The organism is Variovorax sp. RCC_210 (genome assembly GCF_041355175.1).
Classification (GTDB): Bacteria; Pseudomonadota; Gammaproteobacteria; order Burkholderiales; family Burkholderiaceae_C; genus Variovorax.
The window spans coordinates 226,148-281,921 of sequence record NZ_JBFUPJ010000005.1; the positions used below are offsets into that span (position 1 = coordinate 226,148).

The window sequence follows — 55,774 nt, forward strand, 5'->3', positions numbered from 1 at the left end:
TCGAGCTGCGCCAGACGCTCTGGCAGTTCGTCGCGCGGCTGAACAAGCAGGGCAGCACCGTGCTGCTGACCACGCACTACCTGGAAGAGGCCGAGGCGCTGTGCAACCGCATCGCGATGCTCAAGCAGGGCCGCGTGATTGCGCTGGACCGCACCAGCGAGCTGCTGAAGTCGGCCGCCAGCAATGTGCTGCGCTTCAAGACCGACGCGATGCTGCCCTGGGCCATTGCCCAGCATGCGCGCATCACCGGGCGCATCGTGCAGTTGCCGGCGCAGAACGCCCATGAAGTCGAACAACTGCTGGCCGCGATCCGCGAAGCCGGCGTCGCGGTGGAAGATGTGGAAATGCGCAAGGCCGACCTGGAAGACGTGTTCATCGACCTGATGGCGGGTGAGCAGACGCCGCTGGAGGTCGCAAGATGATGGCTGTGACTGGTTGGCGCGCGCTTTTATATAAAGAGACATTGCGCTTCTGGAAGGTCGGTTTCCAGACCGTCGGGGCGCCGGTGCTCACCGCGCTGCTGTACCTCATGGTGTTCGGCCATGTGCTCGAGGGCCGCGTCACGGTCTACGGCACGGTCGGCTACACCGCCTTCTTGGTGCCCGGCCTGGTGATGATGAGCGTGCTGCAGAACGCGTTCGCCAACAGCTCGTCGTCCATCATCCAGAGCAAGATCATGGGCAACCTGGTGTTCGTGCTGCTCACGCCGCTGTCGCACTGGGGCTGGTTCCTTGCGTACGTGGGCTCGTCGATCATCCGCGGGCTGGCCGTGGGGCTGGGCGTGTTCGTGGTCACCATGTTCTTCGCCATGCCCGACTTCGTGGCGCCGCTGTGGATCATCGTGTTCGCGCTGCTGGGCGCCGCAATGCTCGGCACGCTGGGCCTCATTGCCGGCCTGTGGGCCGAGAAGTTCGACCAGATGGCGGTATTCCAGAACTTCCTGATCATGCCCATGACCTTCCTGTCGGGCGTGTTCTATTCCATCGGCTCGCTCCCGCCGTTCTGGCAGAAGGTGAGCCACCTGAACCCGTTCTTCTACATGATCGACGGCTTCCGCTACGGCTTCTTCGGCGTGAGCGACGCCTCGCCCTGGCTGAGCTTCGGCATCGTCGGCACCGCCTGGCTGGTGGTGAGCGCGGTGGCCGTCCATTTGCTGCGCATCGGCTACAAGATTCGCGGCTGAACGTTTTTTCCCCACATCCCATGACCGCCGAACAACTCCAGGCCCTGATCCAGTCCCATCTCCCGTGCGAGCACATCACGCTCGAGGGCGACGGTCGACATTGGTACGCCACCATCGTCTCGGCCGAATTCGAGGGCAAGCGCTCGATCCAGCGCCATCAGCGGGTCTACGCCACCCTCGGTGCGAAAATGCACACCGACGAGGTGCACGCGCTTTCGATGAAGACCTACACGCCGGCCGAATGGGCCGCAGTGGAAAAATAACGTTCCGGCCCCCGTGGGGCCCCTGATTTCGCTGGAATTTCGATGGACAAACTTCTGATTCGCGGCGGGCGAGAGCTCCGCGGCGAAGTACTCATTTCCGGCGCCAAGAACGCCGCGCTGCCCGAGCTGTGCGCGGCGCTGCTGACCGAGCAGCCCGTGACCCTGCACAACGTGCCGCGCCTGCAGGACGTGTCGACCATGCTCAAGCTGGTGCGCAACATGGGCGTGACCGCCGAGCGCGACGACAACGGCACCGTGCGCCTGAACGCGGGCGACCTGGGCAACCCCGAGGCCCCCTACGAGCTCGTGAAGACCATGCGCGCCTCGGTGCTGGCCCTGGGCCCGCTGCTGGCGCGCTTCGGCCACGCCAAGGTGTCGCTGCCCGGCGGCTGCGCCATCGGCTCGCGGCCGGTCGACCAGCACATCAAGGGCCTGCAGGCCATGGGCGCGGAGATCGTGGTCGAGCACGGCTACATGGTCGCGCGCCTGCCCGAGGGCCGCACCCGCCTGAAGGGCGCGCGCATTTTGACCGACATGGTCACCGTCACCGGCACCGAGAACTTCCTGATGGCCGCCGCGCTGGCCGAGGGCGAGACGCTGCTGGAAAACGCCGCGCAGGAGCCCGAGATCGTCGACCTGGCCGAAATGCTGATCCGCATGGGCGCGAAGATCGAAGGCCACGGCACCAGCCACATCCGCATCCAGGGCGTGGAAAAGCTGCACGGCTGCGAACACGCGGTGGTGGCCGACCGCATCGAGGCCGGCACCTTCCTGTGCGCCGTGGCGGCGACCGGGGGCGAAGCCTTTTTGCGCCATGCGCGCGGCGACCACCTCGACGCCGTGATCGACAAGCTGCGCGATGCCGGCTGCACGATCGCCTGCGAAACAGACGGCGTGCGCATTGCTTCGAAAGGTCCGGCCCACGCGCACCTGAAGGCGCAGAGCTTCAGCACCACCGAATACCCCGGCTTTCCGACCGACATGCAGGCGCAGTTCATGGCGCTGAACGTCATTGCGCGCGGCGCCTCGATGGTCACCGAGACCATCTTCGAGAACCGCTTCATGCACGTGAACGAGATGGTGCGCCTGGGCGCGCGCATCCACGTCGAGGGCAAGGTGGCGATGGTCGAGGGCGTGCAGCAGCTCTCGGGCGCCACGGTGATGGCCACCGACCTGCGCGCCTCGGCCAGCCTTGTCATCGCCGGCCTCGTGGCCGAGGGCGAGACGCTGGTCGACCGCATCTACCACCTGGACCGGGGCTACGACCGCATGGAAGCCAAGCTTCGCGGGCTCGGTGCCGACATCGAACGACTGACCGGAGCGGCCGCCGCATGATCACCCTTGCCCTTTCCAAAGGCCGCATCTTCGAAGAGACGATGCCCCTGCTGGCCGCCGCCGGCATCGAGGTCACCGAAGACCCCGAGAAATCGCGCAAGCTGATCCTCGAGACCACCCGCCCCGACGTGCGCGTGGTGCTGGTGCGCGCGTCCGACGTGCCCACCTACGTGCAGTACGGTGGCGCCGACCTCGGCGTGACCGGGCTCGACGTGCTGCTGGAGAACGGCAACCAGGGCATGTACCAGCCGCTGGACCTGCGCATCGCGGCCTGCCGCCTGAGCGTGGCCGTGCGCAACGACTACGACTACGCCTCGGCCGTGAAGCAGGGCTCGCGCCTGCGCGTGGCGACCAAGTACGTCGGCCTGTCGCGCGACTTCTTCGCCAGCAAGGGCGTGCACGTCGACCTGATCAAGCTCTACGGCAGCATGGAGCTGGCGCCGCTCACCGGCCTGGCCGATGCCATCGTCGACCTGGTGTCGACCGGCAACACGCTCAAGGCCAACCACCTGGTCGAGGTGGAACGCATCATGGACATCAGCGCCCGCCTGGTGGTGAACCAGGCCGCGCTCAAGCTCAAGCGCGAGCCCATCCGCCGCATCATCGACGCGTTCGCGTCGGCCATTCCCTCCGCCTGAACCTTTCCGCCTGGACCCCATGACTCTGAAAGCAGCCCCCGCCCGACTCTCCACGACTTCAGCCAGCTTCGACGCTGAATTCAAGGCGCGGCTGCATTGGTCCGCGGACGCCGACGCGGCCATCGAGAAGGTGGTGGCGGACATCCTGGTCGACGTGCAGAAGCGGGGCGACGAGGCGGTGCTGGAGTACACGCGCCGCTTCGACGGCCTCGGCGCCGCCACCGTGGCGGAACTCGAACTGACGCAAGGCGACTTCAAGGAAGCCTTCGACTCGCTGCCCGAAGACCAGCGCGCCGCATTGCAGGCCGCGGCCGACCGCGTACGCAGCTACCACGAGGCGCAGAAGAAGGCCAGCGGCGAAAGCTGGAGCTACCGCGACGCCGACGGCACGCTGCTGGGCCAGAAGGTCACGCCGCTGGACCGCGTCGGCATCTACGTGCCCGGCGGCAAGGCGGCCTATCCGTCGAGCCTGCTGATGAACGCCATTCCGGCCCACGTGGCCGGCGTGGGCGAAATCATCATGGTGGTCCCCACGCCCGTGAAGGGCAGCGTGGCCACCGGTGGTGCGGGCGGGCAGTCGTCCACCAAGGGCGAGCGCAACGTGCTCGTGCTGGCGGCCGCCTACGTGGCCGGCGTCACGCGCGCCTTCACCATCGGCGGCGCGCAGGCCGTGGCCGCGCTGGCCTACGGCACCGCGACCATTCCCGCCGTCGACAAGATCACCGGCCCCGGCAACGCCTACGTGGCCGCCGCCAAGCGCCGCGTGTTCGGCACCGTGGGCATCGACATGATCGCGGGCCCCAGCGAAATCCTGGTGCTGGCCGACGGCAGCACGCCGCCCGAGTGGGTGGCCATGGACCTGTTCAGCCAGGCCGAGCACGACGAGCTGGCCCAGAGCATCCTGCTGTGCCCCGATGCGGCCTACATCGACCGCGTGCAGGCCGAGATCGACCGCCTGCTGCCGGCCATGCCGCGCGCTGAAATCATCGCCGCCTCGCTCAACGGCCGCGGCGCGCTGATCCACACGAAGAGCATGGAAGAGGCCTGCGAGATCAGCAACCGCATCGCCCCCGAACACCTCGAGGTGAGCAGCAACGAGCCCGGCCGCTGGGAGCCGCTGCTGCGCCACGCGGGCGCGATCTTCCTGGGCGCCTTCACCAGCGAAAGCCTGGGCGACTACTGCGCCGGCCCGAACCACGTGCTGCCCACCAGCGGCACCGCACGCTTCTCGAGCCCGCTGGGCGTGTACGACTTCCAGAAGCGCTCCAGCCTCATCGAGGTCAGCGAGGCCGGCGCCCAGGTGCTGGGCCCCATCGCCGTGACGCTGGCCGAGGGCGAGGGCCTGCAGGCGCACGCGGAAGCCGCGCGCATGCGGCTGCGCAAATCCGCTGCGTAAGATCCGGGCTTCCACAACAAGCCTCCGGGGGGAGCAAGCAAGATGATTGATCGTCTGTACCGTTCGCGTCTTTTCCGATTCGCAACCGGCCTTGCCGCGGGGGCCGCGTTGCTGGCCGCCTGCACCCAGATGCCGCAGGCGCCGCGCGACCTGTCTTCCGTGGGCGCCACCTCCAGCGTGGCCCCTGCATCCGCTGCACCTGCCGCCCCCGCGCCGCAGCTCGGCACGCAATGGGGCGAAGGCCTCGAGTCGAAGACCCGCAGCGTCGTCACCAAGCGCCTGTCGGCCCAGCCCGACGACGTGGCCTCGCTCGGCTACAACGAAGCTTCCGCCGTGCGCCGCGCCGTGGGCAACAACCCCGAGCGCCGCCTGAGCATGCTGCTGGCCGACGGCGATGTCGAATGGTCGGTGCTCGACGAAGAGGGCCGCGCGTTGCCGCTGCAGCGCGCGCGCCGCGGTGCCGGCCCCGGTGCTGACGACACCTTCCGCCTGGCCGGCGTCGAAGGCGCGCGCTACACGCTGCGCTTTCGCAACCTCAGCGAGCGCAGCTACGAGGTGATCGCCACGGTCGACGGCCTCGACGTGCTCAACGGCAAGCCCGGCAGCCTGCGCAACGGCGGCTACGTGCTGCGCCCGCTGCAGGCGCTCACCATCGAAGGCTTCCGCAAGAGCCAGAACGAGGTCGCGGCCTTCCGCTTCGCCGCCCCGGGCCGTGCCTATGCCGCCAATACCGAAGCCGGCGACGTGCGCAACATAGGCATGATCGGTGCCGCGCTGTTCGAGCTCGAGGAGCCCGACGCGCCCCGCCGCCAGCGCCGCGACGCCGCCCCCTCGCAGCCCAGCGCCTTCCCGGCCGACGGCGCCTACGCGCCGCCGCCGCGCTACCGCAAATGAAGGGGCGCGCCGCCTTCTTGCTGGCCATGTCCGTGGCCGTGGCCGTGGTTGCGCTGGCGTCTGCCGTGGGCGCGCAGGCCATGAGCATCCGCGAGCTGCGCACGCTCGAGGCCGGCGAAAAAGACGGCAAGGCCTACGCCAGCTACTACCTGGTCGGCGTGCTCGAGGGCCTGCGCGAAGGCGTCGAGGCCTCGCAGCGCAACGGGCAGAAGCCCGTGTTCTGCGTGGAGGGCCGCCGCCTCGAACCCGCCATGGCGCGCTCGCTCTACCAGACCGAGCTGAGCCGCAACGCCGACAGTTATGAAGCCGACATGCCCGTGCAACTGGTCATGGCCGGCGCCCTGAAGAACAGCTACCGCTGCACCCGATGACCGCTCCTGAATCCGCCCGTTCCCCGATCGACCGCATCCGCAACGACGTGCGCGCCATGCATGCCTACGCGGTGCAGGACGCGAGCGGCTTCATCAAGCTCGACGCCATGGAAAACCCCTTCGGCCTGCCGCCCGCGCTGCAGGCCGAACTGGGCGCGCGGCTGGGCGCGCTGGCGCTGAACCGGTACCCGGGCGAGCGCGGCGCCGAACTGCAGCGTGCGCTCGCCGCGCATGCGCAGATGCCCGAGGGCTTCTCCCTGATGCTGGGCAACGGCTCCGACGAACTCATTTCGCTGCTCGACATTGCCTGCGACCAGCCCGGCGCCACCGTGCTCGCGCCGCTGCCGGGCTTCGTGATGTACGCCATGAGCGCGCAGCTGCAGGGCCTGAAGTTCGTCGGCGTGCCGCTCACGGCCGACTTCGAGCTCGACGAGGCCGCCATGCTGGCCGCCATTGCGCGCGAGAAGCCGGCCATCGTCTACCTGGCCTACCCGAACAACCCGACCGCCAACCTCTGGGACGACGCCGTCATCGAGAAGATCGTCGAAGCCCAGGGCGCGCAGGGCGGCCTGGTGGTGATGGACGAGGCCTACCAGCCCTTCGCCGCCAGGAGCTACATCGACCGGCTGGCGAAGCACGGCCATGTGCTCTTGATGCGCACGCTCAGCAAGTTCGGTCTGGCCGGCATCCGCCTGGGCTACCTGATGGGCCCGGCCGCGCTGGTGGCCGAGATCGACAAGGTGCGCCCGCCGTACAACATCAGCGTGCTGAATTGCGAGTGCGCGCTGTTCGCGCTGGAGCACGCCGAGGTGTTCGAGGCCCAGGCCCGGCAGATCCGCGAGGAGCGCGAGCGCCTGATGACGGGGCTCGGCCGCCTGCCCGGCGTGAAGACCTGGCCCAGCGACGCCAACATGATCCTGCTGCGCGTGCCCGATGCCACCAGGACCTTCGAGGGCATGAAGGCGCGCGGGGTGCTGGTGAAGAACGTTTCTAAAATGCACGAACTGCTCGCAAATTGCCTGCGCCTCACCGTCGGAACGGCCGACGAGAATGCGCGGATGCTGGCGGCACTCGAAGCCTCACTATGACCACCCCCACCCCCCAGGACAGCGGCGACCGCATCGCGTCCGTCACCCGCAACACCGCGGAAACCAAGATCACCGTCAGCGTCAACCTCGACGGCACCGGCCGCGCCAAGCTCGCGACCGGCATCGGCTTCTTCGACCACATGCTCGACCAGATCGCCCGCCACGGGCTGATCGACCTCGACATCGACTGCCAGGGCGACCTGCACATCGACGGCCACCACACGGTGGAAGACGTTGGCATCACGCTCGGCCAGGCCGTGGCGAAGGCCATCGGCGACAAGAAGGGCATTCGCCGCTACGGCCATGCCTACGTGCCGCTGGACGAAGCACTGAGCCGCGTGGTCATCGACTTCTCGGGCCGCCCCGGCCTCGTCATGCACGTGCCCTTCACCAGCGGAATGATCGGCACCTTCGACAGCCAGCTCACCTACGAGTTCTTCCAGGGCTTCGTCAACCACGCGTTCGTCACGCTGCACATCGACAACCTGAAGGGCGTCAACGCCCACCACCAGTGCGAAACGGTGTTCAAGGCCTTCGCGCGCGCCATGCGCGGCGCGCTGGAGCTCGACCCGCGCTCCGTCGGTGTCATTCCGTCGACCAAGGGCTCGCTCTGAAGCGCGCCGGCGAACAGCTATGAAATCTGTAGCAAATACCGTCGCGGTCGTCGACTACGGCATGGGCAACCTGCATTCCGTGTCGCAGGCCGTGCGCCATGCGGCCGACCAGGTGGGCGTGGAGGTGTTCGTCACCTCCGACCCCGACGTGGTGCGCAAAGCCACCCGCGTGGTGCTGCCGGGGCAGGGCGCCATGCCCGACTGCATGCGCGAGCTGCGCGAGTCGGGCCTGCAGGAATCGGTGCTCGAGGCGGCGGCCAGCAAGCCGCTGTTCGGCGTGTGCGTGGGCATGCAGATGATGCTGTCGCGCAGCCACGAAGGCCCGACCGACGGCCTGGGCCTCATTCCGGGCGAGGTCGTCAAGTTCGACCTGACCGGGCGCCTGCAGCCCGACGGCAGCCGCTTCAAGGTGCCGCAGATGGGCTGGAACCAGGTGCGCCAGGCCCAGCCGCACGCCGTGTGGGCGGGCGTGCCCGACGACAGCTACTTCTATTTCGTGCACAGCTTCTACGCCCGCCCGGTCGACGCCAAACACAGCGTGGGCGAAGCAGATTACGGCGCGAGCTTTACCGCGGCCATTGCACGCGATAACATTTTTGCCACCCAGTTCCACCCGGAGAAGAGTGCGGACCACGGGCTGCAGCTGTATCGCAACTTCCTCCACTGGAATCCCTGAACCTTTTTTCCCGTCCGGGCCGAACCCTCCACAGCCCGGACTCTGCTCACTCGCGTCACTTCCATGCTCCTCATTCCCGCCATTGACCTCAAAGACGGCCACTGCGTTCGCCTCAAGCAGGGCGACATGGACCAGTCCACCATCTTCAGCGAAGACCCCGCAGCCATGGCCCGCAAGTGGGTCACGGCCGGCGCGCGCCGGCTGCACCTGGTCGACCTGAACGGCGCCTTCGCCGGCAAGCCGCAGAACCACGCGGCGATCAAGGCGATCCTGAAGGAAGTCGGCGACGACATTCCCGTGCAGCTCGGCGGCGGCATTCGCGACCTCGACACCATCGAGCGCTACATCGACGACGGCCTGCGCTACGTGATCATCGGCACCGCCGCGGTCAAGAACCCTGGCTTCCTGAAGGACGCCTGCAGCGCCTTCGGCGGCCACATCATCGTGGGCCTGGACGCCAAGGACGGCAAGGTCGCCACCGACGGCTGGAGCAAGCTCACGGGCCACGAGGTGGCCGACCTGGGCAAGAAGTTCGAGGACTACGGCGTCGAGTCGATCATCTACACCGACATCGGCCGCGACGGCATGCTGTCGGGCATCAACATCGAGGCCACCGTCAAGCTGGCGCAGGCGCTGACCATTCCGGTGATCGCCTCGGGCGGCCTGTCGAACATGCTGGACATCGACAACCTCTGCGCCGTGGAGTCCGACGGTGTCGAAGGCGTGATCTGCGGACGCGCCATCTATTCGGGCGACCTCGACTTCGCCGCCGCGCAGGCCCGCGCGGACGAACTGGCCGGCGCCTGACCGTTTCCTTCCCCAGCGCGTGCTCTCCGCGCTCGCCATTGCCAACTACCGCTCGCTGCGCCAGCTGACGGTGCCGCTGGGCCGGCTCACGCTGGTGACCGGCGCCAACGGCAGCGGCAAGTCGAGCGTGTACCGGGCGATGCGGCTGCTGGCCGACATCGCCAACGGCGGCGTGATCCGCTCGCTGGTGCGCGAAGGCGGCTTGTCTTCCACGCTCTGGGCGGGCCCTGAACGCTTCTCGGCGGCCATGCTGCGTGGCGACGTGCCCGTGCAGGGCACCACGCGCAGCGAGCCGGTTGCGCTGAAGCTCGGCTTCGCCGGCGTGGACATGGAAGATTTCGGCTACGCCATCGACATCGGCCTGCCGCCACCCATTCCGTCGACTGCCTTTTCGCGCGACCCGCAGATCAAGCACGAGGCCATCTGGAGTGGACCGCTGCTGCGCCCGTCCACCCAGCTGGTCGACCGGAAGGGCGCCGCGCTGCGCCTTCGTGACGGGCGGGGCTGGCAGGCGACGGGCCGGCCGATTCCGGCCTTCGCCAGCATGATGACCGAGCACGCCGACCCGCGCGACGCGCCCGAGATGCTCACGCTGCGCGAGCAGATGCGCTCCTGGCGCTTCTACGACCACTTCCGCTCCGATGCCGAGGCGCCCGCGCGCCAGCCGCAGCTGGGCACCTACACGCCCGTGCTGGCCAACGACGGCGCCGACCTGGCCGCGGCGCTGCAGACCATCCGCGAGATCGGCGACGGCCAAGCGCTCGACCGTGCCGTGGACGACGCCTTTCCGGGCGCGCGCGTCGAGGTGCAGGTCACGGCCGACCGCTTCGAGACGCTCATGCACCAGTACGGCCTGCTGCGCCCGCTGACGGCCGCCGAGCTGTCCGACGGCACGCTGCGCTACCTGCTGTGGATTGCCGCGTTGCTCACGCCCCGGCCGCCCGCGCTGCTGGTGCTCAACGAACCCGAGACCAGCCTGCACCCCGACCTGCTGCCGGCGCTCGGGCGCCTCATCGCGCAGGCGGCGCGGCAGTCGCAGGTGATCGTGGTATCGCATGCCGCGCGGCTGATCGCCGCGCTGGAAGACGGCAACGGCCTGCAGCCGGTGGTGCTCGACAAGCAGTTCGGTGAAACCCGCATCGCGAACCTCGACATGAGCGAGATCCCGCGCTGGGAGTGGCCCGCGCGCTAAGGGGCTTCGGCCGTCACGCGATCGCGCGCCAGCGCCCGGAAGGCCGCGCTGGCGATCACGCCCTCGGTCTTGCGGTGCGAGGCCGCAAGGCGTGTGCGGTGCGGCATGGTGGCCGGCACGGCGCGCCAGTCGGCCAGGCTGGGGTCGTCGCTCCATGCCAGGTTCAGCACCAGGGTGCGGTGCAGCGACGGCAGGTCGTTGCCGTGGTCATCGCACACCGACTGCGTCTTCATGCGGTGCAGCACCGGCAGCAGCTCGGGCTCGGCGACCAGAAAGTCCAGCAGCCCACCGCCGCGCGCCAGCGCGAAGCCGGCGAAGGCCTGGAAGAACCAGTTCACGCCCGGGTTGTAGTTGTCGTACACGTGCAGCTCGTAGCGCACCAGCACCGTGGCCAGCAGTTGGCGAAAGCGCGGATGCCGCGCGCCGAAGTCGATCAGCCGGCAGACGTCGGCGGGGCTCTTGCGCGCGTACGGCGTGAGCGCCAGCCCGAACAGCGCCGGCAGCTCGGGCAGCCCCAGGTGGGCGGCGGCGCGGCTGCGGATGTCGGGCGCGTCGAAGCACATCAGCAGCAGCGCCATGTGCGCCGGCAGCGCGGGCAGGCGCTGCACGATGGCGTCCCGAGGTGGCCGCATTGCACCAGCGCATGCAGCAGGTTGACGAACTCGCCGCCGGTGCCCCGGTGCAGTTCGTGCAGCGGCGGCTCGGCGATCAGCGCCAGCGTGGCGTCGAGGTCGAAGCCGTCGAGCGTGCGCCAGAAGGCATGCACCCGCGGATGCGCGTAGCCGACCTTGAACGCATGGGCCTCCAGCGTGCAGCTGCGGACTTGGTAGTCGAGGCGGTTGGCCGTGGCGGCTGGGTCGCTGTCGAAGGCCGCGGTGTCGGCCACGCCGAACTCGGTGGGAATGTCGAAGGAGCCGTTGAAGAACCTGAACCGGTAGACCGGCGCGCCCTTGTGCAGCAGCTTGTCGCTGATGGCGCAGCGCGCCTTCGTCAGCGTGAGTTCGCCCTGCTCGAACCAGCAGAAGGGCGTGCGGCGCGGGTCCATGCCCCAGTCGCCCACGGTGCCGTCGAACACGCTGTCGACCCAGGCCTGTACCTCGGCATTGGCGTGCAGCGGGCGCTGGAGGGCGCTGCTGTCGTCTTGCGGCACGCGACGGGCCGCAAAATCCCAGAAGGCGCGGTAGCCGTGGCGGTACGCGTTCTGCACATGGGCGAGTGCCGCGGCGGTGTCGCCCGCCTTGGCCTCGGCGACCGCGGCCCAGAGCAGGAACTTGTGGTCCCGGCAGGCGAGGGCTGCATCGTCGGGCGGCATGGCGCGCGCCAGCGCAAGGGCCGCGTCGAGCCGGCCGGCGGCCAGGTGGTGTTCGAGCGTGTCGCTCAGCGCCTGCCAGGTGGCTTCGCACCGGCGGTCCAGGGCGAGAAGTTCGGCGAGCAGTTCGGTGAGCGAATTGGGGAAGGGAGGCGTGTCGGGGCTGGCTGGCATCGGGCCGCAGTGTTGCACACGGGCACACGGGCACACAGCCCGCGCCGCCCCGGGCGCCGCCGCGCGCGCCCGAACGCTACTCGGCCTTCACCGACATCGTCTGGATGATCGTTTCCAGCTGCGCGCTCATCGGCAGGTTGATGCTCTCGCCGGTGGGCAGCTTGCGCAGGAACCAGCGCTTGTACTGCCGCTCGATCTCGCCGTCTTCCGCCAACACCTGGAACGCATCGACGATCAGCTTGTTGAGCTGCGGGTCGTCCTTGCGGTACATGATGCCGTAGGGGTCGTAGGAGAGAAAGTCGCCGACCACCTCGTAGTTCGCCTTGGCGGCGTCCTGCGCGATCAGGCCGTAGAGCAGCACGTCGTCGGTGGCGAAGGCGTCGGCCTGGCCGCTCTTCACGAGGCCGAACGATTCCGCGTGGTCGGGCGTTACCAGCAGGTTGATGCCAAGCTTGAACTTATCCGACAGCTCGCGCAGCGTCTTCTCGTTGGTGGTGCCGGCGGTAACGGCCACCTTCTTGCCGGCCAGGTCGCGGAAGGACTTGATGGGCGAGCCCTTCTTCACCAGCACCTTGGTGCCCGAGACGAACATGGTGGGCGAGAAGCTCACGCGCTTCTGCCGCTCGAGGTTGCTGGTGGTGGAGCCGCATTCGAGGTCGACCTTGCCGCTCACGACCGCGTCGATGCGCGAGTCGGAGGTGACCGGCACCCACTTGATGGCGAGGCTCTTGTTCACCGCGTCCTCGATGGAGCTCACCAGCGAGCGGCACAGCTCGATCGAATAGCCGATGGGCTCCTTGCGCGCGTTGAGGTACGAGAACGGGACCGACGACTCGCGGTAGCCGATGGTGATGGCGCCCGTGGAACGCGCCTTGGCCAGCGTGCCGGTGAGTTCCTGCGCCTGCACGGGAAGCGCCAGCGCCGCCAGTCCGGTGAGCACCGCGGCCACCAGCCACGCGGCGCCGGCGGATGTGGAAGCCAAGGCAGAGGCTGGGGCGAGCATGCCGATGCGCTTCATGGCGTTTCGCCTCACGCGTGCGCCGGGTGGGCGAGGGTGGCGTTGGCCTCCTCGTCGATGGCCCGGGCGTTGACCTCGGCGTCGCTCTCGGAGAGCAGCTCGCCCTCCCACTTGGCGACCACGGCGGTCGCAATCGAATTGCCCACCGCGTTGGTGGCCGAGCGGCCCATGTCGAGGAAGGTGTCCACGCCCAAAATCAGCAGCAGGCCCGCCTCGGGAATGTCGAAGTGGTTCAGCGTGGCGGCAATCACCACCAGCGAGGCGCGCGGCACGCCGGCCATGCCCTTGGAGGTGAGCATCAGGATGAGCAGCATCGTGACCTGCGTGCTGATCGGCATGTGGATGTTGTACGCCTGCGCGATGAACAGCACGGCGAAGGTGCAATACATCATCGAGCCGTCCAGGTTGAACGAGTAGCCCATGGGCATCACGAAGCTGGAGATCTTGCGCTTCACGCCGAACCGGTCGAGCGCCTGCAGAATCTTCGGGTACGCGGCCTCCGAACTGGCGGTGGCAAAGGACAGCAGGAAGGCTTCCTTGATGAGCACCAGCAGCTTGAACACGCGCGGCCCCAGGAACAGGAAGCCCGCCAGCACCAGCACGCTCCACAGCACGAACAGGCCGAGGTAGAAGTCGCCCATGAACACCGCGAACTTCAGCAGGATGCCCAGGCCGTTCACGGCCACGGTGGCGGCCATGGCGGCCAGCACGGCCAGCGGCGCGAGCTTCATCACGTAGCCGGTGATCTTCAGCATGGCGTGCGACAGCTCCTCGATGGCCGCCACCAGCGTCTTGGCCTTGTCGCCCAGCGAGGCCAGCGCCACGCCGAAGAACATCGAGAACACCACGATCTGCAGGATCTCGTTGTTGGCCATGGCCTCCACGAACGACTTGGGCACCGTGTGGCTGACAAAGTCTTTCAACGTGAACTTGGAGGTGGCCAGGTTGGCCGAGGCGCCGATGTCGGGCAGCGGCAGGCCCAGGTTCTCGCCGGGCTTGAGCAGGTTGGCCATGATGAGCCCGATGACCAGCGAGATCAGCGAGGCCGTCAGGAACCAGCCGATGGCCTTGCCGAACACGCGGCCCACCGACTTGGCGTCGCCCATGTGCGCGATGCCCACCACCAGCGTGGAGAACACCAGCGGGCCGATCAGCATCTTGATCAGGCGCAGGAACACGTCGGACACGATGGAGACGTAGTCGGCGATCTCCTTGGCGGCCTTCTTGTCCGGAAAGCTGGAGAAGATCATGTAGCCCACGATGATGCCGAGCACCATGGCGATCAGGATCCAGGCGGCCATCGGCAGCTTTTTCTTCATGCGTATCCCCTTGTGTCGTGTGAGAGTGATTTTTGGAGTGCACGGGACCGAAGCGGTCACAGGGTATCCAAGAAGGCCCCGGGCACGCAATGGGCCCGATGCCAATTCCGTGCCACGCCGCGGGCGCTGCCTACAATTCTCGCCATGGAAATCACCCCGATCGAGTTTCGCGGCCAGCCCGCGCTGCGCGCCACAGGCGCCGATGGCAGCACCCTGACGGTGGCCTTGCACGGTGCGCAAGTACTCTCCTGGACAGCGGCCGACGGGCTGGAAAGGCTTTACCTGAGCCCTTCGGCGGTGTTCGACGGCCACACGGCCATCCGCGGCGGCGTGCCCGTCTGCTGCCCCCAATTCAACCAGCGGGGCATGTTGCCCAAGCATGGCTTCATGCGCAATTTGCCTTGGGTGCACACGCCCTCGGACACGCCCGAGACGCTTCGTCTCACGCTGCGCGACGGCGAGGCCACCCGCAAGCTGTGGCCGCACGCTTTTGAGGCGCGGCTCGAGGCCACGCTGTCGCGTGGCCAGTTGCGCATCGCGCTCACGCTGCGCAACCTCGACAGCGCCCCCTGGACCTTTGCCGCCGCGCTGCACACCTACCTGCGCGTGGACAACATCTCCAATGTGCGGCTCGAAGGCCTGCAGGGTGCCAACCGCTGGGATTCGCTGCGCGACGACCGCCATGTGGAAACGGCGGCTGCGTTGCATTTCGATGCGGAGTTCGACAGCGTGTACACCGCCCCCGCCGAGCCGCTGCGGCTGGTGCAGCCGGGCGGCAAGCTCGAAATCTCGCAGAGCGCCAGCTGCAGCGAAACCGTGGTGTGGAACCCAGGCGCGGTGCTCGGTGCGAAACTCGCCGACATGCCGGCCGACGGTTTTCGCCACATGCTGTGCGTGGAGGCGGCCCGCATCGACGAGCCCGTGCTGCTGGCGCCCGGCGCCGAGTGGCAGGGCTGGCAGCAGCTGCGCGTGCTCTGACCCTTCCTTCCTCCGATTCGCTCCAGATTCCTTCCTGATTCCTTCCCTGGTTCTTCCCATGCTTGCCAAACGCATCATTCCCTGCCTCGACGTCACCGGCGGCCGCGTCGTCAAGGGCGTCAACTTTCTCGAACTGCGCGACGCGGGCGATCCGGTCGAGATCGCCGCGCGCTACAACGCGCAGGGCGCCGACGAGCTGACCTTTCTCGACATCACCGCCACCAGCGACGGGCGCGACCTGATCCTGCCGATCATCGAGGCCGTGGCGTCGCAGGTCTTCATTCCGTTGACCGTGGGCGGCGGCGTGCGCACCGTGGCCGACGTGCGCCGGCTGCTGAACGCGGGCGCCGACAAGACCAGCTTCAATTCCGCCGCCATCGCCGACCCGCAGGTGATCAGCGACGCCTCGCAGAAGTACGGCTCGCAGTGCATCGTGGTCGCCATCGACGCCAAGCGCCGCAGCCCCGAAGAAGCCGCCACGCGCGGCGCGGGCTGGGACGTGTACAGCCACGGCGGGCGCAAGAACACCGGCCTGGACGTGGTCGAGTGGGCGACCGAGATGGCGCGCCGCGGTGCCGGCGAAATCCTGCTGACCAGCATGGACCGCGACGGCACCAAGAGCGGCTTCGACCTGGAGCTGACCCGCGCGGTGAGCAACGCCGTCAACGTGCCGGTCATTGCATCGGGCGGCGTCGGCAGCCTGGACGACCTGGCCGACGGCATCCAGACCGGTGGCGCCGACGCGGTGCTGGCGGCCAGCATCTTCCACTACGGCGAGCACACGGTCGGCGAGGCCAAGGCGCGCATGGCCGCGCGGGGCATTCCCGTGCGCATCGACCGCTGAGAGTGGCCTCCTGATCTCTCCCTTGGACGGCGCTCGAACGCCTCTCAAGGGTCTTTTTCTATCCCCGACAATAGTGCGATGAATTGGCTCGATGAAGTGAAGTGGGACGCGAACGGCCTGGTGCCGGTCATCGCGCAAGAGCAGGGCAGCAACGACGTGCTCATGTTCGCCTGGATGAACCGCGAGGCGCTCGAAAAGACCGCCGAGCTCGGCCGGGCGGTGTATTTCAGCCGCTCGCGCAACAAGCTGTGGTTCAAGGGCGAGGAGTCGGGCCACGTGCAGACCGTGCACGAGATCCGCCTCGACTGCGACAACGACGTGGTGCTGCTCAAGGTCACGCAACTGGGCCACGAGCCCGGCATTGCCTGCCACACCGGGCGCCACAGCTGCTTTTTCAGCAAGTACGAAAAGGGCCAGTGGACGGTGGTCGAACCCGTCCTGAAAGACCCGGAGTCGATCTACAAATGACCGTCCCAGTGAACCCCGGCAACACCACCGACGCCCTGGCCCGCCTGGCCGCGGTGATCGAAAGCCGCCTGCCCGCGCGCGGCGGCGACCCTGACAAGAGCTACGTGGCGCGCCTGCTGCACAAGGGCCCCGACGCCTTCCTCAAGAAGATCGGCGAGGAGGCCACCGAGGTCGTCATGGCCGCCAAGGACGCCGACCACGGCGGCGACCGCTCGAAAATAGTGAACGAAGTGGCCGACCTGTGGTTCCACACCATGGTGGCGCTGGCGCACTACGGTTTTTCGCCCGCCGACGTCACCGCGGAGCTCGAGCGCCGCGAGGGCACCAGCGGCATCGAGGAAAAGGCGCTGCGCAAGGTGCACGCGCGCGAAGCGAGCGAGGCTGGATCTTCCAACGATTGAAAGGACACCGACCATGGCCAACGACATCGTGAACGTGGAACCCGACGACTCCCTGAAGACCTGGGGCTGGGTCAGCTACGTGCTGCACCTGATCGTGGCCATCGGCGCAGTCGTGCCGGGGGCGCAGGCCTCGGTGCTGCTCCTGCTGATCGCGCTGGTGATCGACTTCGTCAAGCGCGACGACGCGGCCGGCACCTGGCAGGCCTCGCACTTCAGCTGGCGCATCCGCTCGGTGCTCTGGGCCGGGCTGCTGTACATCGTGACGTCGTGGCTCTGGCTGCTCTTCTTCATTCCGGGCTGGATCGCCTGGAGCCTGATTTCGCTGTGGTTCCTGTACCGGATCGTGAAAGGCATGATCCGCATGAACGACGGCCGCCCCATGGAACCCAAAGATGTCATCTGACCCGAACTGCGTCTTCTGCAAGATCGTCGAAGGCAAGATCCCCTCGCGCAAGGTCTACGAAGACGAAGACCTGTTTGCATTTCACGACATCGCGCCCTGGGCGCCGGTGCATTTCATGGTGGTGCCCAAGAAGCACATCCCCTCCATGGCGCAGCTCACGCCCGACGACGCCGCGCTCATGGGCAAGATCATGACGCTGGCGCCCAAGCTGGCGCTGGAGCAGGGCTGCAGGCCCTACCCGGAGGGCGGCTTCCGGGTCGTCGTCAACACCGGCAACGAGGGCGGGCAGGAGGTTCACCATCTCCATGTCCATGTCATGGGCGGTCCCCGGCCATGGCTTCGCGGCTGAGCAGGGTTAAGCCAAACTGTCACATTCGTCCCGACTAAAATCGGACACATTCTTAGGAGTTCTCCATGGGTTCTTTTTCCATCTGGCACTGGCTGATCGTGCTGCTCGTCGTGGTCATGATCTTCGGCACCAAGAAGCTGCGGAACATGGGTTCTGATCTCGGTGGCGCCGTCAAGGGCTTCAAGGACGGCATGAAGGATGGCAGCGCCGACGCGCCCGCCGGCACCTCGGCCCCCGCCCAGCAAGTGACCGGCCAGCCGGTCAACGACAAGTCGACCATCGACGTCGAAGCACGTCAGAAGTCCTGAGCGCGGACCGCACGTGCTCGACCTCGGCATTGAGAAGCTGGCGCTGATCGGCGTCGTGGCGCTGATCGTCATCGGCCCTGAAAAGCTGCCCCGCGTGGCCCGCACCGTGGGCACCTTGCTCGGCAAGGCGCAGCGCTACGTGAACGACGTCAAGGCCGAAGTCAACCGCTCCATGGAGCTCGACGAGCTCCGCAAGATGAAGACCACGGTGGAAGATGCGGCGCGCGACGTCGAGCACAGCATCCACACCGGCGCGAGCGACTTCGAGAAGCAGTTCAGCGGCACCTCGGGCGAAACGCTGTCGGCCCTGGCCGAACCCGAAGCGCCGCCGCCGCCCGAATACAGGCATCCGCGCAAGAACTGGCGCCTGAAGCAGGGCGCCACGCCGCAGTGGTACAAGGCGCGCAACGGCGTGCGCACCAAGGCGCTGTCGGGTGCGGCGCGGGTGGCCCGCTTCCGCCCCCACACGATCAACAAGATCACCTAGCGTACCCCCACCACCGCGTTCCCCGAGCGCCGCACGCCGGCCGACGTCACGCTATCTTCTTTTCCAATGGCCGATTCCGACAACAAGAACAACGACAAAGAAGACGAGCTGGCGGGCACCGAACAGCCGTTCGTGGCTCACCTGGTCGAGCTGCGCGACCGCCTGCTGTATTGCGTGTATGGCCTGGTGCTCGCGGGCATCCTGCTGGCCATCTGGCCCGGCCCCGGCGGGCTGATCGACATCATCGCGATGCCGATCAAGGCGCACATGCCGCACGACGCCAAGCTCATCGCCATCGGCGTGTTCTCGCCGTTCTTCGTGCCGCTGAAGGTGCTGATGATGGCGGCCGTGCTGCTGGCGCTGCCCTGGCTCATGTACCAGGCGTGGATGTTCGTGGCGCCCGGCCTGTACAGCCACGAAAAGAAGTTCGCGCTGCCGCTGATCTTCTTCGGCAGCCTGCTGGCCTATGCCGGCATCGCCTTCGTGCAGCTGTTCGTGCTGGACAAGATGTTCAGCTTCATCCAGCGCTTCGCGCCCGCGGCGGTGCAGGCGACACCCGACATCTCGTCGTACGTCGAGGCCATCCTGTCGCTGTACATCGCCTTCGGCGTGGCGTTCCAGGTGCCCATCGTGGTGATGCTGCTGGTGCGCTTCGAGATGGTCACCATCGAGAAGCTGAAGTCTTTCCGCGGCTACTTCATCGTGGTCGCGTTCGTGGTGGCCGCCGTGCTCACGCCGCCCGACGTGGTGTCGCAACTGGCGCTGGCGGTGCCCATGTGCCTGCTGTACGAGGTGGGCATCATCGGTGCCAAGTACTTCGCCAGCTCCGGCCGCAAGCCTGAAGAAGACGAGAAAGAGGAAAGCGCAGATTCCGCGCAGTCCTGATTTCCTGAGCCTTCCGACCTGACCGGCCCCTTATTCAGGCTGGTTGGGCACCTGCCTCACGGGGCTCTTCGGCCGCAGCCCCGGCATCACGTCCAGTTCCATCTTGTCGCTGCCGCGCTGCAGCGCGAACCGCGCCGTGCTGCCCGGCTTCAGGCCGGCCACCGCGGTCAGCAGGGCCTGCACGTTGTCGGTCTTCTTCTCGCCCACCGAGGTGATCACGTCGCCCGGGCGAATGCCGGCCTTGGCGGCGGGGCCGTTCTGCAGCACGCCGGTGATGATCACGCCCGCGTCCGCCTTCACGCCGAAGGTCTCGGCCAGTTCGGGCGACAGCTCGTTCGGCTCCACGCCGATCCAGCCGCGGCGCACCTGGCCTTCCTTGACGATGCCTTCCAGCACGATCTTGGCCATCGACACCGGAATGGCGAACCCGATGCCCATGCTGCCGCCCGAGCGCGAGTAGATGGCCGTGTTGATGCCCTGCAGGTTGCCGTTCACGTCGATCAGCGCGCCGCCCGAGTTGCCGGGGTTGATGGCCGCGTCGGTCTGGATGAAGTTCTCGAAGTTGTTGATGCCCAGCTGGTTGCGCCCCAGCGCCGAGACGATGCCGCTCGTCACCGTCTGGCCCACGCCGAACGGGTTGCCGATGGCCAGCACCTGGTCGCCCACCTGCAGCGCGTCGGAGTCGCCCAGCACGATCACCGGCAGCTTGTCGAGCTCGATCTTCAGCACCGCCAGGTCGGTGTCGGGGTCGGTGCCGATCACCTTGCCGCGCGCGTGGCGGCTGTCGTTGAGCGTCACCTCGATCTCGTCGGCGCCTTCCACCACGTGGTTGTTGGTGAGGATGTAGCCGTCGGGGCTGACGATCACGCCGCTGCCCAGGCCCACCTGGGGCTGGTCGTCCTGGTCGCCGAAAAAGAAGCGAAACCACGGGTCGTTGCTGCGCGGATGGCGTTGCGCCGCCTTGCTGGTGTTGATGCTCACCACCGCGGGCGAGGCCTTCTTGGCCGGCACGCTCAGGCTGCCGGGCGTGCCCAGCGCGGACGTGGCGGGCGTGCCGGCCGGCGCCTCCACGATCGACACCACGCCACCCAGCGACGTCGAGCGCTTGTTGAGCCATTCGGGCTTGAGCGTCGCAACGACGAAATAGGCCGCCAGCAGGACGGTCACGGCTTGGGCAAAGAGCAGCCAGGTGCGTTTCATGAAAGATTGGTGAAAAAGACGGTGGAAGACTGCACGGCGGCGCAGCAATGTTGTCAATTGTCTATCAACCCCGCGTGCCAGAAACCGCGCCGCACGGTCGAGATTGGGGCCGGCTGGCTGCGTAAACAAGGGTTAACCCGTAGCATCCCGGGGCGGTCCCATCCGGCCCGCCCTTTCAGGCCTCCCGTGCCGCCCACCCGGCGTGCCCGGCCAGGCATTTCGCCCACGCGCCGTTCTTCCGCTTCCTCCGTTTTTCACCCCGGTCCTGCGGGCTGGCGCGCGGCCACGACCTTCCTGCCAGCCATGACTTCCAAGACCACCATCCCCGGCGGCGCTCAGCCGGCCCCGGCGCGCTTCCCGCCCAGCCAGTCAGCCCAGTCCGTTCAGTCGGCCCCTCGCACCCTCGGCTCTAGCGACTACAAGACCCTGGCCCTGTCCGCCCTGGGCGGCACGCTGGAGTTCTACGACTTCGTCATCTACGTGTTCTTCGCCACCGTGCTGGGCGCGCTGTTCTTCCCGGTGGACATGCCCGACTGGCTGCGCCAGCTGCAGACCTTCGGCATCTTCGCGGCCGGCTACCTGGCGCGGCCGGTGGGCGGCATCGTCATCGCGCATTTCGGCGACGTGTTCGGGCGCAAGCGCATGTTCACGCTGTCGATCTTCCTGATGGCCGCGCCCACGCTGGTCATCGGCCTGCTGCCGACCTACGCCAGCATCGGCGTCGCGGCGCCGCTGCTGCTGCTCGCCATGCGCGTGCTGCAGGGCGCGGCCATCGGCGGCGAAATGCCCGGCGCCTGGGTGTTCGTGGGCGAGCATGTGCCCGAGAAGCGCTACGGCTTCGGCATCGGCATGCTCACCTCGGGCATCACGGGCGGCATCCTGCTGGGCTCGCTGGTTGCCGTGGCCATCAACCGCCATTATTCGAGCGAGCAGGTGAGCGACTTCGCGTGGCGCATTCCCTTCGTGCTGGGCGGCGTGTTCGGGCTGGTGTCCGTGTACCTGCGCCGCTTTCTGCACGAGACGCCGGTGTTCAAGGAGCTGGCCGGCCGCAAGACGGTGGCGCGCGAGCTGCCGTTGCGCACCGTGCTGCGCGAGCATCGCCTGGCCTGCGTGTACGTCGCGCTGCTGACCTGGGTGCTGTCGGCCGCCATCGTGGTGGTGGTGCTGTACACGCCCACCTACCTGCAGAAGGTGCACCACATTCCGGCCGCGCTGGCGCTGGAGGCCAACGCGCTGGCCACGCTCACCCTCACGCTGGGCTGCATGCTGGCCGGCTGGGCCAGCGACCGCGTGGGTTCGCGCACCGTGATGCTGGTCGGCTGGGGCGGGCTCTTTGCGACGGCGTACATGTTCTACAGCGGGCTGCCCGGCACGCCGGCCACGCTGTTCTGGCACTACGGGCTGGTGGGCCTGTTCGTGGGCACCATCGCCACCGTGCCGATCGCGGGGGTGCGGGCGTTTCCGGCGCCGGTGCGCTTCTCGGGGCTTTCGTTTGCCTACAACATGTCTTACGCGGTGTTCGGCGGGCTCACCCCGGTGATCCTCACGCTCTGGCTGCAGCACGACCCGATGGCGCCTGCGCACTACGTGGCGGTGCTGGCGGGGCTGGGCTTTGTGCTGGCCTTCCTGCCGCTGGCCGCACGCGGCCATGCGATGCGCGACGGCGCGGCCAAGGCCTGAAGGCCAGAGCGGTAGAGCGGTAGAGCGGCAGGGCAGTAGAGGGCAAGGCGCAAGGCCAGCGCGACAATGTCGGCATGACCACCACCCGCCATGAACTGCTCCAGGCATTCGACCAGCTGCTGGCCCCCGGCCGCTTCAAGGACTACGGCCCCAACGGCCTGCAGGTCGAGGGCCGCGCCACCATCCGCAAGATCGTCTCGGGCGTGACCGCCAGCCGCGCGCTGATCGAGGCCGCCATCCACGCCGAGGCCGATGCCCTCTTCGTTCACCACGGCCTGTTCTGGCGCGGCCAGGACGGCCGCGTTACTGGCTGGATGAAGCAGCGCCTGGGGCTGCTGCTGGGCGCCGACCTGAACCTGTTCGCCTACCACCTGCCGCTGGACGCGCACCCTGAACTCGGCAACAACGCACAGCTCGGCCTGCAACTGGGGCTCGTCGCCCACGCGGGCCCGGCCGGCCGCTTCGGTGAGCAGGAGCTGGGCTTTTTGGGCGCGCAGGCGAACGGCGAGGCCTTTGCCGATGCGCAGGCGCTGGCCACCCACGCCGAAGCGGTGCTCCGCAGGCCGGTGACGCTGGTCGACGCGGCGCGTCGCTCCGTGAGAAACATCGCCTGGTGCACCGGCGGCGCGCAGGGCTACTTCGAGGCCGCCATCGCCGCCGGCGCCGACGCCTTCATCACCGGCGAAATTTCCGAGCCGCAGGCCCACTACGCGCGCGAGATGGGCGTGGCCTACCTGGCTTGCGGGCACCACGCCACCGAGCGCTACGGCGCGCAGGCCGTGGCCGGGCAGGTGGCGGCGCAGCTCGGGCTGGTGCACGAATTCATCGACATCGACAACCCCGCATGACCGAAGCCATTGCCATCACATTGGGCGACCCCGCGGGCATCGGCCCCGAGATCATCGCCAAGGCCTTCCGCGACGCGCCCGACGCCACGCGCGGCGCCTTCGTCGCGGGCGACGTCGCCACCATGCGCCAGGCCTCGCAGGCGCTGGCCGTGCCGGGACAACCGGGCTGGCCGGTGCTGCAGATCGGCACGGCGGCCGAGGCCGCCGCCGTGCCGCCGCGCTGCATTCCCGTGCTGCAGGTGATTGCGCCGCCGTTGCACATCGCGCTGGGCCAGGTCAGCGCCGAGGCCGGCCGCGTGGCGGGCGAGTGCGTGGTGTGGGCCGCGCGCGCGGCGTTGCGCGGCGAAATCGGCGCCATCGTCACCGCGCCGCTGCACAAGGAGGCGCTGTCCGCCGCGGGCTTTCCGTATCCCGGCCACACCGAGCTGCTGCAGGCCGAGGCCGCCGCCCACCTGGGCCGCGGCGTGGCCGACGTGCCGGTGCGCATGATGCTGGCCAACGACGAGCTGCGCACCGTGCTCGTCAGCATCCACATGTCGCTGCGCCACGCCATCGAGGCCGTGCGCTTCGAGGGCGTGCTCCAGACCCTGCGCATCACCCACCGCGCGCTCACCCAGGCGCTGGGCCGCGTGCCGCGCATCGGCGTGGCGGGGCTGAACCCACATGCGGGGGAGGGGGGGCTCTTCGGTTCAGAAGAGCGCGAGATCATCGCGCCGGCCATCGAGGCCGCGCGCGCCGAGGGCATCGACGCCAGCGGGCCCTACGCGCCCGACACCGTCTTCATGCGCGCGCGCGCCAAGCACGGCGTGGCGTCCAGCGGCGAGTTCGACGTGGTGGTGGCCATGTACCACGACCAGGGGCTGATCCCGGTCAAGTACCTGGGCGTGGAAAAGGGCGTGAACGTCACGCTCGGGCTGCCGCTGGTGCGCACCAGCCCCGACCATGGCACCGCGTTCGACATCGCGGGAACGGGGCGGGCCGACGCGTCCAGCCTCGTGGAGGCGTTGCGCATGGCCCGGGTGCTCAAGGGCGGTTGAACTGTCGCGGGAAGGCGCCCGAACGAGCGCCCCGGAAACTCAGACTCAGACGCGCTGCTTCAGGCTGTCGCGAATCTCGCGCAGCAGCACCACGTCTTCCGGCGTGGCGGGGGCGGCGGCGGGCGCCGGCTCGTCCTTGCGCTTCAGGCGGTTGATCTGCTTGACCATCATGAAGATGATGAAAGCCAGGATCACGAAGTTGACCGCGATGGTGATGAAGTTGCCGTACGCCAGCACCGGCACCCCGGCCTTCTTCAGGTCGGCCAGCGTGTTCGCCACGCCGGGTGGCGCCGTGCCCAGCACCACGTAGAGGTTCGAGAAGTCGAGCCTGCCGAACACCAGGCCGACCACCGGCATGATGATGTCGGCCACGAGCGAGTCGACGATCTTGCCGAACGCCGCGCCAATGATCACGCCCACCGCGAGGTCGATCACATTGCCCTTGACGGCAAATTCCTTGAATTCACTGAGGATGCTCATGATTCGAACGGCTGCTTGAGCGCCGGTGGTTGAAGGAGCGGCAAGTATGCCTGCGGATCGCGTGCGCGAAATGCGCGGCGGCCACCTCGCCAACCGTCCGGGCCACTGCGTTCGCGATTGCCTCCTGCAACACATTCAGCCCGGTTTTGTCCATTTCCGTAACCAGTTCCGGTGGTTTTGGTTACAGAGAGATACCTACAGCAACCGTTAGCTCAGAGAAACGCTTGTGCGCTGGTAGGATCACGCCCCGGCAAGTTACAAAAGTTGACTTCTGACGGCTTCCTCGCACCGGGGTTGTCTTCACCGGGAGTTTCAGCGCTGGCGGTGCCTTTCGGACTAGCTTTTCTCCCATCGAGACGCAGGCCAAGTGTCGCTTTGGCACAAGAGAAAAGTACGGTTTTCTTACAAAAACGACGGGCATCGCGGTAACCACAATTGTGTGAAAAAGAATTGCGCCGCAACAAATGCGAGGAGGCATTTGTTGCCTGCGCAATTTTTGCTAATGAATAACGAATTTCCTGGGGATCAGAATTGAGAAGAAATGCGAACGTCCTGAAGTGGACTTCGGCACTCGCTTGTGCCGCGGTGCTTCAAGGTTGCGCGATCGTGCCCGGCATGGGCAACGTGGAGCCCTACGACGGCGGTGAGCTGGCGACTCAGTTCCGCTACCTGCCCGACGACGCGCCCGAAGGCCAGGTCACCCCCATTTCGCTCGCGCTCGTGCGCACGCTGGCCCAGGCCGCGCCGAAGGGCGTGCCGCCCGAGGTGCAGGCCTTGTTCGGCAAGGGCGACCGCTACACCATCGGGCCGGGCGACGTGGTGGGTGTCATCGTGTATGACCACCCCGAGTTGTTGCCCAATGCGGGCGCCGTCATTTCGCAAGCCGCCGACCCGACGGGCGTGCAGGTTGCACCCGGCTTCATCGTCGACGCCGACGGTGAAGTCGCCTTTCCGTACATCGGCCGCGTGCGCGTCGGCGGGCTGAGCGAAGGCGACGCTTCCGACCTGATCGGCAAGCTGCTCACGCCGCACATCCGCGACCCGCAGGTCACCGTGCGCATCCAGTCGTTCCGCAGCCGCCGTGCGTATGTCGAAGGCGAAGTGCGTACTCCCGGCTCGCAGATCTTCACCGACGTGCCGATGACGCTGAACGAAGCCATCAACCGGGCCGGCGGCATCACCGCCGCGGGCAACCGCTCGGCCGTCACTCTCATCCGCAACGGCCAGTCGATTGCCATCGACATGACCCGGCTGCGGGAGGCCGGCTACGACGGCAACAGCATTCCGCTGAAAAACGGCGACACCGTGCGCGTGGCGAATCGCGAAGACGCCAAGGTCTTCCTGATGGGCGAAGTCGTCGCCCCGCTGGCACTGCCCATGCGCAGCAACGGCCGCCTCAGCCTGAGCGAAGCGCTGGGCGAAGCCGGCGGCACCTTGAACTCCACCGCCAACGCCGGCCAGATCTACGTGATTCGCCAGGGCGCGACGGGTGCGCCCGCCATCTTCAACCTCAACGCGCGAAACCCCGCGGCCTTGGCCATTGCGAGCCAGTTCCGGCTGCAGTCGCAGGACGTGGTCTACATCGACCCCGTGCCACTCGTGAAGTGGAACCGCGTGGTCAGCCTGATATTGCCGTCGGCGACGGTGGCCAATGCGGCGAGCGAGATTTACGTCAGGCACGCCAACTGAAGCTCCCGAAGCCCATTCCTTCCATTCCTTGCATGAAGCGGCGCGAGAAGTGGATGGGCGTTTGAAGGCGACGGTTCAGGTGCGATAGGGCGACGGCTTCCATCGAGAGGGCGCTGTCGGAAGTTTTTGTTTCCAGTGTTCTCATCATGCAAGCCATCCATCCAGATCAACCCATTGCAATCATCGGCCTGGGCTACGTGGGCCTTCCTCTTGCGGTGGAGTTCGGCAAGAAGCGCTCCGTGGTTGGTTTCGACATCAACGCCAAGCGCATCGCCGAACTGCAGGGCGGACACGACCACACCCTGGAAACCACGCCGGAGGAACTGAAGGCCGCCGCGCAGCTGGCCTTCACCTCGCACATCGATGACCTGCGCGACTGCGCCGTCTTCATCGTGACCGTGCCCACGCCCATCGACAACGCCAACCGTCCCGACCTGACGCCCCTGGTGAAGGCCAGCGAAACCGTCGGCAAGGTGATGCGCCAGGGCGCCATCGTGATCTTCGAGTCGACCGTGTACCCCGGGGCCACCGAAGAAGTCTGCGTGCCCGTGCTGGAAAAGTTCAGCGGCAAGAAGTTCAACGTCGACTTCTTCTGTGGGTACAGCCCGGAGCGCATCAACCCGGGCGACAAGGTCAACACGCTCACCAAGATCAAGAAGATCACCAGCGGCAGCACCCTTGAGGTGGCCGATGCGGTCGATGCGCTCTACAACCAGATCATCACCGCCGGTACGCACAAGGCCGCCAGCATCAAGGTGGCCGAGGCCGCCAAGGTGATCGAGAACACGCAGCGCGACCTGAACATCGCGCTGGTCAACGAGCTCTCGGTGATCTTCGAACGCCTAGGCATCGACACGCTCGACGTGCTCGAGGCGGCCGGCAGCAAATGGAACTTCCTGCCCTTCCGCCCAGGCTTGGTGGGCGGGCACTGCATTGGCGTGGACCCGTACTACTTGACGCACAAGGCGGAGCAAATAGGCTATCTGCCGCAAGTCATCTTGGCGGGCCGGCGGATTAACGACAACATGGCTCGATATGTTGCGAGAAATACGATCAAGTTGATGTTGAAAAATGGAATGGATGTACCGCGTTGCCGCATTGGCATCCTAGGAATAACGTTTAAAGAGAATTGCCCGGATATCCGCAACAGCAAAATTGTGGATATGGTGAAGGAATTTGAAGCGTGGGGTGCTTCAGTTTCAATAGTAGATCCGTGGGCTAGCGCGGATGAAGTTGTCCAGGAGTACGGAATAACCCTTGGCGAAATAAGCAAGGAAAGCCCGGTCGACGCGTTGGTGGTCGCCGTGGGTCATCGCGAATACCGCAATACGAACGTAGAAGACCTGCGCATGCTATGCCGCGGAAATCAACCAGTGCTTATTGATGTCAAGAGTCTTTTTAAAGCGAGCGATGCTCGGGCGGCCGGCTTCTCAGTTTTTAGACTTTGATCATATTTTTTGAAAAAATCTAGTTGCAACGTAATTTTATCTTGTCGATCCATCAAGCGATACGGGGTTTAAGAGCGAAATTGCTAGCCATTAAGGGCGAGGGTTTCGTGCGCTCGGTTGCCGTATTAGTAGGAGGAACAGCTTTCGCGCAGGCATTAACAATTCTTGCGTTGCCATTTATCACTCGCCTTTACTCACCGGAAGACTTCAGTGTGCTTGCGGTATACACGTCGATATCGGTGATGATTTCGGTCGTGGCGTGCATGCGGCTTGAAATTGCCATACCTATGCCTGAAGACGACGGCGAGGCTGCGAATTTACTCGCACTTGCTTTATGTAGCTGCACGGTCGTAGCTGTATCGACTGGAGTATTTTTTTGGATATTTCCTGAGCAAATAGTAAAACTGACCGGGCAGCCAGGGCTTCGCCCATATTTATGGTCACTGCCTCCTGCCATCTGGCTTGCAAGCGGATATGTAGCGCTCACTTTCTGGGCAACTAGAAAGAAACGTTTTTCCACAGTCGCCAAAACTCGAGTAAGTCAGGCTCTAGGAAGTGTCAGCGCTCAGTTCGGGTTCGGTCTACTTCCCGGATTTGGACCTGTTGGGCTGCTTCTCGGGCAAATAATTAGTAGTGGCGCAGGGGTTTTAGGTCTCGGGCGAACGGCATTAAAAGATGATCGCCTCTCAATCTCTAGAGTCAATCTAAGGGAAATGAGGCGTGTACTTCACGACTACGATCGGTTTCCTAAGTACTCGACGTTCGACGCGTTCGCTAGCAGCGCAGGAATTCAACTTCCGATAATCATGATTGCCGCAATGGCCTTAGGCCCAGACGCGGGATATCTGCTGCTTGCAACTCGTGCGATGGCAGCCCCATTAGGATTAATTGGCGGGGCGGTATCGCAAGTTTATTTATCTCGGGCACCTACTGAAGCGCGCGCGGGGCGACTTGGCTCCTTTACTGCCGGCGTGATCGGCGGCTTAATAAAAAGCGGAGTAGGGCCTTTGCTTTTTGTGGGTCTAGTAGCTTCCGAACTTTTCCCACTAGTGTTTGGACAGAAATGGAGCCGTGCTGGCGAATTGGTCGCATGGATGACGCCTTGGTTTGTTATGCAATTTCTATCCAATCCAGTTTCAATGGCAATGCATGTAACTGGATCCCAGCGTCTTGCACTGATTCTTCAAATATTTGGGCTTGTCCTTCGGGTTTCTGTCGTAGGTATCGCTGGAATATTGGCGCCCCAATATATTGTTGAGTTATATGCTGTGTCAGGATTTTTATTTTATCTAGCTCATTTTGTTGTCGTCGTGAAACTGGCCGGGATAGACGTTAGAGGGCTTTTGTTGGCCATGAGGAGAGGTGTTCCGATTGTTATGGCATGGGCGATCTTAGGAACCTTGACCACCTTCACGCTCAAAATTTTCACGGTCAGCTGAAATTTTTAGAATTTTCCTCAGTTGTTTTGTAAAAGACGGCAAAAGGCGTCGACTGTAAAGCGTTTTATTTATTAGCTGTTACCTATGTCAAATATTCGAAGTCTTTTTTTCGTTTGCCACACCGTCGATGACAAAAGTGGCATAGGGAAAAAAGTGAAAGCGCAGGTCGAAGCTTTACGACGAGCTGGATTTGATGTGGCGCTATCTGATTTGGCGTTAGATGACCAAGGTGAATATCGAGGGAGATTAATAGACGGCAATTTGGTCGATGAATACGTAGATTCTTTTGCACTGAAAAGAAAGTGGAAGTGGCGATTCAAGTTCGAAAATGTATTGAAATATATTTCGTCTGAAAAAATTGAATTTCTCTATATTCGTTATACGCATTTCGCCAGCCCTATCTTTACCAAATTTTTGGAATCTGTCAAAAAACTTGGCGTGATAATTTTCATCGAGATTCCAACTTATCCTTACGACGATGAGTATCGGGATGCGGGGAAAGCTTTGCAGGCATCGCTTTGGCTCGAAAGATTAAGCCGCAAATCCTTTGCGAAATATGTGGACAGAATACTTACCTATTCCGAAGACGGATCGATCTTTGGCGTCCAAACTGTTCAAATCGACAACGGCGTAGACATGGCAGACACGCCACTTAAAAAAATGTCGCGGCAGCACAATCGATTTTCGATATTGGCCGTTTCCTCTATGGAGTACTGGCATGGCTACGACCGACTGATTGCTGGCTTGCGAAATTACTATGATCGTCACGGCGAAATTGAAGTAACCATTAATTTCGCTGGCGGAACGGCCACTCCCACTGCGAAAAAATACATCGAGCAAGTTGCGCAGCTCAAACTCATAGAGCGTGTGAATTTTCACGGTTATGTTTCAGGAGAAAGGCTTTGCCAATTATTTGATGAGGCAGACGTTGCGGTCGGCGTGCTTGGTGGGCATAGAAAGTCATTGCATTCTTTTAAATCTCTAAAAAATAGAGAATACTGCGCAAGAGGAATCCCGTTTGCATATTCCGGAAGTGATGCAACGTTCGATAGCCAGTCATTTGCGCTGAAAATACCCGCGAATGATTCTCCAGTTGACATTGAGTTTTTTATAAGATGGGCTTCTGAAGCGAAACGCCATCTTCATGAAATGAGAGCATTTGCTGAACGCCGCATTTCGTGGGATACCCAAATGCAATTGGTCGGCGCTGAATATTCTCGTGTCACTGGTTTGTCAATATGATTTTTTTGCTGTCCGTTTCGATCTTGGTCGTGGTGGCAATTTTTGGAGTTGTGCTCGGTGCCGCATCGAAATCGCCATGGCCAAAAATTTTGTATGTTATTGCTGGCGTCTTTTTTGTCTGTGGGCTGGTGACATACACCCCCGACTGGGATGGCTATTCCTATTGGATGTCAAATGATGCAGGGCGAGATATCGTATTCCAGTTTTTGAGTGCGCTATATCGAGATAACGGATACGAGTACTCGGCTTTGCACATGACATATGTATTGCTACACGCGATCATTTTGGTCTATTTGGCGTCGAAGCTTACCAAGAATTATTTTATTGTCGTATTTATCTATATTTCGATAATATATCTTTTCTATACCACTCAAATCAGATTTTTTCTTGCTTATTTCTTATTTGCTTTTGGTGCTTACTGCCTAGTAATTGACAGGCGCCATTGGCGTTCGGCATTATTTTTCGTCGCAGCGGTATTGAATCATTCGGCATTGATTCTCATGGCCCCGTTAGTTTTATTGTTTTACGTGAGCCCGAAAAAGCTAGGAAGATCTATTTTATTTTTGGCCAGTGGTTTTTGGACTATCGCATTGCTATTGAACTTGACCGCGCTTCTGCCGGCAGGAGCAGAGTACTTTTCTAGCTATATTTCATCGGATGCGGAACGACCTGGGTTGCTCGGGTCATTTCTGGTTTTCGGCCCGTACATATTGTCTTCTGCACTTTTGTACTTTTTCATTCGCGGAAAAGCAGGCGGCTATCGGTCTCTTGAAGAAAATCCATTGCTTAGATACTCGTGGTACATGGCTTTAACCCCGATGGTTTATTTGCCTATAGCCATGGGGCTTCAGATAGTCGGACATAGATTCATCGTCTCGTCGTTAATTTTCCACCTGTGCGCTTGGATGAGTCTATTCAAAGTTCAGCTTAAGTTCAGTAAAGAATTGCGTTATGGTGTGCTGATCGGGATTTGGAGTATCTTTCTGTCATTTACGTACCTCATACCTTCTCTATTCGGAATGGATAGCTATCTTGATAGCTCTCTTAAAGTTTTTGGTTCGAACATGTTTTTTCGTTGATGGTCCCATGCCTGCCATATCCGTAATTATTGTCGCATTCAAATCCGAAAAAGATATTTGCAGCTGCATCGATTCGATTTTTGAAAACTTGGACATAGGTCGAGATGAATTGGAAATCATCGTCGTGGACAATAGTCCAGCTGATAGTGCAAGAAAAATAAGCGAATTAATTTCTGGCCGTTATGCTACGGAAGTCAAATATTTTTTGATGGAAGAAAATCTCGGATATGGGCGGGGAAACAATTTTGGGGTTTCTGTTTGCCGTTCGAATCTTATCTGCGTGATGAATCCGGACGTCCGGCTGAAAAGTCCGCTTTTTGCCTTGGCTAAAGAAAGATTTTTACACGATACTAAACTGGCAATGCTCGGCTTCCGACAAACCGGAGGGCGAAATTTGTCCTTCTACTTTTATCCGGAAATATTCTGGCCGCTTATCGGGGTTGTTTTTTTAAAAATATTCAATTTTCTAAACTTTTTTTCGCCTCGTTGGTTTTTCACCTCGGGTGCGCTGGTCTTTCTTGACAAAGAGAAGTTTATAAAAGTTGGTGGTTACGACGAAGATATCTTTCTTTATTGCGAAGATTCAGATTTGTGCAGGCGATTTGTAAATTCAGGTTGCGGACTTGGTTATGAGTCTTCCATTGCCTACGATCATCAAATAGATTTGTCGCAGAGGCGAGGGAGAACAAATGCGTCTTTGAGCTTTGAATATGAGTCAATGTCGCACTATTTTCGAAAGCATGGATTCTCCAAGCGATGGTATTACGCCAAGCGGTTGATAGATTTTAGAATAAAAGAATTTATTTTTTTGATTTTGCGCAAATCTGCAAGAGCTGGTTTGAAGCGTGAATTTTTGCTGTTTGGCCGGGTTTTTCTTAGAGATTGAAACTCAAAAAAGACGCAAAAGATGAAAAAAATTGCAGTATTCATTGGCGTTTACCTGCCTGGATTTCGTTCGGGCGGGCCCGTGAAATCTGTTGCCAATATGGTAGCTGTGTTGGGTGATAGCTACGAGTTTGAGATTTATACGTCAGACCGGGATTCAGGTATGGATAGGCCTTATGAAGGAATTTTCCTAAATTCCCCAGTGGTTGTGGGCCGAGCTTTGGTTTTTTATTGTGCAAAAAATCTAACGGGGCTTTTTTTCTATATTCGAAGCCTGCTTTCTAATAGTGCTAATATTTTTTATTTAAACAGTTTTTTTTCGTTTAAGTACAGCATTATGCCTTTGGTTTTGATTTGTTTGTCTTGCCGTGGAAGAATAATAGTTCTGGCCCCTCGAGGGGAGTTTTCCATTGGGGCGTTATCCATAAAAAGCCGAAAGAAAAAAGCTTTTTTAGTGCTGGCGAAATTTTCTGGCGTTTACCGAAACTTGATTTGGCATGCTTCGAATCACAGTGAAAAAGACGATATCTATCGTGCTTTCGGAGCTAGTGCAAATGTTCGTATTGCGACCGACTTGGCCGTATCGGGGTGGAACGAAAAAATCGAAGCTACGAAGTTTGATGATTTGCTAAAGGTCGTATTCCTGTCTCGAATCTGCGAGATGAAAAATATCCATGCGACAGTTGAAATTTTTGCCAAAGTTAATTGCAAGGTTGTGCTCGACGTATATGGGCCTATAGAAGACGTTTCGTATTGGAATGCATTTTTGGCTAAAGCAAGCGCTCTCCCATCCAATGTTGTTGTCAACTACCGGGGGGTCGCTTGTCCTCATGATGCCATTTCAATTATTTCTGACTACGATTTGTTCCTTCTTCCGACAATGGGGGAGAATTTTGGGCACGTCATTGCGGAAGCCCTTTTTGCTGGTGTTCCGGTTTTAATTAGCGATCGCACGCCTTGGACAAATATGGCTGAGCGAAATTTGGGGTGGAGTCTTCCGCTCGATGATCTATCTGAGTTTTCGAGATGCGTCGAATTCTGCGCCGCCATGTCGCCATCTTCATTTGTTGAATGGCGGCGATCGATTCAGAAATGGGCTAATGAAAATATCGGTAATGAATCTGCGATAAAAGGTAATCGCGAGCTATTCCTAATTTAGGCGTTGTTTATGGCTTCCTATCTGAAAAATAATGTATTGCTCATCACCGGCGGGACCGGATCGTTCGGTAATGCGGTTTTGACTCGTTTCCTTGATACTGAGATTTCAGAAATTCGTGTGTTCAGTCGTGACGAAAAAAAGCAGGACGATATGCGGAAACGTTATGCCCATCCGAAATTGAAGTTTTACATTGGTGATGTACGCGATTCACGCAGTATTGCTACCGCTATGCGAGGGGTGGACTACGTCTTTCATGCAGCAGCACTCAAACAAGTCCCATCCTGCGAATTCCACCCCATGCAAGCGGTCCGTACCAACGTCCTCGGCACTGAGAACGTGTTGGAAGCAGCCATTGCTGCGGGCGTAAGGCGCGTCGTGTGCCTCAGCACCGACAAGGCCGTCTACCCAATCAACGCAATGGGCATCAGCAAAGCCATGATGGAAAAAGTCATGGTCGCTGCCAGCCGCAATTTGGAAAGCACGAACACCGTCATTTGCGGTACGCGCTACGGCAATGTCATGGCGTCGCGCGGGTCAGTCATTCCGTTGTTTGTGGAACAGGTGCTGGCAGGCAAACCCATCACCGTGACAGACCCTTCAATGACCCGCTTCATGATGACCCTCGAAGACGCGGTCGAACTGGTGTTGCACGCCTTCGAACACGGCAACAACGGCGACATCTTTGTGCAGAAAGCACCAGCCGCGACGGTGCAGGTCTTGACGCAAGCAATCCTGCAAGTGATGGGCAAGCCCGACCACGAAGTGCGTGAGATCGGCACACGCCATGGAGAGAAGCTCTACGAGGCATTGCTGAGCCGCGAGGAGATGGCCTGCGCGGAAGACCAAGGCGACTACTACCGCGTGCCGCCCGACGGTCGTGACCTGAACTACGCCAAGTTCGTGGAAGAGGGCGAGCAGCGCATCACCCGAAGCACGCACGGCGAGGACTACAACTCGCACAACACCACCCGCCTCGATGTCGAAGGCATGAAGGCGTTGCTCCTCAAACTCGATTTCATGCAACGCATCGCGCGCGGCGAGACCGCCGAACTGCAGGACTAAGACCATGAAGGTGTTGATCACCGGTGCCAACGGTTTCGTGGGCAAGAACCTGCAACTGCACCTGGCCGAGCGCAAAGAAGTGCAGGTGGTCTGCTTCACCCGCGAACACAGCGCGGAGCAACTGCCCACCTTGTTGCAAGGCGTTGACTTCGTATTCCACCTCGCAGGCGTCAACCGGCCGCAAGAACCGCAAGAATTCACGACCGGCAACGCGGAACTGACGCAGAGCCTGTGCGAGGCCGTGAGCGCCGCGGCCGCGTCTAGCGGCAAGAAGGTGCCCATCGTCTACACCTCGTCCACGCAGGCAGGCCGCGACAACCCTTACGGTCACAGCAAGCGCGGCGCCGAAGATGCGTTGCAGGCAATCGCGCGCAGCGACGGCATTCCGGTTCACGTCTTCAGGCTGCCCAACGTGTTCGGCAAGTGGTGCAAGCCCAACTACAACTCGGCGGTGGCGACTTTCTGCCACAACATCGCGCGCGACTTGCCCATTCAGGTCAACGACCCTGCTGCACTGGTCACGCTGGTGTACGTGGACGACGTCATCGAGCGCTTCCTCCAACTCATGGACGGCGCCGATGCCGCGGTGGACGCCGACGGCTTCGCGGTCGTTGCGCCGCAGTACACCACCACGGTGGGTGAACTGGCTCGGCAGATCCAGTCCTTCAAGGACAGCCGCAACACGCTCATGACCGATCGCGTCGGAACGGGGCTGGTGCGCGCGCTGTACGCCACCTATGTGAGCTACCTGCCGCCCGAGTCGTTCGCCTACCCGGTGCAGCAACATGGCGACGCGCGCGGCGTGTTCGTCGAGATGCTCAAGACGCCGGACGCGGGCCAGTTCTCGTTCTTCACCGCCCATCCTGGCATCACGCGAGGTGGTCATTACCACCACAGCAAGACAGAGAAGTTCCTTGTCATCAAGGGGCAGGCTCGCTTCAAGTTCCGGCACATGCAGACCGGCGAGACCCACGCGCTGGTCACGGCGGGCGACCAGTCTGAAATCGTCGAGACCGTGCCCGGCTGGACGCACGACATCACCAACATCGGCACCGAAGAAATGGTCGTCATGCTCTGGGCCAACGAGGTGTTCGACCGTGCGCGGCCCGACACCTTCGCTTGCCCGCTGTAGCCCATCGAATCTTTGATCTCTCCCATGAAAAAACTCAAGGTCATGACCGTGGTCGGCACGCGGCCCGAAATCATCCGGTTGTCGCGTGTGCTGGCCCGGCTCGACGAGCATTGCGATCACGTGCTGGTGCACACCGGCCAGAACTACGACTACGAGCTCAACCAGGTCTTCTTCGATGACCTGGGCGTGCGCAAGCCCGACCATTTTCTGAACAGCGCGGCCAACGCCAGCAGTGCGGCGCACACCATCGGTAACCTGATCATCGCGGTGGACCAGGTGCTGGGCGAGGTGCAGCCCGAGGCGATGCTGGTGCTGGGCGACACCAACAGCTGCCTCTCGGTGATTCCCGCCAAGCGCCGCAAGATTCCGATCTTTCACATGGAGGCGGGCAACCGTTGTTTCGACCAGCGCGTGCCCGAAGAGACCAACCGGCGCATCGTGGACCACACGGCGGATGTGAACCTGACCTACAGCACCATCGCGCGCGACTACCTTCTGCGCGAGGGGTTGCCGCCCGACCTGGTCATCAAGACCGGCAGCCCTATGTTCGAGGTGCTGACGCACTATCTTCCCCGCATCGAAGCGTCCGGCGTGCTGCAGCGCTTGGGTTTGCAGGCCGAGCAGTACTTCGTTGTCAGCGCGCACCGTGAAGAGAACATCGAGTCGCCGCAGTCCTTCGCCAAGCTGGTGGCTGTGTTGAATGCCGTGGCCGAAGACCACGGCATGCCGGTCATCGTCTCGACGCACCCGCGCACGCAGAAGCGCATCGATGCAACGGGCGCTCGCTTTCATCCGCAGGTGCGGCTGTTGAAGCCGCTGGGTTTTCATGACTACGTGAAGCTGCAGCTCTCGGCGCGCGCCACGCTGTCCGACAGCGGCACGATCAACGAGGAGTCTTCGATCCTCAACTTTCCAGCGCTCAACCTGCGTGAGGCGCACGAGCGGCCCGAAGGCATGGAAGAGGCGGCCGTGATGATGGTGGGGCTGGAAGTAGACCGCGTGCGCCAGGGGCTGGCAATTCTGCAGAGCCAGCCGAGAGGAGACGCGCGCGGCCTGCGCCAGGTGGCCGACTACAGCATGCCCAACGTATCGGACAAGGTGCTTCGCATCGTCCACAGCTACACCGACTACGTGAACCGCGTGGTGTGGAAAAAGTACTGAGGCATGGCAACCCGCGTATTGCTGCTGACGCAATGGTTCGACCCTGAGCCCACCTTCAAGGGGATGGTGTTCGCGCGCGAACTCGTGCGCCAAGGCTTCGAGGTCGAGGTGTTGACGGGCTTTCCCAATTACCCGGGTGGCAGGGTGTATCCCGGCTACCGCATTAAGCTGCTGCAGCGTGAGGTGGTTGACGGCGTGCAGGTGACCCGTGTGCCGCTGTATCCCAACCATGACCAGTCGGCGATCAAGCGGGTGGTGAACTACGCCAGCTTTGCCGCGTCGTCGTTGTTCTACGGCTTGTTCATCGCGCGGCGGCCTGACGTTGTCTACGCCTACCATCCACCGCTCACTGTGGGCATCACGGCCAGCCTGCTGCGCTTGCTGCGCCGCGTTCCCGTGGTCTACGACATCCAGGACATGTGGCCCGACACCTTGCGCGCCACGGGCATGGTCAACAACGCGCGGGCCTTGGGCGTTGTGGCCGCCGTGTGCCAATGGGTGTACCGCCGCGTGGATCACATCGCGGTGCTCTCGCCGGGCTTCAAGCGCCTGCTGTCGCAGCGTGGCGTGCCCGATGCCAAGGTGGAAGTGATCTACAACTGGGCCGATGAAGTGGCGCTGGCGTCGCCGCAAGGCCAGGCACCGGCCATTTTTCCGGGTCCGGAAAAATTCCGCATCCTCTTTGCGGGCAACATGGGCAAGGCTCAGGCGCTCGATGCGGTGCTCGAAGCGGCAGCGCTTTTGCAGACCCGCGACTCGCGGGTGTGTTTGGTGCTGCTGGGTGGTGGCGTCGAAGTGCGCAGGCTCCAGCAGCGCGCGGCTGACTTGCAACTGCGCAACGTGGTGTTTCTTCCGCCGGTGTCCATGTCCGAGGTCGGCGCATTGCTGAACGCCGCTGACGCCCTGCTAGTCCATCTGCGCAAAGACCCGCTGTTCGAGATCACGATTCCCTCCAAGACGCAGGCTTACATGGCTGTTGGAAAGCCGCTGCTGATGGCAGTCAATGGTGATGCGGCAGCACTGGTGGCTCAGTCGGGTGGAGGCGTCGTCGTCGAATCCGAAAATGCGGCCGCACTGGCCGATGCCGCTGAATCGCTCGAAACCATGTCGCCTGAGGAGCTTGCTGAAATGGGGCGTCGGGCACAACGCTACTACCGTGAGCAATTGGCTTTGAAAGTCGGCGTTGCCAAGTTCGGCGCAATCTTCACGCGGCTGGCCAGCGGGGCGAAATCGAAATGAAGCGTCTATTCGACATCGTGGTCGCCAGCTTCGCTTTGCTCCTTTTGGGGCTACCGCTGCTGTTCCTGACTTGGCAAGTACGCCGCAAGCTCGGCAGCCCTGCATTCTTTCGTCAGACCCGCCCAGGCTTGAAGGGGCGGCCCTTCAACATGGTCAAGTTCCGCACGATGACGGACGCGCGCGGTGTCGATGGCCAGTTGTTGCCCGATGCTGAGCGGTTGACCCCCTTCGGTCGTTTCCTGCGCGCCAGCAGCCTGGATGAGTTGCCCGAACTCTGGAACGTGCTCAAGGGAGACATGAGCCTGGTCGGCCCGCGCCCGTTGCTGATGGACTACCTGCCTCTGTACTCCCATGAGCAAGCGCGTCGCCACGAAGTGCGCCCTGGTATCACGGGCTGGGCGCAGATCAACGGGCGCAACGCGCTGAGCTGGGAAGAGAAGTTCAAGCTAGACGTCTGGTACGTGGACAACCGCTCGATGTGGCTCGACATCAAGATCCTTTGGCTTACGGTCCGCAAGGTGCTGGTGCGCGATGGCATCAGTGCGGCGGGCGAGGCAACGATGTCGCGATTCACCGGCTCTCGAATTGGAGACAAGGGATGACGCCTCCGCTTTTTGCTGTTTATGGTGCTAGCGGCTACGGTCGCGAAGTGATGCCGCTGGCGCGCGAGCAGTTAAGGCGCCAGGGTGTGTCGGATGAGCGTTTGGTATTTGTTGACGACCATCCAGAGGCGCAGACCCTGAACGGCCAGCGCGTGCTGCGCTATGAGGAATTCCTGCGGACTGAGGCAAGTGTTCGCTACGCAGTGCTCGCGGTCGCCAACAGTGCAGTGCGCGAGAAGCTAGCTGCGCGTTGTACTGAAGATGGAATGCACCTGTGGGCGGTAAGTGCCGCAAATGTCGTGGTGCTGGACGATGTAGTTCTGGGAGAGGGCGCGGTGCTGAGTCCCTTCGCAATGCTCACCTCCAACATTCGTATCGGGCGGCATTTTCAAGCGAACATTTACAGCTATGTGGCGCACGATTGCGTGATCGGCGACTTCGTCACCTTCGCGCCCGGAGTCAAGTGCAACGGCAACGTTCGTATCGAGGACCACGCCTATATCGGCACGGGTGCCGTCATCAAGCAGGGCAAGCCGGGACAGCCTCTTGTTATCGGCAGAGGCGCAGTCGTCGGCATGGGTGCGGTGGTCACCCGCGATGTGCCACCGGGCACCACGGTGGTGGGAAACCCTGCAAAACCATTTCTCAAAGGTTGATCTGAAGTGTTGAATACCGCTTTTTCCCCCTGGCCGAGCTTCACAGCCGAAGAGGCTGCTGCCGTGCAGCGCGTGCTGCTGTCCAACAAGGTCAACTACTGGACCGGTCAGGAATGCCGCGAGTTCGAAAAGGAATTCGCCGCGTGGACCGGCACGGCGCACGCCTTGGCGTTGGCCAACGGCACGCTGGCACTGGACGTGATCCTCAAGGGAATGAACATCGGCCCGGGTGACGAGGTCATCGTCACGCCGCGCACCTTCATCGCCAGCGTGTCGTGTGTCGTGAACGCGGGCGCAACGCCGGTGTTCGCGGATGTCGATCTCCAAAGCGGCAACCTCTCGGCCGAAACCATTTCACGTGTGATCACGCCGCGTACCAAGGCTGTCATCTGCGTGCACCTGGGCGGTTGGCCTTGCGACATGGACCCGATCATGGCGCTGGCCGATGAGCATGGTTTCAAGGTGATCGAAGACTGCGCGCAAGCGCATGGCGCGCGCTACAAGGGCCGCGCCGTCGGGTCCATCGGGCATGCGGGCGCATGGTCGTTCTGCCAGGACAAGATCATGACCACGGGCGGCGAGGGCGGCATGGTCACGACGAACGACGAGGCCCTGTGGCGCGCCATGTGGCAGTACAAGGACCACGGCAAGAGTTACGAAGCCGTGTACGAGCGCAAGCATCCGCCGGGTTTCCGTTGGGTTCATGAGAGCTTCGGCACCAACTGGCGCATGCTCGAGATGCAGGCCGTTATCGGTCGCATCCAGCTGCAGCGCATGGCCGAGTGGACCGCGGTTCGCACGCGGTACGCAGAGGCTTTGTGGTCGGCCGCGCGTCCGCATGCCGCGGTGCGTGTGCCCGAGTTCTCGAGCCACACCGGACTCGATAGTGTTCACGCGCACTACAAATGCTATGTGTATGCGCAGCCCGAGAGGCTGGCACAGGGCTGGACCCGCGACCGTATCGCTGAAGCCATCCAGGCGAACGGGGTGCCTTGCTATCAGGGCTCGTGCTCGGAGGTGTACCTGGAGCGGGCATTCGACGGCACGGGCTGGCGTCCATCCGAGCCGCTGCCAGTGGCACATGCGCTCGGTGAAACGAGCCTAATGTTCCTCGTTCATCCCACCTTGACGCTTGCAGAAGTCGACAAGAGCTGCACGGTCATCGCGCAGGTACTGGCCGAGGCGTCGGCTTGAAGCTGCTGGCGCAACTGTCGGCCATGGCAGCGCTCTGGCGCTGGCTGCTCTTCGTCGCCATGCTCGTGCTGCTGGTCCTGTGCCTGGTCCCCGTGCCACCCCAGTTGCCGAGCACAGGGTGGGACAAGAGCAACCACGCGTTGGCATTTGCGGTGCTCGCCTTTTTGGGCAACCGGGCCTGGCCGGGGCGCACGGCACCGGTCCTGCTGGGCTTGCTGGCTTATGGCGGCCTGATCGAGGTCTTGCAATCGTTCACACCAGACAGATTCGCCGAATGGGGTGACTTGCTGGCGGATGGCATCGGCCTTGTGCTCGGTGAGGCAGTGGCCCAACTGTTGTGGCGGCACGTGCCTCGGCGGGCCTGAGACCAAATGCCACCGGTTGCCGGAGTGAGTTTGTGACAGCCAGCAACTAAAATGTGATGAGAAGAGGGAGTTTCTTTACTGTGATTAATCGTCTAACTCGGCCTGTGGCTGTCGCTGACCTGCTCGGGCGCTCTGAGCCATGAAGTCCGTATTGGTCGTATGCATCGGCAATATCTGCCGCAGCCCGATGGGGGAGGCGCTGATTGCCGCAGCCATGCCGCACCTGAGGGTGTCGTCCGCCGGCATCGGCGCGCTCGTGGGGCAGCCCGCCGATGCGGTGGCGCGTGAACTCATGGCCGAGCGCGGGCTCAACATCGAGTCGCACCGTGCGCGGCAGCTCACCAACCTGATGTGCCAGGAGGCCGACCTGATCCTGGCGATGGACGAAGAGCAGCGCCTGCACATCAACCAGCGGCATCCGCTCACGCGGGGCAAGCTGTTCCGTCTGGGCGAGGTCGCGCGCGTGGACATTCCTGATCCCTACCGCTTGGGCCGTCCGGCCTTCGAGCAAGCCTTGCAACTCATCGATGACGGCGCCGCTGCATGGGCCGAACGCATTAGAAAACTCTCATGAACGCCCTTGCTTCCCCAATCGCTTCGTCGGCTGTCGCTGCCGGGCCCCAGCGCGATGACGATGACGATGTGATTCGGCTGTCGGAGTACCTCGACATCCTTATCGACCGTAAATGGTTGGTGGCTGGGGTCACGTGTGTTGCTGTAGCGCTGGGCGTCGCCTATGCGCTTCTGTCGACGCCGGTTTATCAGTCCAATCTGCTGGTCCAAGTGGAAGACTCAGCGCCTGATGCGAAGAATTTTCTCGGCGACACGGCTAACTTGTTTGACGTCAAGACGCCTGCAACGGGCGAAATCCAGATCATCCGCTCGCGCATGATCATGGGGGGGGCTGTAGAAGCGACACGGCTCTACATTGACGCCCAACCGCGCTATGTCCCGGTCGTTGGCGAATGGCTTGCACGGCGCGCCAAAAGTCTGTCGGAGCCTGGCTTTCTATGGATGAACGGGTATGTCTCAGGCACGGAGGCAATCAACATCGCCAAGTTCGATGTGCCTACGACGCTCGAGGATCAAAAGCCGTTCACCATCACTGTTCAGCCTGGAGATAAGTACACGTTGACGCATCCTGATCTGGATGAGCCGATGACCGGTATGGTGGGCAAAACGCTGAGCCAGACAGTGCCCGGCGGTACCCTCGTGCTAATCGTGTCGCAGTTGGACGGCAAGCCAGGCGCACAGTTCGTCGTTTCGCGCGCTTCGGTTCTTGCTACGACGGAAGATCTGCAAAAGCGGGTGCAGCTCAGTGAACAGGGCAAGCAATCCAATGTGATCAGCGCGACGCTCGACGACAGCGACCGCGACCGTTTGCGGCGCATTCTTGACGAAATCGGTGTGCAGTACGTTCGTCAGAATGTCGAGCGCAAAGCCGCGGAGGCCGAGAAAACGCTCGAATTTCTTGACCGACAACTTCCCGAGTTCAAGAAGCAGCTCGAAAGCTCCGAAGATATTTACGCAAGCTTCCGCAACAAGAACGCGACCATCGCCTTTGATGAAGAGGCCAAGGCGGTACTTGGTCAGGCTGTGCAGTTGCAGACCAAGCTTCTTGAATCCGAGCAGCTGCGTCGCGAGCTGCTTTCGCGGTTTACTGAGAGCAACCCGAAAGTGCGCGTGATCGACGGGCAGATCTCCGCCTTCCGCCACGAACTCGATGGCATCGATCGCCGTGTAAGCGCCATGCCAGTGCTTCAGCGCGATGCGCTGCGTCTTGAGAGAGACGTCCGGGTCAATGGTGAGCTATACAAGTCCCTGCTGAACAGTTCGCTGCAGTTACGTCTTGTTAAAGAGGGCAAGGTCGGCAATGTGCGCTTGCTGGACAAGGCAACCGAGCCCAAGAGGCCGATCAAGCCGCAGAAGCCGTTGATCGTTGCGCTGTCTCTTGTGTTGGGTCTGTTGGCAGGCGTCGCTTTAGCTATCTTGCGCAGCAAGATGTCCAGCGGCATCCGCAACCCGCAAGAAATCGAAGACCGCCTTGGCCTCAACGTCTACTCCGTCGTTCCGCTGGCGCTGGAGCAGGACAGGATCCTGCAGCGCATCGCAGGCGGTGCGGGCGGCGTCCAGGTGCTGGCCATTACCGAACCGGAAAGCCTCGCCATCGAGAGCCTGCGCAACCTGCGCATCTCCCTGCAGCTGACGCTGATGGAGTCGGGCAACAACCGCGTGCTGATCACCGGCGCCACGCCGGGCGTGGGCAAGAGCTTCGTGTCAGGCAACTTCGCGGTCATCATGGCGCAGGCCGGCAAGCGCGTGCTGTTGATCGACGCCGACTTGCGCAAGGGCCACATCCAGAAAGCCTTTGGCCTCCCGCGGCGTGGTGGTCTGGCTGACGTGCTCATCGGCGACATGCCGGCCGAGCAAGCCATCCACGGCGCAGTGGTCCCCAACCTCGACATCCTGACGACCGGCAACTACCCGGCCAACCCGGCCAACCTGATGTTGTCGGCGCGGCTCGGCGAATTCTTGAATGCCATGTCCGAGCAATACGATCTGGTCGTCATCGACAGCCCACCGGTGTTGGTCGCAGCCGATGCGGCGGCGGTTGCGGCGCACGCGGGCGCAATCTTGCTGGTCGCGCGGGACACGCTGACGCAGCTCGGCGAACTCAACGAGAGCGTGAAGCGGCTGGCGCACGCAGGTCGCCAGGTCAGCGGCGTGGTCTTCAACGGCATGGACCTCTCGCGTCGCCACTACGGAAGCTATGGCTACAAGTACGGTGGCTACCGCTACACCGAATACAAGTACAAGGAAGCGACCTGATTTGGCGTTAGGCCGCCAGCTGCCAACTAGCTTGCGCAGGACGCCGAGATTACCAGCAGAACGCGATGCAACGAAAGGCCGAGCATGTCTCGGCCTTTCCATTGACCGGTGTAGCGGCTTCTAGAGATGCAGCGAACTCACTCGCCTGAATGGCTGGGTGCAACTCCCGGGCACTGCGCTGACAACAAACCTTCAGCGGTCAGCGCCAAGATTGTTCGCCATTTCAAGTACAAATTACACAAAAACTCACATATCTTGATGACGAATACCCAGAACCGGTAGTGTGCGTCAGCATTTGTTCACAGAAAATGCAGATATGACACAAAGCGCAGGCTAAGGGGAGAGGGGCAAGTGATGAATCGAATGGCGGCGCCGCTGCTCGCCCTACCGCGCCCTGCCAAGCGAATGCTGGCGTTGACGGTAGATGCTGCCTTTTGCCTGCTGTGCGTGTGGCTCGCACTGAGTTTTCGTTACGAACAGTGGGTAACCCCTAAGGACGTGCATTGGTTTGCGGCCATCGCGGCTGTGGTCCTCGCGTTGCCTCTGTTCATTTTCTTCGGCCTGTACCGGGCCATCTTCCGGTACGCGGGAAGCGCCGCGCTCATGGCGATCGTGCGGGCCTGTGCCTTGTTCGGCCTGGCCTACGCGGTGATGTTCGCAGTGGTCGGCGTGAAGGGCGTCCCGCGCACTGTCGGCATCCTGGCCCCGCTGCTGTTGTTCCTCTCGGTTGCAGGCTGCCGCATGCTGGCCCGCTACTGGCTCGGTGGCCTCTACATGAGCGCCCTCGACCGCAAGGCGCTCCCCCAGGTCGTGATCTACGGCGCCGGCGGTGCCGGCCTGCAACTCGCCGCCGCCTTGGCGCAGAGCCGCGAAATGATGGTCCGCGGCTTCGTCGACGACGCGGCGCATCTGCAGGGCAACACGCTCAACGGCCTGCGCATTTACTCGCCAGACTGGCTAGAGCGCAACGCCGCCAAGCTCGGCATCACCGACGTGCTGTTGGCCATGCCTTCGGCAAGCCACCTGCGCCGAGTCGAAATCCTGAACCACCTGCTGCCGCTGCACCTGCACGTGCGCACCTTGCCCGCCATGGCCGATCTGGCCAATGGCAGGGTGCAGGTCAACGACCTGCTTGAGGTCGACATCGAAGACCTGCTGGGTCGCGACCCCGTGGCTCCTGTGGCCGACCTGCTGCACAAGCACATCCGTAACCAGGTGGTGCTGGTGACCGGTGCCGGCGGCTCCATCGGCAGCGAGCTTTGCAGGCAGATCGTGCAGCTCGCGCCGACGACCCTGCTGCTGGTGGAAATCAGCGAGTACGCGCTCTACGCGATCCACCAAGAGCTCGAGGCACTGGCGCCCGACGTTCGTGTCATCCCGCTGCTGGCCTCGGTGTGCGACGCCCGTCGGTTGCGCGAGATCATGCATGCATGGCGCCCCGACACGGTCTACCACGCGGCGGCCTACAAGCATGTGCCGCTGGTCGAGCACAACCCGGTTGAGGGCGTGCGCAACAACGCGGTCGGCACGCTCACCGCGGCGCGCGTGGCCATGGAGTGCAAGGTCCGGCGTTTCGTGCTCATCAGCACGGACAAGGCGGTCCGGCCCACCAACATCATGGGCGCCAGCAAGCGGCTCGCCGAGATGGCGCTGCAAGGCCTCGCGCAGCAAAGCGCCGACACCTGCTTCTCGATGGTTCGTTTCGGCAACGTGCTGGGCTCCAGCGGCTCGGTGGTGCCGTTGTTTCGCCGGCAGATCGAGTCGGGCGGGCCTATCACGCTCACGCATGCGGACATCACTCGCTACTTCATGACCATTCCCGAGGCGGCCCAGCTGGTGATCCAGGCGGGAGCCATGGCGCAGGGCGGCGACGTGTTCGTGCTCGACATGGGCAACCCGGTGCGCATCATCGACCTGGCGCGCCGGCTGGTGGAACTGTCGGGACGCACGGTGCGCGACGCGATGACGCCCGACGGCGACATCGAGTTGCAGATCACCGGCCTGCGCCCTGGCGAAAAGCTCTACGAAGAGCTGCTGATCGGCAACAACGCCATGCCCACTATGCACCCGCGCGTGATGAAGGCCAACGAAGATTGCCCTCATTGGGAAGAGCTCTGGCGCCAGTTCGGCGTGCTGGGTGCCGCGCTGGAAAGCAGCGACGTGCCGGCCCTGAAGCTGGTGCTGAAGCAGATGCTGGCTGGCTACCAGCCGCACATGGAAGTGGTCGACTGGGTGCATATTGAGCAGCATCGCGTGCGGCCCCTGGGTGCCTCGCCCTTCGCTTCCGCGATCGCCGTGCCTCGCCCCGATGACACCGGCAAGCCCGCATCGCCGGTGGTGATCGCCGTCTGATTCTTTTTCTGCTCGCTGAGGGGTTGACGCCTCGCGCCCGCTGTCGCGAGATTCGACAGGTACTGGCTGGGGCTTCGAGGACCGAGATCAGAAACGCTTTTTGGCGATCGAGATCGCGCGCGAGGACTTCGTGTGGGTGCTTGGCTCACAGCTGTCCGAGCCATCCGGGCAGGGATGAGCCCGGAAGACTGGACTCAACAGAAAATCCATCTCGCCCGTGCATGTTTGGCTGGATCCACGATGCGACCAGCGAGGGGATTCTTCGGGCGCGGAAAACTTTGCCACCGCTGCAGTTCGCGTGGCGTCGCAGGTGCAAACCTGATCTGAAGTGTGTATGCGCTGGGTCATTCGCGCAGCGTGAAGACCACCGAGAGGTAAGACACGGGTTCGTCTCCGATTGCCTCAATGCCGTGCAGTGCCGTGGCATCGAACAGCAGTGAGTCGCCAGGCGTGAGTGAGACGGTTTTGGCGCAATAGCGGTAGGTCACGCGCCCTGTAAGCAGGTGCAGGAATTTCAGACCGGGGTGCTGGAAGGTGACGTAAGGTTCGGCGCCCGGCAGCAACGTGACCAAGTAAGGCTCCACGAAAAGGTTGCCTGAGAGGAGGTGTCCTAGCAACTCGTAGTGGTAGTCAGCCACGGCGCCCATGCGCTGCACGTGGATGCCACGCCCGGCAGGTACATACGAGAAGTCGGTGCGGCTGGGCTGATCCCCAAAGAAGCGTGAGATCGGCACGTTCAGCCCGCCGGCGAGGCCGTCGAGCTTTTCGACCGATGGAGAAACCAGCCCATGCTCAATGCGCGAAAGCATGGAGCGCGAAATGCCAGAACGCTGGGCAAGTTCGCCGGCTGAGATACCCGCAGCCATGCGCAGGGCGCGTACCTGAGCGCCGATGCGCAAGGCCGAGGCACTCCGCGCTTCACGTGGAGGTTGCACGACACGTGTGTGCGCCACCGACGTTGGCAGTCGTAACGGACGCGCAGTCGGGAAGGGTGAGGCGACCTGTCGGTGTCTCATGCGAAGTGCTCGTTCGGGCGCATGACAGGGGCAATGCACCGCGGGAGGCGTTGAGTGAAGCGGCTGACGTTCCAGTTCGACATGGCTTGCTATGGAGTGCTGTTTAAGACATGCATGGCGAGATTATGTGTCGTTTAAGACGTTTCTTCCACAAGCACATTCGGCGAGCCTGCATGCACATGACATCAGGTACGCGAACCAAGAAGCCGACGGGCGGCGTGCGAGGCATGCTGCCGAACGCGGTGACCTTGGCCCTCGGTCAGAACCTCAGGCATTTCCGCGAGGAGGCGGGACTCACGCAGGTCGAACTGGCGTTTGATGCAGAGGTGGAGCGGTCGCGTATCTCCAAGATCGAGCGTGGGCACATCAACCCGTCGCTGCTGACGCTGGCCACGCTCTGTTACTGCCTCAAAATCACCTTGCCAACGCTTTTCGACGGCGTGAAGGACACTTTGGCGCCGTCGTGGAAGGGAGGGGCGCTGCGTCGTACGAACCAGGCCGTACTAGGCGTACCGCCGAATAGGGCGCGCGCTCATCGGTAGCGAACGCTGGACCTCACTTCAAAAGAGGCGAGGTCTTGTCATATGGCGAAGGCTTGTGCCGCTGTTAGTGCAGCATGCGTTTGCACCGCATGAGCTATCGTGCCGGCCCGAAATCCAGGATGTTGTCGCCCGCCTTGGGCTTGTTGTCGTCCGGCGGTGCGAAGTTGAACGCCCTCGGGTCGCGCGCGGTCGTCATCTCGTACAGCGGATTGATGCGGCCCAGCTTCGCTCCGCCGTCGCGCACCAGCGGCGCCCAGGTGAAGTTCGCCGAGAACTTGCTCGAGCGCGGCAGCAGCGCGTCGAACGGCACCGAGATGAAGATGCCCTTGTCGAAGCTGCCTTCGCCGAACTGCGCGGCCGACACATTGGTCTTGGTGGCGTAGGCGCCGATCGTCACGCCGTTGTCGAAGGTGCGGCTGATGTCGATGGACACACCGCGGTCGCCCGCCAGGTACTGGCCGACGCTGATGCGCGCCTGCACGCCGTTCCAGCCGGTGTCCCAGTACAACGTGGCGTGGCCGGTGTTGACCTTGTAGTCGCGCAGCTTGAAGTCTTGCGCGAAGTCGCGTTGCTGCACGTGGTTGATGTCCACGCCCAGCGCGAACCTGCTGCGCCATGGCCGGTACAGCCATTCGGCACCGAAGCCGGCGAACATGGGCTCAAGCGCGCCGCCGTACACGCTGTAGTACTGGTCTTCGTTCAGCCGGCCGACATGGGTCAGCTGAAACACGGGCATCGTCAGGCGCTTGGTCGTGACGTACTCGCGCTGGAAGGTGCGCACGCGCGGCAGGTTGCTGGGCGCGGTGTAGGTGAACTTGTCGAAGTTGTCGATCAGTCGCCAGTTGAGCGCGGCGTTGACCCAGGTGCTTTGCGTAATACGGTATTCGGCCGTGGCGGCAACGCCCAACTGGTAGAGCGCGAAGGCGTCCGGGCCGCCCAAAATTTGCGAGAAGCTGGGCGTCAGCCCGAAAGTGAACTTCTCGGGGCGATGTTCCCAGGTGGCCATCGTGGCTTCGGCGAACTGCAGGGCGCCGGGCATGTTGGCCGAGGCCGACGCCGCATTGCTCGTGCGCAGGTCGATGAGGCGGTCTTCGCTGTTGTCCTGTGGCGGTGCGTAGTCGCGCTGGCTCACCGCGCGGCGCTCGGCGGGCGTTTGCGCCTGGTAGTGCGCGGCCACCCATTCGGCGCGCTCGACGACCTGCGCATGCATGGCCAGGCCGCGCTCGTTGTAATGCAGGATGAAGGTCTTGGCCGACGCCGGCGCATCGCGGTGCAGCACGGCAATGATCTGCTGCACGCGCGCTTCGCGGTAGACGGTGTTGCTCTCGGTGATCCACACGTGCAGGTTGCTGCCCTGCGGCGCGATGCGCTGCACGGTCCACTCGGTGCGCGATTGGATCTCTTCGGCGGTCGATGCCCAGCCGGGCGGATTCACCGGAGCTGTCGGCGTGAATTTCGGTTGCGGCGGGTCCGCCGCCTTGGGCGCGCTCAGCGAGGCGACGTTGGTCGACAGCGTGATGCCGATCATGGCCCTGTTGCCACGCTCGAAGCCGGCGCTGAACGCGACGTTCTTCGAGTAGCGGTACTCCAGGCCAATGTTGAAGGGAGAGCGTTGCGGCAGGTTGTTGTTCTGCGGCTCGTGCTGGTAGTCGTTGCCTTCGTACTCGAGCTTGACGGTGAGCGGCTCCCAGGGCGTGCGCCACGCCACGCCGCCGAACATGGCGGTGGGGCCGCGGAAGAACGAGCCGAAGTTGGCTTCGCCGCCAGTCGATGAACTGCCCGAACGGGTTCTGAAGCGGTTGCTTAATGCGAGCAAGGGATTGCGGATGTTGCCGCTGCTGCCCATGTAACCCCAGCCGATACCCAGGCTGAAATCGAAATCGCCGTAGCGCTTGTTCGCCACGAGGTACTCGGACGAGAAGAGGCCCGTACCGCCCAGGTCTCGAAAGCCCAGTGCCATCTCGGGCACGTAGGCGGATTCGCTGAGCAGGCGCACCTTCAGGTCGATGCTCTTGTCCTTGTTGCTTTGCCCGGTGGTGCTGGCTGCGTAGACCTGATTGCTGATCGACGTATAGCGAAAACCGGCCTCCAGCCAATCGAGCGGCTGGAACATGAAGTTGAACCGCGAGTAGGGCGCAACGTTGGTGAGCGATGTGCGGAAGTCGCCGGCCTGGCCCATGCGGGCGGACGGCGTCTGCAGCAAGCCGGTTTCGCCCCAGTCGTTGCCGCTGCTGCGGTACGCCTGGTATTGCGGCACGGGCTCTGGGCGCACGGACACGGTGGTCGACGATGCTGCCGCGGGCGCTGGTGCGTGCGTTTCGAGCGGCAAGGACGCCACGACGGGCGCCGTGCTGGCCGCGGTGGCGGTGTCCGTGCCTTGCGGCGCCGGTCCCTGCGTCGCGAGGAACTTTGCAATGCCCTCGGAGGCGGCAACCAGGTCGGTCATGTCGCGTGGCGCGGCCCAGATCCACGCGCCGGGTGCGGGCTCGTCGGAGGGCTGGCTGTTCCACGGCGCCACGCCCACGCGGGCGGTTCGGCCGTCGGGCTGCGCGACCCATGCCCAGTCGGACGAGCCCACAGGGCCGCATGCCGTCACATAGTCCCAGGCGGAACGTCCGGGCTCGTGCGCGACGTTACAAAGCTCGCCGTTGGGGCGCACGACGGCGATGGTCTTCAGCGCAGGTTGCGGTGCGACCAGCTGCTGGCCGGCGCTGAGGATGGGGTCTTCTTCCGGATGGGCCTGCAGCCACCGCGGATCGACGACGCCGAGCGCGACGCGGCCGGTGACGGGCATGCCCTGCAGCCAGGTGATCAGCTTCAGGCGCTCGACCTGGTCGGCGCGGGGTGCCAGCCGGTTGGCCGCCTCGATGCGAACCAGCAGCGTGTTCTTGAGGAATTGCTGGGCCAGCCGCTCCTGCGGAACGCGCCATGCAAGGCCGGGTGCCGCGGTGCCCTCGGGCTGGCGCAGCAGCCAGGTGCTCAGGCGTTCGCCGGGGCGCACGTCGGCGTCGGTGGCCGGCGCGTTGCTTGTTATCTTGGCCGCGGGCTGCGCCACGGCGCCCAGGCTGGCCGCCAACGCGCAGGCAACGGCCACCTGACGGGGCCAATGGTGGTTGCTGCGTGTGCGAAGCAGGGGGCTCATGTGCCAGCGCTCGCCGGTGCGCCGGCTGCTGGCGTGGGGGGCGCCCACCGTTCGAAGCTCATGCAGAGATCACTGGAAATACATTGCTCCGAATACACGACCTGGGGCGTGCCGGAAGCAGCCGAGACCGCGAAGCGCGCGGCCGGCAATGAAAGGTTTGCGGGGCGCGACACGCTGCGCTCTTCGTACCACTGCAGCGGGCCTGCGGCAGTTGCCGAGAGGGCGCTGTTCTTGGGCGGTGCGATAGGGGTGCGGACCACGTCGTCGCGAACGCCGAAACGGTAGCCCGGCATCAGGTCGCGCTCGCGCGAGTAGCTGGTCGACTTGGCCGCGTCGCCTTGCCATGAAGGCAGCGAAGAAAAGCGCACTTCGCGCCAGTCGACGCTGAGACCGGTGGTCCCTGCCAGATGGCCGTTCAATAGCTTGATGACTTCGCCGGCACTGCTGTACCAGACCTCGACCTGGCCGTCGGCACGCTTGTCGACGTAACCCAGCACCATGTAGATGGCGCGTCCGTTGACGGTCGTCTTCAGGTAGCGGAAGTTGGGATTGAACTTGGGCTCTGCAGCTTCGGGCACGCCGCCGCGATAGATCAGGCGGGCCGTGTCCAGCATGGCAGAAGATCCGGAGGAGCAACCGCCAACGCCCAAACAAAACGTTGCCCAAAGGCAACGTTTCAAGAATCGCGTGGCAGGGCCGACGCTCGGACTTTTCAGCGAATGCCCTCCCAGTGGGAGGGCATGCAGCATCAACGCGTGCCGGTGGTACCGGTGGTGCCGGTCGTGCCGGTGGAGCCGCCAGGGCCGATGCCGAAGCCGCCGCCGGAATTGCCGCCGTTGCTGCTGCCAGCAGCAACGCCGAGGGCCACGCCAGCAACGACTCCGGCGATGACGGTGGGGGTCAGCACGCCAGCTGCGGCGCCGGTTGCGCCGGTCGCGCCAGCGGTGCCGGGAGCGGGTTCGCCGGCAGGGGCGGCGCCGGTCGCGGGCGCTGCGGGGGCAGTGCCTTGGGCGAACACGGAAGAAGTTGCCAGAGCGGCGACGGCCACGGCTGCGAAGAGCTTGGAAATTGTCATGCTGATCCCTCGAATATTTCGATATGTACCCTGGTGAGGGTAACAGCATCGCCAACGTTTCTCAACAGTTTCTCCCTCTGAAGAGCCTCCCTTTCGCGGTGCTGTTTGGCTCGGGCGGGCTGTGTTTCGCGGTGCTACGTAACGTGTTTCGCCGCATCGCTCGTAACAGTGACGGGAAAGAGGTGTCGACCGCCGCTTTCCGAAGTCTGCGATTTGGCTCGGAACTACCATATTTCCCAATGAAATCAACACTTTCGACCCGACTGCCTAGCGCCTGCATCAAGGTGTTTTCGCCCGGGCACTGTTCCTGCGAACGTCTGATACGAAAGTGAACATTTCTAGTTCGGGAGTTGTCGCCATGAGTGTTGTTTGCCATCCTTCGACTTCGGTGCCCATGCAGGCACCCGTAGCCTACAAAGCCTCCTACGGCGGCGCCTTCCATGGCGCGCTGATTGTGGAGCAGGACATCGCCATGGGCGAGCGCATGCGCCGCATCCTGAGCGAGCTGGCGCCGGGTCGCCGCGTGGTGATCGCGTCCTCTCGCGCTGAGGCTTGCAATTTACTGGCCGCGCTGCCCTATGACCTGGTGCTGATCGACATGCGCCTGCCGCAGGACGACGGTGTGTCGCTGATCAACCACGTGCGCCAGGCCTATCCCTGGATCGAAAGCGTCGCGATGTCGGCGGCCGACGATCACCAGCTGGTAGATGCAGCCATTGCCGCGGGCGCCGTGGGCTACCTGCTGACCGAGGCGGACGATGCCGAGCTGGCTTTTCTGCTGCGTTCGATCGAGCGTGGCGGCGCGCCGATGGACTCGCGCGTGGCACGTCGCCTGTTGGGCAGGATCGCGGCCTCGGCCAAGCCCAGCAGCATCGCGCCGGTGGTGACGCGGCCGTCCGTGGCGCGTCCCGCGCCCGGGCCGCTGTCGCCGCGCGAGCTGAAGGTGCTGCGCCTCATCGCGCAAGGCTGGAGCAACCGCGAAATCGCGGATGCGGTGTTCCTCTCGATCAACACGGTGGAATTCCACGCGAAGAGCATCTACCGCAAGCTCTCGGTGAAGTCGCGGACCCAGGCGGTTCATGAGGCGACGCAGCACGGCCTGCTGAACTGAGGCGCGCGCGTTCGTGCCTGCCACGGCATGGCGGGCGGCACGTGTTGTGGAAATGTGGATTGCAAGCGATCGAGTCATGGCTTTGGCCGCGGCCCGGGCACAGCTTGGGGCGGGGGCGCGCACGCCCGCAAAGCGCTGCTGCGCGCCGCTTCAGCGGGTTTTCGCCTGTTGAAAGTCCTTGAAGCGCCCCGCTACAATCCTTGGTTGACCTTGCTACGGTTAAGGTTGGCCCTGCTCCAGCGAAGAAGACAAGAGGATCCCCATGAGTGACATGACCTCCGGCTCGCCCCGGATCGACACCAGCAAGCGGACGTGGTTGATCGCATCCGGTTGTGCCGGCGTAGCAGGTGGCGTGGCCACCGCCATTCCCTTTGTGAGCACTTTCCAGCCTTCAGAGAAGGCCAAGGCCGCGGGTGCCGCCGTCGAAGTCGACATCGGCGGCCTCAAGGTCGGCGAGAAGCTCACCGTCGAATGGCGCGGCAAGCCGGTCTGGATCCTCAAGCGCACCCCCGAGCAGATCGCAGAACTCCCCAAGCTCGACGGCCAGCTGGCCGACCCGCTCTCCAAGCGTCACCCCGACGAATTCACCCCCAAGTACGCGCAGAACGAACACCGCTCGATCAAGCCCGAAGTGCTGGTCGTGGTCGGTATCTGCACCCACCTGGGCTGCTCGCCCAGCGACCGCTTCCAGGCCGGCCCGCAGCCCTCGCTGCCCGCCGACTGGGAAGGCGGCTTCCTCTGCCCATGCCACGGTTCCACGTTCGACCTGGCCGGCCGGGTCTTCAAGAACAAGCCCGCCCCCGACAACCTGCCTGTGCCCCCGCACATGTACCTGTCGGACACCAAGCTCCTGATCGGTGAAGACTCCAAGAAGGCCTGAGGCAGAAGAAGAACATGGCTGAATACCACGATATCTCCCCCAATGCGCCCGCGGGCGCGAAGCTGCTCAACTGGGTCGACAACCGTTTCCCGCTGACCAAGCTCTGGAACGACCAGTGGGGCAAGTACTACGCGCCGAAGAACTTCAACTTCTGGTACATCTTCGGCTCGCTGGCCATGCTGGTGCTGGTGATCCAGATCGTCACCGGCATCTTCCTGGTGATGCACTACAAGCCCGACGCGGCGCAGGCCTTCGCGTCGGTCGAGTACATCATGCGCGACGTGCCCTGGGGCTGGCTCATTCGCTACATCCACTCGACGGGCGCCTCGGCGTTCTTCATCGTGGTGTATCTGCACATGTTCCGCGGCCTCATGTACGGCAGCTACCGCAAGCCGCGCGAGCTGATCTGGGTGTTCGGCTGCGCGATCTTCCTGTGCCTGATGGCCGAGGCCTTCATGGGCTATCTGCTGCCCTGGGGGCAAATGAGCTACTGGGGCGCCCAGGTGATCGTGAACCTGTTCGCGGCCATTCCGTTCATCGGCCCCGACCTGGCCCTGCTGATCCGCGGCGACTACGTGGTGAGCGACGCCACGCTGAACCGCTTCTTCAGCTTCCACGTGATCGCCGTGCCGCTGGTGCTGCTCGGCCTGGTGGTGGCCCACCTTATTGCGCTGCACGAAGTGGGTTCGAACAACCCCGACGGCATCGAGATCAAGGCCAACCGCGGCCCCGATGGCCACCCGGTCGACGGCATTCCTTCGCACCCGTACTACACGGTGCACGACATCTTCGGCGTGGTGGTGTTCCTCACGATCTTCTCGGCCGTGATCTTCTTCGCGCCCGAAGCCGGTGGGTACTTCCTGGAGTACAACAACTTCATTCCGGCCGACTCGCTGAAAACGCCCAATCACATCGCCCCGGTGTGGTACTTCACGCCGTTCTATTCGATGCTGCGCGCGACCACCGACGACATGGTCAACGTGTTCTCGCTGATCATCGCGGCCGCCGCCATCTGGAACTTCGTCAAGGGCAAGTCGGGCACCGGCCTGAAGGTCGCCGCCGTGGTCGTGGCCGCCGTGGTCATCTTCCTGCTCAAGTCCTTCGACGCCAAGTTCTGGGGCGTGGTCGTGATGGGCGGCTCGGTCATCATCCTGTTCTTCCTGCCGTGGCTCGACCACAGCGAAGTCAAGTCGATCCGCTACCGCCCCAGCTGGCACAAGTACGTCTACGGCGTGTTCGTGTTCTTCTTCCTGATCCTGGGCTACCTGGGCATCCAGCCGCCGGGCGTCTGGGGCAACCTGGTCATCGGCTCCTTCGCCCTGGACATCGCGCAGACCATCTCGCAGATCGGCACGCTGTTCTACTTCGGCTTCTTCCTGCTGATGCCGTGGTGGAGCCGCAAGGGCGAGTTCAAGACCGTGCCCGAGCGCGTGGTCTTCGCCGCCCATTGAGACAAGTCAGACAAGTGCCAAAGAGCTGAGAGAACACACGATGAAGAAAAGCATTTCCGGCTGGCTCGCGGTCCTGGGTCTCGCGCTGGGCCTGACCTTCTCCGCGGCGGCCTCTGCCGAGTCCGAAGGCATCGCCTGGGACAAGGCGCCCAACAAGACCACCGACGTGGCCGCGCTGCAAAACGGCGCCAAGCTGTTCGTCAACTACTGCCTGAACTGCCACTCGGCCGCGTTCATGCGCTACAACCGCCTGCAGGACATCGGCATCACCGAGCAGCAGATCAAGGACAACCTTCTGTTCACGACCGACAAGGTCGGCGAGACCATGAAGGCGAACATCGATGCGCGCCAGGCCAAGGAATGGTTCGGCACCACGCCG

Annotated in this window: 59 protein-coding genes (2 of these 59 cut by a window edge); 49 read left to right on the forward strand and 10 right to left on the reverse strand. The window is 63.1% G+C overall.

Going from position 1 to position 55,774, the window contains the following annotated elements:
- The 13 genes from AB6807_RS17585 to AB6807_RS17645 all read left to right on the forward strand — a co-directional run.
- A protein-coding gene (locus tag AB6807_RS17585; RefSeq protein WP_116912193.1) for an ABC transporter ATP-binding protein crosses the window boundary here: on the forward strand, positions 1-422 show its 3' portion. The gene continues 526 nt to the left of window position 1, outside the view; the window shows 422 of its 948 coding nt (coding positions 527-948); its start codon lies beyond the left edge, outside the window; the stop codon is at positions 420-422.
- Between the two features lie 5 nt (positions 423-427).
- Positions 428-1,183, forward strand: coding sequence for an ABC transporter permease (locus AB6807_RS17590; protein ID WP_371085649.1), 756 nt, complete (start codon positions 428-430; stop codon positions 1,181-1,183).
- A gap of 20 nt (positions 1,184-1,203) precedes the next feature.
- The gene (locus AB6807_RS17595) at positions 1,204-1,446 is read left to right on the forward strand and encodes a BolA family protein (protein WP_093048598.1); all 243 of its coding nucleotides are present in this window, start codon (positions 1,204-1,206) and stop codon (positions 1,444-1,446) included.
- 42 nt (positions 1,447-1,488) lie between these two features.
- On the forward strand, positions 1,489-2,781 hold the full coding sequence (gene murA, locus AB6807_RS17600; protein ID WP_371085547.1) for a UDP-N-acetylglucosamine 1-carboxyvinyltransferase: 1,293 nt from the start codon (positions 1,489-1,491) through the stop codon (positions 2,779-2,781).
- Positions 2,778-3,419, forward strand: a complete 642-nt coding sequence (gene hisG / locus AB6807_RS17605) for an ATP phosphoribosyltransferase (RefSeq protein WP_116912190.1) — start codon at positions 2,778-2,780, stop codon at positions 3,417-3,419. The genes murA and hisG overlap by 4 nt, the downstream gene beginning before the upstream one ends.
- Before the next feature lie 19 nt (positions 3,420-3,438).
- Positions 3,439-4,815, forward strand: coding sequence for a histidinol dehydrogenase (hisD, locus tag AB6807_RS17610; protein WP_371085548.1), 1,377 nt, complete (start codon positions 3,439-3,441; stop codon positions 4,813-4,815).
- Positions 4,816-4,857: 42 nt separating this feature from the next.
- Positions 4,858-5,709 carry a hypothetical protein gene (locus AB6807_RS17615; protein WP_371085549.1) on the forward strand — a complete coding sequence of 284 codons (852 nt, stop codon included), beginning with the start codon at positions 4,858-4,860 and terminating at the stop codon, positions 5,707-5,709.
- Positions 5,706-6,080 (forward strand): hypothetical protein, encoded by a 375-nt coding sequence (locus AB6807_RS17620; RefSeq protein WP_371085550.1) that lies wholly within the window; start codon positions 5,706-5,708, stop codon positions 6,078-6,080. Before AB6807_RS17615 ends, AB6807_RS17620 begins: the two co-directional genes overlap by 4 nt.
- Positions 6,077-7,168 (forward strand): histidinol-phosphate transaminase, encoded by a 1,092-nt coding sequence (gene hisC, locus AB6807_RS17625; RefSeq protein ID WP_116912186.1) that lies wholly within the window; start codon positions 6,077-6,079, stop codon positions 7,166-7,168. Before AB6807_RS17620 ends, hisC begins: the two co-directional genes overlap by 4 nt.
- A complete protein-coding gene (gene hisB, locus AB6807_RS17630) occupies positions 7,165-7,782 on the forward strand; it encodes an imidazoleglycerol-phosphate dehydratase HisB (RefSeq protein ID WP_116912185.1) in 618 nt (205 codons plus the stop codon). The genes hisC and hisB overlap by 4 nt, the downstream gene beginning before the upstream one ends.
- A 19-nt stretch (positions 7,783-7,801) precedes the next feature.
- Entirely contained in the window at positions 7,802-8,458 is a 657-nt protein-coding gene (hisH, locus tag AB6807_RS17635) for an imidazole glycerol phosphate synthase subunit HisH (protein WP_371085551.1), read from the forward strand.
- Positions 8,459-8,521: 63 nt separating this feature from the next.
- Positions 8,522-9,265 (forward strand): 1-(5-phosphoribosyl)-5-[(5-phosphoribosylamino)methylideneamino]imidazole-4-carboxamide isomerase, encoded by a 744-nt coding sequence (gene hisA / locus AB6807_RS17640; RefSeq protein WP_116912183.1) that lies wholly within the window; start codon positions 8,522-8,524, stop codon positions 9,263-9,265.
- A 19-nt stretch (positions 9,266-9,284) separates the two neighbouring features.
- On the forward strand, positions 9,285-10,457 hold the full coding sequence (locus tag AB6807_RS17645) for an AAA family ATPase (protein ID WP_371085552.1): 1,173 nt from the start codon (positions 9,285-9,287) through the stop codon (positions 10,455-10,457).
- On the opposite strand, the gene AB6807_RS17650 is transcribed toward AB6807_RS17645, so the two are convergent.
- The 4 genes from AB6807_RS17650 to AB6807_RS17665 all read right to left on the reverse strand — a co-directional run bounded on the left by AB6807_RS17650 (position 10,454) and on the right by AB6807_RS17665 (position 14,277).
- Complete coding sequence (locus AB6807_RS17650) at positions 10,454-11,065, reverse strand: hypothetical protein (protein WP_371085553.1); 612 nt, start codon at positions 11,063-11,065, stop codon at positions 10,454-10,456. The genes AB6807_RS17645 and AB6807_RS17650 overlap by 4 nt on opposite strands.
- Positions 11,020-11,940 carry a hypothetical protein gene (locus AB6807_RS17655; protein ID WP_371085554.1) on the reverse strand — a complete coding sequence of 307 codons (921 nt, stop codon included), beginning with the start codon at positions 11,938-11,940 and terminating at the stop codon, positions 11,020-11,022. Before AB6807_RS17655 ends, AB6807_RS17650 begins: the two co-directional genes overlap by 46 nt.
- Before the next feature lie 76 nt (positions 11,941-12,016).
- Entirely contained in the window at positions 12,017-12,958 is a 942-nt protein-coding gene (locus AB6807_RS17660; RefSeq protein ID WP_371085555.1) for an amino acid ABC transporter substrate-binding protein, read from the reverse strand.
- A gap of 11 nt (positions 12,959-12,969) precedes the next feature.
- A complete protein-coding gene (locus tag AB6807_RS17665; protein ID WP_286513223.1) occupies positions 12,970-14,277 on the reverse strand; it encodes a dicarboxylate/amino acid:cation symporter in 1,308 nt (435 codons plus the stop codon).
- Between the two features lie 144 nt (positions 14,278-14,421).
- Between AB6807_RS17665 and AB6807_RS17670 the strand changes: the two genes are divergently transcribed.
- The 9 genes from AB6807_RS17670 to tatC all read left to right on the forward strand — a co-directional run bounded on the left by AB6807_RS17670 (position 14,422) and on the right by tatC (position 19,400).
- On the forward strand, positions 14,422-15,255 hold the full coding sequence (locus AB6807_RS17670; protein ID WP_371085556.1) for a D-hexose-6-phosphate mutarotase: 834 nt from the start codon (positions 14,422-14,424) through the stop codon (positions 15,253-15,255).
- A gap of 58 nt (positions 15,256-15,313) precedes the next feature.
- Positions 15,314-16,099, forward strand: a complete 786-nt coding sequence (gene hisF, locus AB6807_RS17675) for an imidazole glycerol phosphate synthase subunit HisF (RefSeq protein WP_116912178.1) — start codon at positions 15,314-15,316, stop codon at positions 16,097-16,099.
- A gap of 78 nt (positions 16,100-16,177) precedes the next feature.
- A complete protein-coding gene (gene hisI, locus AB6807_RS17680; protein ID WP_013539725.1) occupies positions 16,178-16,567 on the forward strand; it encodes a phosphoribosyl-AMP cyclohydrolase in 390 nt (129 codons plus the stop codon).
- Positions 16,564-16,968 carry a phosphoribosyl-ATP diphosphatase gene (locus tag AB6807_RS17685; protein WP_371085557.1) on the forward strand — a complete coding sequence of 135 codons (405 nt, stop codon included), beginning with the start codon at positions 16,564-16,566 and terminating at the stop codon, positions 16,966-16,968. The genes hisI and AB6807_RS17685 overlap by 4 nt, the downstream gene beginning before the upstream one ends.
- Before the next feature lie 13 nt (positions 16,969-16,981).
- Positions 16,982-17,371: a hypothetical protein gene (locus AB6807_RS17690; RefSeq protein WP_116912176.1), complete on the forward strand. Its 390-nt coding sequence runs from the start codon at positions 16,982-16,984 to the stop codon at positions 17,369-17,371.
- Complete coding sequence (locus AB6807_RS17695; protein ID WP_116912175.1) at positions 17,361-17,720, forward strand: histidine triad nucleotide-binding protein; 360 nt, start codon at positions 17,361-17,363, stop codon at positions 17,718-17,720. Before AB6807_RS17690 ends, AB6807_RS17695 begins: the two co-directional genes overlap by 11 nt.
- A 65-nt stretch (positions 17,721-17,785) precedes the next feature.
- Positions 17,786-18,028 (forward strand): Sec-independent protein translocase subunit TatA, encoded by a 243-nt coding sequence (gene tatA, locus AB6807_RS17700; protein WP_116912174.1) that lies wholly within the window; start codon positions 17,786-17,788, stop codon positions 18,026-18,028.
- 13 nt (positions 18,029-18,041) lie between these two features.
- Entirely contained in the window at positions 18,042-18,515 is a 474-nt protein-coding gene (gene tatB, locus AB6807_RS17705; protein WP_116912173.1) for a Sec-independent protein translocase protein TatB, read from the forward strand.
- A 66-nt stretch (positions 18,516-18,581) separates the two neighbouring features.
- Positions 18,582-19,400: a twin-arginine translocase subunit TatC gene (gene tatC / locus AB6807_RS17710; RefSeq protein ID WP_286513207.1), complete on the forward strand. Its 819-nt coding sequence runs from the start codon at positions 18,582-18,584 to the stop codon at positions 19,398-19,400.
- Between the two features lie 30 nt (positions 19,401-19,430).
- Here tatC and AB6807_RS17715 read toward each other — a convergent pair whose 3' ends face one another.
- Positions 19,431-20,600 carry a trypsin-like peptidase domain-containing protein gene (locus AB6807_RS17715; protein WP_116912171.1) on the reverse strand — a complete coding sequence of 390 codons (1,170 nt, stop codon included), beginning with the start codon at positions 20,598-20,600 and terminating at the stop codon, positions 19,431-19,433.
- 303 nt (positions 20,601-20,903) lie between these two features.
- Between AB6807_RS17715 and AB6807_RS17720 the strand changes: the two genes are divergently transcribed.
- The 3 genes from AB6807_RS17720 (at position 20,904) to pdxA (ending at position 24,165) form a co-directional block, all read left to right on the forward strand.
- Positions 20,904-22,280, forward strand: coding sequence for an MFS transporter (locus AB6807_RS17720; protein WP_371085558.1), 1,377 nt, complete (start codon positions 20,904-20,906; stop codon positions 22,278-22,280).
- A gap of 74 nt (positions 22,281-22,354) precedes the next feature.
- A complete protein-coding gene (locus tag AB6807_RS17725) occupies positions 22,355-23,128 on the forward strand; it encodes a Nif3-like dinuclear metal center hexameric protein (protein WP_371085559.1) in 774 nt (257 codons plus the stop codon).
- A complete protein-coding gene (gene pdxA, locus AB6807_RS17730) occupies positions 23,125-24,165 on the forward strand; it encodes a 4-hydroxythreonine-4-phosphate dehydrogenase PdxA (RefSeq protein WP_371085560.1) in 1,041 nt (346 codons plus the stop codon). Before AB6807_RS17725 ends, pdxA begins: the two co-directional genes overlap by 4 nt.
- A 45-nt stretch (positions 24,166-24,210) precedes the next feature.
- On the opposite strand, the gene mscL is transcribed toward pdxA, so the two are convergent.
- The gene (gene mscL, locus AB6807_RS17735) at positions 24,211-24,645 is read right to left on the reverse strand and encodes a large conductance mechanosensitive channel protein MscL (protein ID WP_286513193.1); all 435 of its coding nucleotides are present in this window, start codon (positions 24,643-24,645) and stop codon (positions 24,211-24,213) included.
- Between the two features lie 615 nt (positions 24,646-25,260).
- Here mscL and AB6807_RS17740 point away from each other — a divergent pair.
- The 19 genes from AB6807_RS17740 to AB6807_RS17830 all read left to right on the forward strand — a co-directional run bounded on the left by AB6807_RS17740 (position 25,261) and on the right by AB6807_RS17830 (position 46,178).
- Positions 25,261-26,334: a polysaccharide biosynthesis/export family protein gene (locus AB6807_RS17740; RefSeq protein WP_116912167.1), complete on the forward strand. Its 1,074-nt coding sequence runs from the start codon at positions 25,261-25,263 to the stop codon at positions 26,332-26,334.
- A 146-nt stretch (positions 26,335-26,480) separates the two neighbouring features.
- Positions 26,481-27,782: a Vi polysaccharide biosynthesis UDP-N-acetylglucosamine C-6 dehydrogenase TviB gene (tviB, locus tag AB6807_RS17745; RefSeq protein WP_371085561.1), complete on the forward strand. Its 1,302-nt coding sequence runs from the start codon at positions 26,481-26,483 to the stop codon at positions 27,780-27,782.
- A gap of 23 nt (positions 27,783-27,805) precedes the next feature.
- Positions 27,806-29,221, forward strand: coding sequence for a lipopolysaccharide biosynthesis protein (locus tag AB6807_RS17750; RefSeq protein WP_371085562.1), 1,416 nt, complete (start codon positions 27,806-27,808; stop codon positions 29,219-29,221).
- A 153-nt stretch (positions 29,222-29,374) separates the two neighbouring features.
- Entirely contained in the window at positions 29,375-30,463 is a 1,089-nt protein-coding gene (locus AB6807_RS17755; RefSeq protein ID WP_371085563.1) for a hypothetical protein, read from the forward strand.
- A complete protein-coding gene (locus tag AB6807_RS17760) occupies positions 30,460-31,542 on the forward strand; it encodes an EpsG family protein (RefSeq protein ID WP_371085564.1) in 1,083 nt (360 codons plus the stop codon). The genes AB6807_RS17755 and AB6807_RS17760 overlap by 4 nt, the downstream gene beginning before the upstream one ends.
- Before the next feature lie 7 nt (positions 31,543-31,549).
- Positions 31,550-32,428 carry a glycosyltransferase gene (locus tag AB6807_RS17765; RefSeq protein WP_371085565.1) on the forward strand — a complete coding sequence of 293 codons (879 nt, stop codon included), beginning with the start codon at positions 31,550-31,552 and terminating at the stop codon, positions 32,426-32,428.
- Between the two features lie 21 nt (positions 32,429-32,449).
- On the forward strand, positions 32,450-33,586 hold the full coding sequence (locus AB6807_RS17770; protein ID WP_371085566.1) for a glycosyltransferase: 1,137 nt from the start codon (positions 32,450-32,452) through the stop codon (positions 33,584-33,586).
- A 9-nt stretch (positions 33,587-33,595) separates the two neighbouring features.
- Positions 33,596-34,648 (forward strand): polysaccharide biosynthesis protein, encoded by a 1,053-nt coding sequence (locus AB6807_RS17775; protein ID WP_371085567.1) that lies wholly within the window; start codon positions 33,596-33,598, stop codon positions 34,646-34,648.
- Between the two features lie 4 nt (positions 34,649-34,652).
- Positions 34,653-35,780 carry a capsular polysaccharide biosynthesis protein CapF gene (locus tag AB6807_RS17780; RefSeq protein WP_371085568.1) on the forward strand — a complete coding sequence of 376 codons (1,128 nt, stop codon included), beginning with the start codon at positions 34,653-34,655 and terminating at the stop codon, positions 35,778-35,780.
- A 24-nt stretch (positions 35,781-35,804) separates the two neighbouring features.
- On the forward strand, positions 35,805-36,941 hold the full coding sequence (locus AB6807_RS17785) for a UDP-N-acetyl glucosamine 2-epimerase (RefSeq protein ID WP_371085569.1): 1,137 nt from the start codon (positions 35,805-35,807) through the stop codon (positions 36,939-36,941).
- Positions 36,942-36,944: 3 nt separating this feature from the next.
- Complete coding sequence (locus tag AB6807_RS17790) at positions 36,945-38,180, forward strand: glycosyltransferase family 4 protein (RefSeq protein WP_371085570.1); 1,236 nt, start codon at positions 36,945-36,947, stop codon at positions 38,178-38,180.
- Positions 38,177-38,782 carry a sugar transferase gene (locus tag AB6807_RS17795; RefSeq protein WP_371085571.1) on the forward strand — a complete coding sequence of 202 codons (606 nt, stop codon included), beginning with the start codon at positions 38,177-38,179 and terminating at the stop codon, positions 38,780-38,782. Before AB6807_RS17790 ends, AB6807_RS17795 begins: the two co-directional genes overlap by 4 nt.
- Positions 38,779-39,438 (forward strand): acetyltransferase, encoded by a 660-nt coding sequence (locus AB6807_RS17800; RefSeq protein ID WP_371085572.1) that lies wholly within the window; start codon positions 38,779-38,781, stop codon positions 39,436-39,438. Before AB6807_RS17795 ends, AB6807_RS17800 begins: the two co-directional genes overlap by 4 nt.
- A 6-nt stretch (positions 39,439-39,444) precedes the next feature.
- Entirely contained in the window at positions 39,445-40,632 is a 1,188-nt protein-coding gene (locus AB6807_RS17805) for a DegT/DnrJ/EryC1/StrS family aminotransferase (RefSeq protein ID WP_371085573.1), read from the forward strand.
- Positions 40,633-40,691: 59 nt separating this feature from the next.
- Positions 40,692-40,997, forward strand: coding sequence for a VanZ family protein (locus AB6807_RS17810; protein ID WP_371085650.1), 306 nt, complete (start codon positions 40,692-40,694; stop codon positions 40,995-40,997).
- A gap of 139 nt (positions 40,998-41,136) precedes the next feature.
- The gene (locus AB6807_RS17815; RefSeq protein ID WP_371085574.1) at positions 41,137-41,571 is read left to right on the forward strand and encodes a low molecular weight protein-tyrosine-phosphatase; all 435 of its coding nucleotides are present in this window, start codon (positions 41,137-41,139) and stop codon (positions 41,569-41,571) included.
- Entirely contained in the window at positions 41,568-43,826 is a 2,259-nt protein-coding gene (locus AB6807_RS17820) for a polysaccharide biosynthesis tyrosine autokinase (RefSeq protein ID WP_371085575.1), read from the forward strand. The genes AB6807_RS17815 and AB6807_RS17820 overlap by 4 nt, the downstream gene beginning before the upstream one ends.
- 503 nt (positions 43,827-44,329) lie before the next feature.
- Positions 44,330-44,962: a DUF3982 domain-containing protein gene (locus AB6807_RS17825; RefSeq protein WP_371085651.1), complete on the forward strand. Its 633-nt coding sequence runs from the start codon at positions 44,330-44,332 to the stop codon at positions 44,960-44,962.
- Positions 44,916-46,178 (forward strand): UDP-N-acetylglucosamine 4,6-dehydratase family protein, encoded by a 1,263-nt coding sequence (locus AB6807_RS17830; protein WP_371085652.1) that lies wholly within the window; start codon positions 44,916-44,918, stop codon positions 46,176-46,178. The genes AB6807_RS17825 and AB6807_RS17830 overlap by 47 nt, the downstream gene beginning before the upstream one ends.
- A gap of 344 nt (positions 46,179-46,522) precedes the next feature.
- Here the strand turns inward: AB6807_RS17830 and AB6807_RS17835 are convergent, their stop codons facing one another.
- Positions 46,523-47,071: a helix-turn-helix domain-containing protein gene (locus AB6807_RS17835; protein WP_371085653.1), complete on the reverse strand. Its 549-nt coding sequence runs from the start codon at positions 47,069-47,071 to the stop codon at positions 46,523-46,525.
- A 296-nt stretch (positions 47,072-47,367) separates the two neighbouring features.
- On the opposite strand from AB6807_RS17835, the gene AB6807_RS17840 reads away from it, so the two are divergent.
- Positions 47,368-47,736: a helix-turn-helix transcriptional regulator gene (locus AB6807_RS17840; protein WP_353506486.1), complete on the forward strand. Its 369-nt coding sequence runs from the start codon at positions 47,368-47,370 to the stop codon at positions 47,734-47,736.
- A 94-nt stretch (positions 47,737-47,830) separates the two neighbouring features.
- Here AB6807_RS17840 and AB6807_RS17845 read toward each other — a convergent pair whose 3' ends face one another.
- From AB6807_RS17845 to AB6807_RS17855, 3 genes are all read right to left on the reverse strand, one after another.
- Positions 47,831-50,878 (reverse strand): YjbH domain-containing protein, encoded by a 3,048-nt coding sequence (locus AB6807_RS17845; RefSeq protein ID WP_371085576.1) that lies wholly within the window; start codon positions 50,876-50,878, stop codon positions 47,831-47,833.
- Positions 50,875-51,492 carry a YjbF family lipoprotein gene (locus AB6807_RS17850; RefSeq protein ID WP_371085577.1) on the reverse strand — a complete coding sequence of 206 codons (618 nt, stop codon included), beginning with the start codon at positions 51,490-51,492 and terminating at the stop codon, positions 50,875-50,877. Before AB6807_RS17850 ends, AB6807_RS17845 begins: the two co-directional genes overlap by 4 nt.
- A 134-nt stretch (positions 51,493-51,626) precedes the next feature.
- Positions 51,627-51,953, reverse strand: coding sequence for a hypothetical protein (locus tag AB6807_RS17855; protein WP_371085578.1), 327 nt, complete (start codon positions 51,951-51,953; stop codon positions 51,627-51,629).
- A 394-nt stretch (positions 51,954-52,347) separates the two neighbouring features.
- Between AB6807_RS17855 and AB6807_RS17860 the strand changes: the two genes are divergently transcribed.
- The 4 genes from AB6807_RS17860 to AB6807_RS17875 all read left to right on the forward strand — a co-directional run.
- Entirely contained in the window at positions 52,348-53,064 is a 717-nt protein-coding gene (locus tag AB6807_RS17860; RefSeq protein ID WP_371085579.1) for a LuxR C-terminal-related transcriptional regulator, read from the forward strand.
- A gap of 262 nt (positions 53,065-53,326) precedes the next feature.
- Positions 53,327-53,944, forward strand: coding sequence for a ubiquinol-cytochrome c reductase iron-sulfur subunit (gene petA / locus AB6807_RS17865; protein WP_116908516.1), 618 nt, complete (start codon positions 53,327-53,329; stop codon positions 53,942-53,944).
- 14 nt (positions 53,945-53,958) lie between these two features.
- Entirely contained in the window at positions 53,959-55,395 is a 1,437-nt protein-coding gene (locus AB6807_RS17870) for a cytochrome bc complex cytochrome b subunit (RefSeq protein WP_116908515.1), read from the forward strand.
- A 40-nt stretch (positions 55,396-55,435) separates the two neighbouring features.
- Positions 55,436-55,774 carry the 5' end (the start) of a cytochrome c1 gene (locus AB6807_RS17875; RefSeq protein WP_371085580.1) on the forward strand. Its footprint extends 435 nt past the window's final position, so the window shows 339 of its 774 coding nt (coding positions 1-339); the start codon lies at positions 55,436-55,438; its stop codon lies beyond the right edge, outside the window.

Coding starts and splice junctions, on each gene's coding strand:
- AB6807_RS17720 (WP_371085558.1), top strand. CDS start 20,904: ATGACTTCCAAGACCACCATCCCCGGCGGCGCTCAGCCGGCCCCGGCG.
- AB6807_RS17655 (WP_371085554.1), bottom strand. CDS start 11,940: ATGCCAGCCAGCCCCGACACGCCTCCCTTCCCCAATTCGCTCACCGAA.
- AB6807_RS17800 (WP_371085572.1), top strand. CDS start 38,779: ATGACGCCTCCGCTTTTTGCTGTTTATGGTGCTAGCGGCTACGGTCGC.
- AB6807_RS17670 (WP_371085556.1), top strand. CDS start 14,422: ATGGAAATCACCCCGATCGAGTTTCGCGGCCAGCCCGCGCTGCGCGCC.
- AB6807_RS17690 (WP_116912176.1), top strand. CDS start 16,982: ATGGCCAACGACATCGTGAACGTGGAACCCGACGACTCCCTGAAGACC.
- petA (WP_116908516.1), top strand. CDS start 53,327: ATGAGTGACATGACCTCCGGCTCGCCCCGGATCGACACCAGCAAGCGG.
- AB6807_RS17615 (WP_371085549.1), top strand. CDS start 4,858: ATGATTGATCGTCTGTACCGTTCGCGTCTTTTCCGATTCGCAACCGGC.
- hisD (WP_371085548.1), top strand. CDS start 3,439: ATGACTCTGAAAGCAGCCCCCGCCCGACTCTCCACGACTTCAGCCAGC.
- murA (WP_371085547.1), top strand. CDS start 1,489: ATGGACAAACTTCTGATTCGCGGCGGGCGAGAGCTCCGCGGCGAAGTA.
- AB6807_RS17770 (WP_371085566.1), top strand. CDS start 32,450: ATGAAAAAAATTGCAGTATTCATTGGCGTTTACCTGCCTGGATTTCGT.
- AB6807_RS17765 (WP_371085565.1), top strand. CDS start 31,550: ATGCCTGCCATATCCGTAATTATTGTCGCATTCAAATCCGAAAAAGAT.
- AB6807_RS17725 (WP_371085559.1), top strand. CDS start 22,355: ATGACCACCACCCGCCATGAACTGCTCCAGGCATTCGACCAGCTGCTG.
- mscL (WP_286513193.1), bottom strand. CDS start 24,645: ATGAGCATCCTCAGTGAATTCAAGGAATTTGCCGTCAAGGGCAATGTG.
- AB6807_RS17820 (WP_371085575.1), top strand. CDS start 41,568: ATGAACGCCCTTGCTTCCCCAATCGCTTCGTCGGCTGTCGCTGCCGGG.
- hisI (WP_013539725.1), top strand. CDS start 16,178: ATGAATTGGCTCGATGAAGTGAAGTGGGACGCGAACGGCCTGGTGCCG.
- AB6807_RS17775 (WP_371085567.1), top strand. CDS start 33,596: ATGGCTTCCTATCTGAAAAATAATGTATTGCTCATCACCGGCGGGACC.
- AB6807_RS17665 (WP_286513223.1), bottom strand. CDS start 14,277: ATGAAGAAAAAGCTGCCGATGGCCGCCTGGATCCTGATCGCCATGGTG.
- AB6807_RS17870 (WP_116908515.1), top strand. CDS start 53,959: ATGGCTGAATACCACGATATCTCCCCCAATGCGCCCGCGGGCGCGAAG.
- hisA (WP_116912183.1), top strand. CDS start 8,522: ATGCTCCTCATTCCCGCCATTGACCTCAAAGACGGCCACTGCGTTCGC.
- hisH (WP_371085551.1), top strand. CDS start 7,802: ATGAAATCTGTAGCAAATACCGTCGCGGTCGTCGACTACGGCATGGGC.
- AB6807_RS17620 (WP_371085550.1), top strand. CDS start 5,706: ATGAAGGGGCGCGCCGCCTTCTTGCTGGCCATGTCCGTGGCCGTGGCC.
- AB6807_RS17660 (WP_371085555.1), bottom strand. CDS start 12,958: ATGAAGCGCATCGGCATGCTCGCCCCAGCCTCTGCCTTGGCTTCCACA.
- tviB (WP_371085561.1), top strand. CDS start 26,481: ATGCAAGCCATCCATCCAGATCAACCCATTGCAATCATCGGCCTGGGC.
- hisF (WP_116912178.1), top strand. CDS start 15,314: ATGCTTGCCAAACGCATCATTCCCTGCCTCGACGTCACCGGCGGCCGC.
- AB6807_RS17860 (WP_371085579.1), top strand. CDS start 52,348: ATGCAGGCACCCGTAGCCTACAAAGCCTCCTACGGCGGCGCCTTCCAT.
- hisG (WP_116912190.1), top strand. CDS start 2,778: ATGATCACCCTTGCCCTTTCCAAAGGCCGCATCTTCGAAGAGACGATG.
- AB6807_RS17685 (WP_371085557.1), top strand. CDS start 16,564: ATGACCGTCCCAGTGAACCCCGGCAACACCACCGACGCCCTGGCCCGC.
- AB6807_RS17815 (WP_371085574.1), top strand. CDS start 41,137: ATGAAGTCCGTATTGGTCGTATGCATCGGCAATATCTGCCGCAGCCCG.
- AB6807_RS17785 (WP_371085569.1), top strand. CDS start 35,805: ATGAAAAAACTCAAGGTCATGACCGTGGTCGGCACGCGGCCCGAAATC.
- AB6807_RS17845 (WP_371085576.1), bottom strand. CDS start 50,878: ATGAGCCCCCTGCTTCGCACACGCAGCAACCACCATTGGCCCCGTCAG.
- hisC (WP_116912186.1), top strand. CDS start 6,077: ATGACCGCTCCTGAATCCGCCCGTTCCCCGATCGACCGCATCCGCAAC.
- AB6807_RS17855 (WP_371085578.1), bottom strand. CDS start 51,953: ATGACAATTTCCAAGCTCTTCGCAGCCGTGGCCGTCGCCGCTCTGGCA.
- AB6807_RS17830 (WP_371085652.1), top strand. CDS start 44,916: ATGGCCGATCTGGCCAATGGCAGGGTGCAGGTCAACGACCTGCTTGAG.
- AB6807_RS17740 (WP_116912167.1), top strand. CDS start 25,261: ATGGGCAACGTGGAGCCCTACGACGGCGGTGAGCTGGCGACTCAGTTC.
- AB6807_RS17850 (WP_371085577.1), bottom strand. CDS start 51,492: ATGCTGGACACGGCCCGCCTGATCTATCGCGGCGGCGTGCCCGAAGCT.
- AB6807_RS17795 (WP_371085571.1), top strand. CDS start 38,177: ATGAAGCGTCTATTCGACATCGTGGTCGCCAGCTTCGCTTTGCTCCTT.
- tatC (WP_286513207.1), top strand. CDS start 18,582: ATGGCCGATTCCGACAACAAGAACAACGACAAAGAAGACGAGCTGGCG.
- AB6807_RS17595 (WP_093048598.1), top strand. CDS start 1,204: ATGACCGCCGAACAACTCCAGGCCCTGATCCAGTCCCATCTCCCGTGC.
- AB6807_RS17760 (WP_371085564.1), top strand. CDS start 30,460: ATGATTTTTTTGCTGTCCGTTTCGATCTTGGTCGTGGTGGCAATTTTT.
- AB6807_RS17810 (WP_371085650.1), top strand. CDS start 40,692: ATGCTCGTGCTGCTGGTCCTGTGCCTGGTCCCCGTGCCACCCCAGTTG.
- AB6807_RS17715 (WP_116912171.1), bottom strand. CDS start 20,600: ATGAAACGCACCTGGCTGCTCTTTGCCCAAGCCGTGACCGTCCTGCTG.
- AB6807_RS17780 (WP_371085568.1), top strand. CDS start 34,653: ATGAAGGTGTTGATCACCGGTGCCAACGGTTTCGTGGGCAAGAACCTG.
- AB6807_RS17695 (WP_116912175.1), top strand. CDS start 17,361: ATGTCATCTGACCCGAACTGCGTCTTCTGCAAGATCGTCGAAGGCAAG.
- tatA (WP_116912174.1), top strand. CDS start 17,786: ATGGGTTCTTTTTCCATCTGGCACTGGCTGATCGTGCTGCTCGTCGTG.
- pdxA (WP_371085560.1), top strand. CDS start 23,125: ATGACCGAAGCCATTGCCATCACATTGGGCGACCCCGCGGGCATCGGC.
- AB6807_RS17790 (WP_371085570.1), top strand. CDS start 36,945: ATGGCAACCCGCGTATTGCTGCTGACGCAATGGTTCGACCCTGAGCCC.
- AB6807_RS17840 (WP_353506486.1), top strand. CDS start 47,368: ATGCACATGACATCAGGTACGCGAACCAAGAAGCCGACGGGCGGCGTG.
- hisB (WP_116912185.1), top strand. CDS start 7,165: ATGACCACCCCCACCCCCCAGGACAGCGGCGACCGCATCGCGTCCGTC.